Raw genomic sequence first — 42,975 nt, 5'->3', positions numbered from 1 at the left:
GAGCAGGTATGATTGGATTTATGAGCTCTCAGCAGGCAAGTAGTATATAAATAATAAGCATGAAGTGGAATAGTAGGACAAAATTACCCTAAAAAACTAACATAATAATCAATAGTGTTAACTTGTGGTTTTTTATTCTTTTTGTGTGGTAATTTTTGGGTTTTTTATAGTTTATTAAACTGCCTTTTGGTTGTGCAATTATCCAGCGCCAAAAAAAAGCTGAGCACTTGCTCAGCTTTTTTATTACAAATGAAGCGATTAGCCTGTGTTGCGCATGCCAGCTGCAATACCAGCAATTGTCACCATTAGCGCTTCTTCTAGGTTTGCAGATGCTTCTTCGGTTTGGCGTGTACGGTATAGCAACTCGGCTTGTAGCATGTTCAATGGCTCAACGTAGATGTTGCGCAAGCGAATCGATTCGAGTCCCCAAGGGTCATGCTGCATCAAGTTTTCGTTGTTCTCTACATTCAGTACTGCTTTGATATCTTCTTGAAGCTGAGCGCGAAGCTTTTCACCGAGTGGACGGAGTGATTCATCCACCAATCGCTCATCGTAATAGCGAGAAATATCGATATTACACTTCGAGTACACCATTTCTAACATGCCAAGGCGAGTCGAGAAGAACGGCCATTCACGACACATCTCTTCGAGCAGCGCTTGGTGACCTTTATCGATCGAGTATTGAATCGCTTCACCCGCACCTAACCATGCTGGAAGTACCAAACGATTTTGGCTCCACGAGAATATCCACGGGATTGCACGTAAGCTTTCCACTCCGCCCTTCGGATTACGTTTTGCAGGACGAGAGCCAAGTGGCAACTTACCGAGCTCGAGCTCTGGTGTCGCTTGACGGAAGTAAGGCACAAAATCAGGCTCGCCGCGAACTACGTTGCGATAAGACTCGCAGCTAACTTCTGATAGCACTTCCATTAAGTCGCGCCATTCTTGTTTTGGCTCTGGTGGTGGCAATAGGTTGGCTTCTAGAATCGCGCTCGCGTAAAGGTTAAAACTGTTTACAGCGACATCTGGAAGGCCCAGTTTAAAGCGGATCATCTCGCCTTGTTCTGTTACGCGCAAACCACCTTTCAAGCTTTTTGGTGGTTGAGACAGAAGTGCTGCGTGTGCTGGCGCGCCGCCGCGGCCTACTGTACCGCCACGACCGTGGAATAGAGTCAGTTCAACACCTTCTTCTTCCGCCACTTTTACTAACGACTCCATTGCATGGTACTGAGCCCAGCCTGCAGACATGACACCCGCATCTTTCGCTGAGTCAGAGTAACCAATCATGACCATTTGGTGGTTTTGGATAAAGCCACGGTATAGGTCGATACCCATCAGCTGTTTGATGACCGATTCTGCATTGTTCAAGTCCTCTAGCGTCTCGAATAATGGGCAAACATCCATACGATATGGGCAGCCTGCTTCTTGCAGAAGTAGGTGGACTGCTAACACATCCGATGCAGTGCGTGCCATAGAAATAACGTAGGCACCGAATGCTTCACGCGGTTGTGCTGCAATAATCTTACAGGTGTCCAAAACCTCTTTGACAGGTTCTGATGGTTCCCAATCACGAGGCAGAAGAGGACGTTTAGATGCGAGTTCGTTGGTTAGGAAAGCAATCTTATCTTGCTCGCTCCATTGTTCGTAATCACCAATGCCTAAGTAGCGGGTTAATTCAGACAATACGTCTGAATGACGCGTGCTCTCTTGGCGGATATCAAGGCGAACAAGATGAATACCAAATGCTTTTACGCGGCGCAATGTATCCAGTAGAGAGCCATTTGCGATCACACCCATGCCACATTCATTTAGCGACTGGTAACAGGCATACAGAGGTTCCCAAAGTTGCTCGACTTTTTGCAACGGAGCTTTAACGGCCAGTTTTTGACCATGGATTTTAGCATCGAGAATATCTTTGGTTTCGTTCAATAGTGAGCGAAGTTGTTTCAGGATTGCACGATATGGTTCGTGCTGATCTTCGCCAGCAAGTTCACGAACTTGATCGTTTGAAACCGTCATAGACAGTTCACTGATCAACTCGTTGATGTCATTGAGATAAAGATCTGCGGCTTTCCAACGAGACAGAAGCAATACTTCACGTGTCACGCTATGAGTGACAAACGGGTTACCGTCGCGGTCGCCCCCCATCCAAGAAGAGAAGTGCACAGGGCGCGCATCAATTGGTAAACCTTCACCCAAGTAAGACTTCAGACGATCATTCATTTCACGTAAGAAGTCTGGCACCGCTTCCCATAGTGAGTTTTCAACGACTGCAAAACCCCATTTTGCTTCATCCAGCGGAGTAGGGCGCTGTTGTCGAATTACGTCTGAATGCCAGCTTTGCGCGATCAGTTGCTCTAAACGACGCTCGGTTTTCTTGCGCTCTTTAGAAGAAAGATCACTCAGTTCCAACTTTGATAAGCACTCGTTGATCTTGACCAACTTGTTGATCATCGTGCGACGCGTGATTTCCGTTGGGTGAGCCGTCAATACCAATTCAATATTCAGATCACGAACCGCTTGCGCAGTGTCCAGTTTGCTCACATCGTTTTGTACCAGTTTAGAAAACAGCGAGTTAATCGCGTCTGGTTCACAAATGTGCTCTTCACAATGGCGTGAAATCGTGTGGTATTGCTCAGCAATATTGGTGAGATTTAGAAATTGGTTAAACGCACGGGTAACGGGCGTTAGCTGCTCATCGGGTAGGTGTTTGATTTCTTCTATCAAGCTTTCCCTGTCTGCTTGATTACCTGCTTGAGCCGATTTGGATAATTTACGAATGGTTTCCACTTTCTCGAAGATTTCTTCGCCATGGGCATCGCGAATGGTGTTACCCAATAAGTGGCCTAACATGCGCACATTACTTTTGAGTGCGGCGTATTTCTCGTTCATTGTCGTCCTGCCTCGTAAAAAAACTACATCCATTGTCCTTGTTAAGACTCCAATCTAGCGAAAAGCACCAGTTATAGTCAAATAAAGCAGACTAAGTTTGCAATTATTCCGCTGTCTCCTGATTTAGAGCAAATTTACGGCAGCTGTAGAATAAGAAGTGAAAATTAATTACAAAATAACAAGTTAAAGAAGTGTTAAGGCTAGCGCTAAATTGTGAAGATAAAAAGATGCAGCTCAATCGAGCTGCACTGACTTTTGAGTTTATTCGCGTATTAACAGCAATACTTGACCATTGCCTTTGAAAGCACATCAATTGTGGGCTCGATAAAATCAAATGAGAGAAACTCATCCGGTTGGTGCGCTTGGTCAATTGAACCCGGGCCAAGAACTAAGGTTGGACAGAGCTGTTGTAAGAAGGGCGCCTCAGTACAGTAGTTCACGGTTTCTGAACTGGTTTGGCAGATCTCTTCAACACCACCGATAAATGGGTGGTCATGTTGGCATTCGTAACCCGGAATTGGTTCATGTAACGGAATTATCTCCAAGCGTCCAGGCCACTTTGCTTCGACTTCTTTTAATGCTCCGCGCAGCATATTTTCTAGGCCATCCAGGCTGATCCCTGGTAGTGGGCGAACATCATAGTGCAGCTCACAGCAACCACAAATACGGTTAGCGCTGTCACCGCCGTGAATGTGTCCAAGGTTTAGGGTAGGGCTTGGAATGGCAAAACCCGGATGGTGGTATTCTTTCACCAATTTATCGCGCAGTTGCATCATGGCAAACATCACTTCATGCATGATCTCAATCGCGTTAACGCCTAAGGCAGGATCGGATGAATGGCCTGACTTACCCGTGACCCGAATTGCATTCGCCACATGACCTTTGTGGCCGCGAATAGGAACGAGGCTGGTGGGCTCACCAATAATGCAGTAATCCGGCTTAAAAGGGGCGTTTACGGTGAAATGTCGTGCACCCAACATGGTGGTTTCTTCGTCACAAGTGGCTAATACGTATAGCGGCTTGGTCTGCTTACTCCAGTCGACTTTTTTGACGGCTTCGTAAATAAAGGCAAAAAAGCCCTTCATGTCTGCCGTGCCTAAACCGTAAAAGCGGTTGTCTTTTTCAGTCAGCTTATGTGGATCAAAGTTCCATCGCCCTTGATCGAATGGCACGGTATCACTGTGGCCAGCAAGTAAAAGGCCGCCTTCACCCTCTCCCATACGCGCGATCATATTGTGCTTGCCTGGCTCCACCTCGATCACTTCAACGTTGAAGCCCAGATCTTTAAACCAAGATGCGAGTTTTTCGATGACTTTTGCATTGCCCTGATCCCAGCTCGGATCCGTGGAGCTGATAGAAGAGGTGCTGATGAGTCCTTCATAGACCTCTAGAAAAGTTGGTAATTGCATGGATTCTTCAAATCTCCTGTTGACAGACAGACCACAAAAATGTAAAACACATATTAAATCATATTTAATGAATAAAAAATCAAAATAAAGCAAAAATTAAATATGAATAGTCATTTAAGCCTTTAAGTATATGGATGTCACACAATGCTAAAAACCACGATTATTGGAGCCAGCGGTTACACCGGCGCAGAGTTAGCGTTAATGGTTAATAAACACCCACAACTCACGCTATCAGGTTTATACGTTTCCGCCAACAGTGTTGATGCAGGAAAGAATATTGCGCAGCTGCACGGTAAGTTAGCAGGCATCATTGATATGCCGGTCTCGCCACTAACGGATCCACTGCAAATCGCTCAAGAATCGGATGTGGTGTTTTTAGCAACGGCTCATGAGGTGAGCCACGATCTAGCCCCAACTTTCTTGGAGGCAGGCTGTCAGGTATTCGATTTATCGGGGGCATTCCGCGTCCAAAGTGAAGGTTTTTACAACACCTTTTATGGCTTCGAGCATCAACATAATAACTGGCTAGATAAAGCTGCATACGGCTTAGCAGAGTGGAACCAGGAATCAATTAAAACTGCTCCCTTAGTTGCTGTAGCAGGTTGCTACCCGACTGCTTCGCAGTTAGCCATCAAACCTCTACTCGAAAATACATTAGTGGATACCAATCAATGGCCTGTCATTAACGCGACCAGCGGTGTGTCCGGAGCTGGGCGTAAAGCTTCTATGGTGAACAGTTTCTGTGAAGTGAGCTTGCAACCTTATGGTGTATTTACTCATCGTCACCAACCAGAAATTGCTCAGCACTTAGGTTGCGATGTGATTTTTACTCCGCACCTAGGCAACTTTAAACGCGGCATTCTTGCCACGATCACCATGAAGCTAGCATCAGGCGTTACAGAGCAACAAGTCGCTCAAGCATTTGAACAAGCTTATCTAGGAAAGCCTGCCGTGCGTTTAAAAGGCGATGGCATTCCACGTATTCAGGATGTCGAAAATACCCCTTTCTGCGATATCGGCTGGAAGGTACAAGGCGAACACATCATTGTGATTTCAGCTATCGACAACCTACTTAAAGGTGCATCAAGTCAAGCGATGCAATGTCTCAATATTCATTATGGTTACCCAGAACTGACAGCGTTGCTGTAGTCGTTGAAAGAGGGAAATGCGATGACGCAAACCAATCAAGCTCCTTTAGTCATTAAGCTAGGCGGTGCTGCTCTATCTTGCACTCAAACCTTAAGCCAACTGTTTGGTGCCATTGCGGCTTACCAAAAATCGGCACAGCGACAAATCGCCATCGTTCATGGCGGTGGCTACCTAGTTGATGAGTTGATGGCAAAGCTTCAGCTTGAAACCGTAAAGAAAAACGGTTTACGCGTAACGCCTTACGATCAAATTCCGGTGATTGCAGGCGCGCTTGCAGGCACAGCGAATAAGCTACTTCAAGGTCAAGCCATCGCAGATGGACTCAATGCAGTAGGTCTTAGCCTCGCCGATGGTGGTTTGTGTCTTGTTGAAGAACTTGACCCAGAGTTGGGCGCGGTAGGTAAAGCATCACCGGGTGATTCAACGCTATTACAAGCTGTATTAAACACAGGTGCACTGCCGATCATCAGTTCAATTGGCTTAACCACAGATGGCCAGATGATGAATGTGAATGCTGACCAAGCCGCAGTCGCGGTGGCAGGTGCTCTCGATGCTGAATTAGTCCTGTTGTCAGATGTGAGTGGCGTACTCGATGGCAAAGGGCATTTGATCAAAACGCTATCTGAGCAAGAAGCCGATGCATTGATCAAAGGGCAGGTGATCACAGACGGCATGATCGTCAAAGTTAAAGCTGCTTTGGAGGCGGCCAATGATCTTGGTCGTCCTATCGAAGTCGCGACCTGGCGTTACCCAGAAAAATTAGTACAGCTATTCGCTGGTGAAAGTATTGGAACGCAATTTTTGCCTCAATAAGCATCAGCAAAAGAATTCAATATTAGGAAGTAGTAGTTGGCACTGACCGCCGAGCGCAGCGCCAGTTAAGTTTGGAGAAGAAAGATGAGCAAAGTGAACGTAAATAAAGTGGTAGTCGCATACTCAGGCGGTCTAGATACCTCAGTAATTATCCCGTGGCTAAAAGAGAACTACGATTGTGAAGTCGTTGCTTTCGTTGCCGATGTTGGTCAAGGCGCAGAAGAGCTAGAAGGTATTGAAGAGAAAGCAAAAGCTTCAGGTGCTTCTGAGTGTTACATCGCTGATCTGAAAGAAGAGATGGTGGCGGATTACATTTACCCAACGCTAAAAACCGGCGCGTACTACGAAGGTAAGTACCTGCTGGGTACATCAATGGCGCGTCCAATTATTGCTAAAGCACAGGTTGAAGTCGCACGTAAAGTGGGCGCGGACGCATTGTGTCACGGCTGTACAGGTAAAGGTAATGACCAAGTTCGTTTCGAAGGCGCATTCGCAGCACTAGCACCAGATCTACAAGTGATTGCCCCTTGGCGTGAATGGGACCTAGTGAGCCGTGAAGAATGTTTAGATTACCTAGCTGAGCGTAACATTCCTTGTTCAGCGTCTCTTACTAAGATCTACTCACGTGATGCAAATGCATGGCACATTTCCACTGAAGGTGGCGTCCTAGAGGATACGTGGAACGCACCAAACGAAGATTGCTGGGTATGGACTGTAGACCCAGAGCAAGCACCAAATGAAGCGGAATACGTCACGCTGAAAGTAGAAAAAGGTGAGGTGGTCGAAGTTGATGGCGAAGCGATGACACCATACAACGCGTTGGTTTATCTAAACGAAAAAGGTGCGAAGCACGGTGTTGGTCGTATCGATATCGTTGAAAACCGTCTAGTAGGAATGAAATCTCGTGGCTGCTACGAAACACCGGGAGGCACCATCATGATGGAAGCGCTGCGTGCCGTTGAACAGCTCGTGCTAGACAAATCATCATTCGAATTCCGTGAAGAGCTGGGTCTAAAAGCGTCTCATCTTGTGTACGATGGCCGTTGGTTTACGCCACTATGTAAGTCTATCCTTGCCGCTTCAGAAGAGCTAGCGCAAGACGTGAATGGCGAAGTGGTTGTTAAGCTCTACAAAGGCCAAGCCACGGTAACGCAAAAACGTTCTGACAACAGCTTGTACTCAGAAGAGTTCGCGACTTTTGGTGAAGATGAGGTTTACGACCAAAGCCATGCGGGTGGTTTCATCCGTCTTTACTCGCTATCAAGCCGTATCCGTGCGTTGAACAGCCAGAAGAAATAATCTCTCCACATCTCGGATTGAGTAAAGACCTGCTATTGGATAGCAGGTCTTTTTTTGTTGGCTTACGTCTACGAGCACAAAGATGCAAATGCATTCCGTTTGAATATATATGTAAAAATATTGAATTTATACTTTATTTTTTGTCGAAATTGCCGTAACGTTGACCCATAAGAAAAAGTGAGCAAATGACCATCAAATTGGTTACTACTCATTCGAGAACGTTAGAGTAAGCAATAGTCATCAGGAGAAACGCAATGGCATTATGGGGCGGAAGATTTACCCAAGCGGCAGACACTAGATTTAAAGAGTTTAACGATTCGTTGCGTTTTGACTACCGATTGGCTGAGCAAGACATCGTAGGTTCAATCGCATGGTCTAAAGCTCTGCTTTCTGTAGATGTTCTATCGGTAGAAGAACAGCAAAAGCTGGAACTTGCTTTAAACGAGCTGAAGTTGGAAGTGATGGAAGATCCTCATCAAATTCTTCGCTCAGATGCAGAAGATATCCACTCGTGGGTTGAACAGCAGCTGATTAGTAAAGTAGGAGATTTAGGTAAAAAACTCCACACTGGGCGTTCTCGTAATGACCAAGTAGCGACAGACCTAAAACTTTGGTGTCGTCAGCAAGGCCAGCAACTGTTGATTGCTTTAGATCGTCTGCAATCGCAAATGGTTCATGTTGCTAAGCAGCACCAAGGCACTGTATTGCCTGGCTATACTCATCTTCAGCGCGCTCAACCTGTCACCTTTGCTCACTGGTGTTTGGCTTATGTTGAAATGTTCGAGCGTGACTACTCTCGTCTGAATGATGCCTTACAGCGTCTCGACACTTGTCCACTTGGTTCGGGTGCTTTAGCTGGCACGGCTTATCCGATTGATCGTGAACAGTTAGCTCATAACCTTGGTTTCCACCGCGCTACGCGTAATTCACTCGATTCGGTTTCGGATCGTGATCATGTGATGGAACTGATGTCGGTGGCCTCGATTTCTATGTTGCACCTTTCTCGTCTTGCAGAAGATATGATCTTCTACAACTCAGGGGAGTCTAACTTTATTGAGTTAGCGGATACGGTGACGTCTGGTTCGTCATTGATGCCACAGAAGAAAAATCCGGATGCACTTGAGTTGATCCGTGGTAAGACAGGGCGTGTCTATGGCGCATTATCGAGCATGATGATGACAGTGAAAGCCTTACCATTGGCGTACAACAAAGACATGCAAGAAGATAAAGAAGGGTTGTTTGATGCGTTAGACACATGGAATGATTGCATGGAAATGGCAGCGCTGTGTTTTGATGGCATTAAAGTGAATGGTGAGCGTACGCTTGAAGCTGCGAAGCAAGGGTATGCGAACGCGACTGAGTTAGCTGATTACTTAGTGGCGAAAGGCATCCCATTCCGTGAGGCGCACCATATTGTGGGCGTAGCGGTGGTAGGGGCAATTGACAAAGGCTGTGCGCTGGAAGAATTGTCTCTGCAAGAGCTAAAAGCCTTCTCTGAGGTGATTGAAGATGATGTGTATGACATTCTGACGATAGAGTCTTGTTTGGAAAAACGTTGTGCGCTGGGTGGCGTTTCGCCTCACCAAGTCGCTTATGCGGTAGAGCAAGCGGATAAACGTCTGAGCCAGCGTGACAGCTCGGCAGTGAAAGTGCGTCCTGCACGTTTGACGGACATTGAAACACTAGAGGGCATGGTGGCTTATTGGGCGAACCTCGGTGAGAATCTACCCCGCTCTCGAAATGAGCTCGTGAGAGATATTGGCTCCTTCGCGGTGGCTGAGCATCATGGTGAAGTGACAGGTTGCGCTTCTCTATATGTGTATGACTCAGGGTTGGCTGAAATACGCTCTCTTGGTATCGAAGCAGGCTGGCAAGGTCAAGGACAGGGCAGTGCAATCGTAAATCACTTGGTTGAGAAAGCACGTCAAATGGCGATAAAGAAGGTCTTTGTCCTCACTCGAACGCCAGAGTTCTTTATGAAGCAGAGCTTCTTACCAACATCGAAGTCGCTGTTGCCAGAAAAAGTCTTGAAAGATTGCGATCAGTGTCCACGTCAGCACGCGTGTGATGAAGTGGCGCTAGAGATCAATTTAATGGAGCAAGTGATCCAAAAATCGTATGTGGCATGAGCTGAAATTTCGGAGTGATTTTATTAGCATTCAATGACATAGTTATTTTCTGATTCACTTACATCAGTATTTGCTAAAAAAATCGAAAAAATTTGGAACCTTTGAGAGGAAGCTCGGTCTATTAAAGTACCACTGCTTTTTCTTAGAAGAATCTAAGAGAGCCCCAGAACTGATATTGGTTTTGGGGCTTTTTTCTATCTGCCACTTTACTCTTTTTTATCCGTCTCTTTTCGTCCTCGCCGACGTTGCCACGGCAAGATGACAAAACGCATCCATAAATGCAAAAACAATAAAATATTGAAAGCGAAACCAGCAAAGATCAAAGCGATCGACTCGATGCTTTGTGGATCATCTTTGAACGCAAACCACCACACAATCCAGCACAGTACCGAAAGCACCGTTAACTGATCCAAGCATCGTTGGCAACGCCCAAGCTTTTTCCAAAACCAATGTTCCTCGCAACGGCGACAAGTCATAGTGTTTTCCAAGGCATCAGTGTTGCTTCAGATTATATACCTAACACAAAGAGAGAAAGCGTTTTTTGTCGCAGCTTAGAGCGCAGGAACACAACCAAAAATGGAAAGTTAGCTTTGTAGAGCTTATGTAGCACGTGATTGATGTATGGTGCGCTGTCAGTCTTTAATAGGAAAAATAATCATGTCGACAGAATTGAAATTTGCGCTGAGTATCGCTGGTGGCTTTTTTACGATCGGTGTAGTCGCGATCATCATGGTAAGTCGTTACGCAATGATGGCAGTGTAGTACTTATGTAATCGCCTCAAAGTAGTCAACAGAAAGCCTCGTTAATCACGAGGCTTTCTGTTTTGTTTGGTATGTAAAGACTGGCTCGATTGAGCATGAAAGCGTTAGCAACCAGGCCCACAGTCAAGGCAATGTTTCACCATTCCTGGCCCTAAGTGTAGTTTTGCATTCAAATCACGTAGAGCGGTGCGGACACCCTCTTCGATCACTGGATGATAGAAGGGCATATCTAGCATCTCAGAAATCGTCATTCTATTTTGGTGTGCCCAAGCCAAAAGATGCGCGAGATGTTCTGCGTTCGGCCCCATCATCTCTGCACCTAAAAAGCGTCCAGTGCCTTGCTCGCCATAGACATGTAACATCCCTTTGTTTCGTAGCATGACGCGTGAACGTCCTTGATTCTCAAACGAGACTTCACCAGTAACAAAACAACCACAGCTTCCTAAGCGAGTTTCCAGTTGTTTGAAAGTTTCACCGACCATAGCTATTTGCGGATCGGAGAATACAGCTGAAATTGGCGAACGACGCAGACCTGCACGAATATCCGGGAAACGACCAGAATTGTCACCAGCAATGCGGCCTTGGTCAGCGGCTTCGTGCAGCAATGGAACTTGGTTACTTGCATCACCCGCAATAAAAATACTCTCTACGGAGGTTTGCAATGTGTAGTGATCTGCGGTTGGTACACCGCGTTCATCTAATGCCACATTGGTGTTCTCGATCGCTAGCTTATCTACGTTTGGACGTCGTCCAGTGGCTGCTAAAACGTAATCAACAATAAAGGTTTCTAATTCACCGTCGTGGTTAATGAATTTGATTTCAACTTTATCTGCGCCTGCTGCATTCGATGATGGTATGCGCTTCATGCTTTCTACTTTTACATCGGCATCAAGATAGAACTCTTCTTTAAAAGTTTTATCTGCATAAGCCATCACTTCTGGATCTGTCAGTGGACCAACTTGACCACCAAGACCAAAGAGCTTCACTTTCACCCCTAGGCGGTGCAATGCTTGACCGAGTTCAAGACCGATCACTCCAGGGCCAAATACCGCAACGGACTCAGGCAAATCATCCCAATCAAAGACATCATCATTCATTACGAGACGGTCACCCAACTCATTCCAAGCTGCTGGATAAGCAGGACGAGAGCCCGTGGCGATCACAATCCGTTTTGCGGTGACCTGAGTATGATCATCTATGATGAGAGTGTGGTCATCGGCAAACTTCGCGTAGCCCGATAGTTTGTCTTCAGCGGGAATATCATCGACACTTTCAAGTACAAAGCCAACAAAACGATCGCGTTCGCGCTTTACACGATCCATAACTTCTTGTCCGTTAATGCGTATTTCACCTTGCGGATGGATCCCAAATCCAGGCGCTTTTTCGATTTGGTGGACACTTTCTGCGGCCGCAATCAACAGCTTAGAGGGCATGCAACCGACGCGAGCACAGGTTGTTCCGTAAGGGCCGCCTTCAATCATTACTACGCTATTAGTATGAGCTTTTGCTGCTCGATAAGCGCCAAGACCAGCAGTGCCACCACCAATAATCGCTACGTCGACATTAACTTGTTTCATCGTGAACTCTCGCTTTTTGTTTTTAAGCCAAGCTAGCTACATTGAGCTTGGAGAGTGAATTGGGTCGTTGAATCTGTATAAGGAGTCACCTTATCGGTAGACGACTACTTATCTAGACTAGTAGAAGAAGTGAGTTAGGGTTGGCCTCCGAGCCAAGGCACCGGAGACCAAGGGTGTAGGCTATGGACAGCTTAGCCTAGATACGCTTCTAGCTCTTCGCTACCGCCGATGTGCTTGCCACCGATAAAGACTTGTGGAACAGTCGTGCGACCAGATATAGCTCGTAGACTAACTGTCGTTGCGTCTTTACCCAGAATCACTTCTTCATATTGAAGACCGTGGTCAATCAGGTTTTGTTTCGCTTTCATACAGAAAGGGCAGCCTGGTTTAGTGAACACCGTGATGGATTCTTGCGTTTTGTAGTCAGGCGCTATGTAATTCAGCATCGTATCTGCGTCTGACACCTTGAATGGGTCGCCTGGTTCGTTTGGCTCAATGAACATTTTTTCCACTACGCCATCTTTTACTAGCATGCTGTAACGCCATGAACGTTTGCCAAAGCCGATGTCGTTTTTATCCACTAACATGCCCATGCCATCGGTGAACTCACCATTACCGTCAGGAATGAAGGTGATGTTTTCTGCTTCTTGGTCTTGTTTCCATGCATTCATCACGAACGTATCATTGACTGAGACACAAATAATCTCATCCACTCCGTGCTCTTTAAATACAGGGAACAATTCGTTGTAACGAGGTAGATGGCTTGATGAACAGGTTGGAGTAAATGCACCCGGTAAGCTAAATACGATAACGGTCTTACCTTTAAATAGCTCATCAGTCGTTACATTCATCCAAGAGTCACCTTGACGAACTGGAAAAGTAACTTGAGGGACTTGTTGACCTTCTTTAGATACAAACATAATGATTTCCTTTAACTATTTTAAATTATGCGTATAGAGCTTAGCGTTTTTCTTTGCTCTGTTTCGTTCTGTTGACCCCATTATTGTAAAAATCCTTTGATAGCTCTAATCGTTTGGTGTTATGGTTTTGATAGGTATTAGCTATTGTTAAAAGAAGCGAATTGTGAGTTATGAATATTCGAGATTTTGAGTACTTAGTTGCACTTGCGGAACATAAGCACTTTCGCAAAGCGGCAGAAGCATGTTTTGTTAGCCAACCAACATTGAGTGGACAAATTCGTAAGCTAGAGGATGAACTCGGTACCACGCTTTTAGAGCGAAGCAGCCGTCGCGTTTTGTTTACCGATTCAGGGTTGCAGTTGGTGGAGCAAGCTAAGCGTATCTTAAGTGAAGTGAAAACTTTTAAAGATATGGCGAGTGGTCAGAGCGGAGCAATGACTGGGCCGATGCATATCGGTTTCATCCCGACGGTAGGTCCGTATCTACTACCCAAAATTCTGCCGCAGATAAAAGAAGCATTTCCTGAACTGGAGCTGTTCCTGCACGAAGCTCAAACACATCAGTTGGTGCGTCAATTAGAAGAAGGTAAATTGGACTGCTTGGTCTTGGCTTCGGTTGATGAAACGGCACCTTTTAAAGAAATCGAAGTGTATAACGAGCCGTTAAGCGTTGCGGTGCCATGTGATCATGAGTGGGCCTCTCTCGACCATGTTGATATGTTGGAGCTGAATGGTAAAACCGTTTTAGCGCTAGGAGACGGTCACTGTCTGCGTGATCAAGCGTTAGGTTTCTGTTTTGCTGCCGGAGCGAAAGACGATGAACGCTTTAAGGCAACCAGTTTGGAGACACTGCGGAATATGGTCGCTGCTGGTGCTGGGATTACGTTATTGCCTCAGCTTTCTATCCCCAATGAGAAGCAAAAAGATGGCGTGTGCTATGTACCAGCCGTTAACCCTACGCCTTCGCGCAATATAGTCCTTGTATATCGCCCGGGCTCACCACTGCGTGCAAGGTTTGAAGCTTTGGCGGCGAAGATTAAAGAAGTATTGGCTTCTTACCCTTCATTGAACGCCGCGGCGTAAAAGCCGACATAAAAAAGGGAGAGCGAATGCTCTCCCTTTTGCTTTAGTGATTTAGAACAGCTCTTCTGCGCCAGAGCCGGAAGAATAAATACTGTCTTCCAAACGGTCTCCAGCGTATTCGGTAGGCTCAGTGCCTTTTTCAAAGTATTCGAACATCGATGTGCTGTCTACTTTGTGCGTTAGCATGCCAGTGTTGCGATCAATACGAACACGAATGATGTTATCTGGAATATTTTTACCTTGCTCAGGTGTTTCTTCTAGTGCAACGCGCATAAAGTCAATCCAAGCGGGTTCTGCGGTTTTCGCACCCGATTCAGCACCAGAAATTTGGCCTTTGCCTAGGTTGCTATTAACCGTTGTGCGACCAAGGGCGCGTGAGTGATCATCAAAACCAACCCAAGCAATGGCAACAACACCAGGACCATAGCCGTTGTACCAAGCATCTTTGGAGTCATTCGTTGTACCCGTTTTACCACCGATATCACGACGCCCCAGTTTTTGTGCACGCCAGCCAGTACCGTTCCACCCCGTACCTTCACGCCAGTTACCACCACCCCAAATGTTGCTGTACATCATCTCACGCATCAAGAATGCATTTTGCTCAGAGATAACTTGTGGAGCATATTGAGGTTCATCATTTTCCAGTGCGTTGTCTGTTGCCAAACCATCAATCGCGACGTCTTGTTCGCCAAACTCATCGGCATAGCGATTGTCTGGCTGAGCGCTCATTTGTGGACAATCCTTATGACAAACGCTCTTTGGATTCGCTTTAAACAGCACTTCACCGAATGCATCTTCCACGCGTTCTACGTAGAACGGTTCGACGTAATAACCTCCGTTCGCAAATACAGAGTAGCCTTGTGCCACTTTCATTGGTGTTAAGCTACCAGCACCGAGCGCGATGGTCTCTGAACGTGGTACTTGGTTAATATCAAAACCAAAACGAGTAAGGTACTGACGAGTTTCATCAAGGCCTACTTCACGCAGCGTACGCACTGCCATCACGTTCTTTGACTGAGCTAAGCCGAGGCGAAGGCGAGTTGGACCGCCATAGGTTGGTGGTGAGTTTTTAGGTCGCCAAGCCGAACCAGAACCTGCGTCCCATTTGTTAATCGGCGCATCGTTGATCAGAGTGGCTAGGGTAAGTCCCTTGTCAATTGCGGCTGAGTAGATAAATGGTTTGATACTTGAGCCAACCTGACGCACTGACATAGTGGCACGGTTAAACTTACTATGAACAAAGTTAAAGCCACCCACTAACGACAATATCGCACCATTTTCCGGGTTCATCGCGACAAACGCGGTGTTCGCTGTTGGCACTTGGCTCAGTTTCCAGCTTTGTGTCGTGTTGTCATCTTCATTGGCTTCGCTCACTTCGCGAACCCAAACTTGTTGACCCGTCGCTAGCACATCATGCGCTGATTTTGGTGTTGAGCCTTGGCGGTTTTCGGTGATGTATTTACGTGCCCAATGCATTCCAGTCCAAGGAATGGTCTGCTCTTCATGGTTTTTAACCCAAACTTGTGCAGTCTTATCATCGACTTTTGTCACGACGGCAGGGTAAAGGTCACCATAAGTTGGCTGCTTCTTAAGATGCTTTTCTATTTGCTCGCTGTTCCAAGCGGTTTCACCTTCTTTCCAAAGCACTTTTTCCGCACCGCGGTAGCCGTGACGTTCATCGTATGACAGCAGATTATTTACCACGGATGTATTCGCGGCATCCTGCAGTTTAGAGTCCACCGTCATGTAGATATTCAAGCCAGAGGTATAGGCTTCTTCTTCACCGTACTCTTTCACGGCCCATGCACGAGCTAGTTCCGCCACATAAGGAGCTGAAAGTTCAATTTCAGCACTGTGGTAACGTGCCACGATAGGTTCGTTGCGTGCTTCGTCATACTGTTCTTGCGTGATGTATTTTTCATCAAGCATTCGCATTAACACGACGTTACGGCGTTTTGTCGCACGCTCAAGAGAGTAAATTGGGTTCATCGTTGATGGCGCTTTTGGCATCCCAGCGAGTGTCGCAAGTTCGCTTAACGTCAATTCATCAAGGCTCTTACCAAAGTAAACTTGAGCGGCCGCACCAAAACCATATGAGCGGTAACCAAGGAAGATTTTATTGACATAAAGTTCCATGATTTCTTGCTTACTCAGAAGCTGCTCAATGTGGATAGCAATGAAAATCTCTTTAATCTTACGCATGATCTTCTTCTCATTAGATAAGAAGAAGTTACGCGCTAGCTGTTGCGTAATGGTACTTGCGCCCTGCTTAGCGGAACCTGAAATCGCAACTACAACGGCTGCACGAGTGATGCCGATAGGATCGATACCTGGGTGTTCGTAAAAACGGCTATCTTCGGTTGCGATTAGCGCATGAATTAAGTCTTGAGGAATTTCATCATAAGTAACAGGAATACGACGCTTTTCACCGAACTGTGCGATCAGCTTCCCGTCTTGACTAAACACCTGCATAGGTGTTTGTAATTCAACGTCTTTTAGAGTTGCAACATCTGGCAATTCAGGCTTCACGTACTGATAGAAGCCAAATATTGTGGTGACTCCAAGAATTATGCAAATCAATGTTAAAAATAATAAACGCTTTATGAACTTCACCGGAGAATCCCTGATTGGTTGAGGCTGTGTAACGGCAAACCCTTGTACTCTTAGGTCAAAAATTTAGCACATAGAGATATTAACTCTTATTTGGGTGCTAATAACAACCTTTGCACGAAGAAATTTCGGAGCGAGAGTAAGAGATGGATAAGCTAATCGTTACCGGCATCGATATAGGCCATAACAGCCTCAAAGCCGTAGTACTTAAACCCACAGGCAACAATTACGCTCTGTTGGGTTACAAAGAAATATTACTAAAGGAAGGTATTGTCGCTGAAAATAACACTATAAATCATCAAGAAATTGTAAAGACCCTAAAGCTGATTAAAAAAGAACTGCCTTTTGGTGCTAAAAAGGTCGCAATTTCAGTGCCTGATAATTCGGTGATCAGTAAAAAATTGCAAATAGAACAAAACCTTGAAGATAGCGAAGTTGAGTTTGCTGTGATTCAGGCATTTTCTCATCAATCGCCATTCCCTGTCGAAGAGCTGAGTTTAGACTTCGTCCGTCTTCGTGCCGAAGATGGGTTGCGTGGGACTGATAACTATCAAGTGTTTGCGACAAGAAAAGATGTGGTCGATAGTCGCGTGGATGCATTACAAAAATCCGGACTAAAACCCGTTTTAGTGGACGTGCATTCACAAAGCCTTGGTCATATCTGGAAGCTCACCGCCGATCGCTTTCCTGACAAAAATAAGTACTGCTTACTCGATATTGGCACCTCATCGAGCTCCTTTACCATGTTTACCGAACAAGGTGAGCTGTTTCACAAAGAGTTTGCTTGCGGCACTCGAGGAGCAAACAGCCCTGTTCAAGATGATTTGATGTCCGATGATGCTCAGGAGAAAACAGAGCTGTTTAATCGCCAAATCGTGGAACGGGTGAAACGTCAGATGCAGCTCTACACCTCAATTAATGGCTCGCAAAATATCAAAGGTATCTGGTTATCAGGGGAAGGAGCTTCGACACCAATGCTCGCGGAAGAGTTATCTCAGCAACTGTCACTAGAGTGTGAATTGCTAAACCCGCTAGGGCTATTTGAGATGAAGGTGTCCAAACGTAAACGTCGTGCCGCGGATTGGCAGCATTTCTCTACAGCCGCAGGACTCGCGATTCGTGGCATTCATTGGCTAGGAGGTGCGCGTGCTTTATCGCATTAATTTACTTCCTTGGCGAGAGAACCAAAGAGAAGAGCACCGACGTCGTTTCATTAGCTTGGTCGCGTTAGGCATGTTGGTCGCCATTGGTATTCAATGGGGTATTGGAAAGTTTTTTGAGTACCAACAAGACCAGCAGCAGGAGCGGCTTGATTACCTTACTCACTACCTTGCTGAGCTCGACCAGCGTATTGAAGCAATGAAAATCGCCGAGCAAGAGCACAGCAAAATCCTCGAACGTTTAAAAGTGGTTGAAGGGTTACAAAATGGTAGAAACAAAACGACCGAGTTTATGAACTTGATGCCAGCCGTCATTCCTGAAGGTGTATATGTCGACAAGATCAAAATGAATGATCTGGAAATTGAGATCTCAGGGATCTCTGATAGCACTCCAAAACTTGCCACGATGCTGGACAACATGGAGCGTTCGGCCAAGTTGAATGATGTAGAAATGCACTCCATCGTTCACGGAAAAGCACGTTTTGGAAAAGAGTTCCAAACGTTCAAAGTGTCTTTCATGTTCAAAGTGCCGGAGAAGAAAGCGGAGGCCCAGCATGGTTGATTGGCAGGATCTCGAAATAGATGAAATGGCAGAGTGGCCATTGTTGCCTCAGCTTGTGGTTATCGCGCTGCTGATTTTCCTCATTCAAGGTTTTGGCTATTGGTTTTACCTTAAGCCAAAAGAAGAGCAATTGAATAACTTGGTCCAGCAGGAGCAGACGCTCAAGGTGGCATTGAAGATCAAAGCGAACAAAGTAGCAGCATTGCCTCAGCTTCAATCTCAATTGGATGAACTCACCACGCGTTACGAATTATTGCTACAACAACTGCCCGCGCAAAAAGAGTTGGCTACGATGCTCGCTTCGGTGAATGAACTCGGTATCGACAATAAGTTGACCTTTACCCGTATCGACTGGGGTGAAAAGCAATCAGAGCATTTCCTCTATCGTCTTCCTTTAAACATTGAGTTAACGGGAGATTTTCATGACATCGGCCATTTTTCTCAGGCGATAGCAACGCTACCTCGAATCATCACGTTTAAAGATGTGACTTGGCAGCGTGTCAGCCAAGAAAGTGAAACTCTGCACTTTAGGGTACGAGCCAATACCTATCAGTTTAAGCCAGAGGAGACGAACAATGACAAGTAAGCATTTGTTACTGGTACTGATGGGGTCTCTGCTACTTGGATGTCAGGCGAATGATGAGTCATTAACGGATTTTATTCGAGGGGTGGAGAGTCAGGCGCGTCGAGATGTCGAGAAACTTAAGCCTGCAGATAAGTATGTTGCCGTCACGTACGCACCTGAAGTACAGCGTGCGCCCTTTGAGTTGCCAAAAGAAGCCACCATCGCCACTCAGCCTGTTGCAAGAAAAGATTGTTGGCAACCACCTTCAAGAAGGCGCACTGGCAAATTAGAAAAATTCCCATTAAGCCAATTACGTTTGAAAGGAGTTATGGGCATGGGTAACACGGTTTCTGGTCTCGTTCAGGCACCCAATGGAACCGTTTATAAAGTGAAGCCGGGGCAATACCTCGGACGCAACAATGGCAAAGTGACCCACGTCAGCCATTCCTATTTGTTAATTAATGAAACGTTGCCCGACGGCTTAGGGTGTTGGCAGAAGCGTAAAGTTAAGTTGGCTTTGAGATAGCCCCATTTATTTTTGATATTGAGTAATGAAAATGAGACAAGGATTAACACGTACACCAAGGATACTAACTGGGCTCTTCTCCTTATGGTTGTTTGTATTTTTAGCCCCTTTAGTGGCAGCAGAAGAAGTATCGTCTAATGCCTTAAAGAGTATCGATTTTCGCACTAATAAAGATAAAGACGCCGTTATTGTCGTTGAACTGGCGTCACCTGCCGCGATTGTTGATGTCAAACGCGTACAGGAAGGGTTAAGTATCGATTTGCTTAATACTTTGGTAAAAGACGAGCAACTGTATCTCCTAGACGTAAAAGATTTCTCGACTGTGGTTGAAAGCGTAGAGGTGTTTCGCGATACCTCAACTACGCGCTTGGTTGCGCACATCAATGAAGAATATACGCATGATTACCGTTTAACGGGGCGATTCTTGGAAATCAAAGTGGCTAAGATAAAACCCAATGAGAAAGCTCCGGATAAAAGCATTCTAGAAAAAGAAGGCAAGCTCATTTCGATTAACTTCCAAGATATTCCTGTACGTAACGTGTTACAGCTGATTGCCGACTACAACCAGTTCAACTTGGTTGTTTCAGACTCCGTAGAAGGTAACCTCACACTTCGTCTTGATGGTGTTCCGTGGCAGCAAGTGCTGGATATTATTTTGCAAGTTAAGGGGTTAGATAAGCGTGTTGATGGCAACGTGATTCTGGTTGCTCCAACAGATGAGCTTGATCTGCGCGAAAAACAGCAACTCGAAAAGCAGCAGCTAGAACAAACGATGGGAGAGCTTTCGTCTGAAATCATCAAGGTAAACTTCGCTAAAGCATCAGATATTGCAGAGATGATCAACGGAGAAGGGAACATCAGTATGTTGTCTGAGCGAGGCAGTATGACCATTGATGAGCGGACTAACTCGTTATTGATTCGTGAGCTACCTGAAAACATTGAAGTGATTCGAGAAATTATTGAATCTTTGGATATCCCGGTGAAGCAGGTTCAAATTGAAGCGCGTATTGTGACCATCAATGAAGGCAACATGGACGAGTTGGGAATTCGCTGGGGCTTTACCTCTATTAATGGCAATAACACGGTTGGTGGTTCTATCGAAAACAACCTTGCCACGATCGGTTTATATAACGGTGGTGGTGAAGGAGAAGACGGTGGTGACGGTGATGGAGTAGGTATCGATGACTTCCTAAACGTAAACTTAGCTGCAACCAGTCCAAACGCGACCAGCATTGCTTTTCAGGTTGCAAAATTAGGCTCAGATACCTTGTTAGACCTCGAGCTTTCTGCGCTGCAACAAGAGTCCAAAGCTGAGATTATCTCAAGCCCACGTTTGATCACTACTAATAAGAAGCCTGCCTATATTGAGCAAGGTACCGAGATACCTTATCTAGAGTCCTCATCAAGTGGTGCCACGACGGTAACGTTCAAAAAAGCAGTATTGAGTTTGAAGGTGACGCCACAAATTACACCGGATAACCGTCTTGTGTTGGACTTAAGCGTTACGCAAGATAGACCTGGACAAGTCGTGAAAACAGGCACTGGTGAAGCCGTTGCGATTGATACTCAGCGTATCGGGACGCAAGTGTTAGTAAATAACGGTGAAACCGTCGTTCTTGGTGGTATTTTCCAGCACAGCATTACTAACTCGGTGGACAAAGTGCCTTTGTTAGGCGATCTGCCACTATTAGGTGCGCTTTTCCGTCGAAGTTATGAAAATGTTGGCAAAAGTGAGCTGTTAATTTTCGTCACCCCTAAGGTGGTGATTCAGTAGTTCTACCTCGTGAAAAACTGATTAAATCAAAAATAAAGTTGCAATAGTGGCACCATGCTTGGATAATTTCGGGTCTTATCACGAATTATCTGTGAGGAACTGGTGCCACAAGCCTTGTAGAACAGCGATTTAGCTGTGTTTTCTTGTGGCGATCTTATTGAATCAATGTTGTAAATTACTGCTAAACATGGCTGAGAAACGTAATATTTTCCTTGTTGGCCCAATGGGCGCCGGCAAAAGTACAATTGGTAGACATCTAGCACAGCAACTGCATATGGAGTTTGTTGACTCCGATACAGTGATCGAAGAACGCACTGGTGCAGACATCTCTTGGGTTTTTGATGTAGAAGGTGAAGAAGGCTTCCGCAAGCGTGAAGAAGCGGTACTTGAAGACCTAACACAAGAGCAAGGCATCGTGCTTGCGACTGGCGGTGGCTCTGTTAAGAGCAAAGAAAACCGTAATCGTCTTTCGGCACGTGGTGTTGTTGTTTACTTAGAAACGACGATTGAAAAGCAACTTGCGCGCACAAACCGTGACAAGAAGCGTCCTCTACTTCAAACGGACAACCCTCGCGAAGTATTGGAGCAATTAGCTGAAGAACGTAATCCTCTGTATGAAGAAGTAGCGGATTACACTGTTCGCACTGACGATCAGAGTGCAAAAGTGGTAGCCAACCAGATCGTAAAAATGCTAGAAGAGAGATAAGTTTTTATCTTTTTTTTAATTGGAGCAAACCGATGGAACGGATTACGGTCAACCTAGCTGAGCGTAGCTACCCAATCTCTATTGGCGCCGGGTTATTTGAGGACCCGGCGTACCTCTCTCAAGTTCTCTCAAACAAAAATGCAAAACAAAAAGTTGTTGTGATCAGTAATGTCACAGTGGCGCCTTTGTATGCTGACAAAATTTTAAAGCAACTCGAGCAGCTCGGTTGTAGTGCATCCTTGTTAGAATTGCCTGACGGCGAACAGTACAAAAACTTGGATGTGTTTAACCAAGTGATGAACTTCCTCCTCGAGGGGAATTACGCTCGTGATGTTGTGATCATCGCGTTAGGTGGTGGCGTTATTGGCGACCTTGTGGGTTTTGCTTCTGCCTGTTACCAGCGTGGGGTCGACTTTATTCAAATACCAACGACATTACTATCTCAAGTGGACTCTTCGGTGGGGGGAAAAACCGCGGTTAACCATCCGTTGGGTAAGAACATGATAGGTGCGTTTTACCAACCTAAAGCCGTGATCATCGATACCAACTGTTTATCGACGTTGCCTGAGCGTGAATTCGCAGCAGGTATCGCAGAAGTCATTAAGTACGGCATCATTTACGATGCAGACTTTTTTGTATGGTTGGAAGAAAACCTTGAACGCTTGTACGCGTTGGATGAAGAAGCGCTAACTTATGCCATTGCACGTTGCTGTGAAATAAAAGCGGAAGTGGTGGCTCAGGATGAGAAAGAATCGGGCATCCGCGCTCTGCTCAACTTAGGTCACACCTTTGGTCATGCGATTGAAGCTGAGCTTGGCTACGGCAATTGGCTGCATGGTGAAGCGGTTTCTGCTGGCACGGTTATGGCGGCCAAAACTTCGCATCTGCGCGGTCTTATCTCAGCAGAGCAATTTGAGCGTATTGTTGCGATTTTACGTCGTGCCAAACTGCCTGTTCATACTCCAGAAAGTATGAGCTTCGATGACTTCCTCAAACATATGATGCGAGATAAAAAAGTCCTCTCTGGTCAATTAAGATTAGTTCTACCTACAGGCATTGGTAGTGCCGAGGTCATTGCTGATACGACACAAGACGTACTCAAACAGGCGATAGACTTCGGTCGCGATATTTAACCTTGTAATGGCGCCTTTGGGCGTCATTCTTGTAGTGTATTAAGGTTATTAGATGAGTGTTGCTCACGTTCTGGAATTAGATTCTCAAATCGAGTTGCTTGATAGGTTAGGATTGCTGACTAATTTTGGTTCCAATTTCATTGCGATTAATGGTCATGATGGTTATGGAAAATCTTGGTTAGCGCAGCGATACCTTGAAGTGGGTGCCAGTAACAAGAATCAATGTTTGTTACTTTGTCATTCTAATCAAGATGATGTGCAGCGCCGCATCCTTATTTTGAGTCAACTGGTTTCGGACGCATTGTTTAATCAGCAAGAGCCTTTACTTGATAGCCTCGAAAGACTATTGGGTGATGAGCCTTGTGATATCGCGATTGTGGTTGATGATGCGCATTTATTAAGTGAGACGCTCGTTTCTGAGCTTTGGATGCTGGTTTTAGAGGCGCATCGTAAGCCAAATTGGACCATCAATGTCTTATTATTTACGCAGTCTGGGCGCTTAGAAGGATTGCTGTCACGTCTCAGTTACGGACAAGAGATAAAGCCTGTTGAGCTTGATATTGATATGTTGTCCGAAGTGGAAGCCCGTCGTTTCTTTGAATCACTTGTTGCGCGCTATGTTGATGATGAGGCGGAGAAGCGGGTTCGAGATGCATTTAAAAAAGTTGACCCAGTACCGGGTGACATCATGGCGTTAGGAGAGATGAAAGTGGAAAAAAGGATCATTATCCGCTCGATTGTCGGTTCACCGCTGAATATTGCGTTAGTGGTATTAGCATTACTGTTGCTTGCTGCTGGTGGCTATTGGTGGATGTATAATCAACCAAGCCCTGATGATAAAGCGCAGCAAATTGCTGGTAGTTTAGAGCAAACGGCTATTCCAACTTTTGAAGAGTCAGGAATCAGTGCTGCGCAGTCTTCACTACAATCTGTGACTGATGACACTAGCAGTGGCCTTGATGGCTCTGGCGCGATTGATGATTCTGATTCATTACCGCCAGCAGTAACGGAAGAAGTGGCGAGCGTTGGCAGTGATGACAATCAACAGAGAGTGGTGATTGAGTCGAATGTGGTCGATGCATTGCTTGAAGGTAAAGCTGATTCAGCAGACACAAAAGCGATTGATGATATCGTAGGTACTGATAAAGCAGAAACTGCTGATGAAACTGACTCTCCTTTGATTAAAGTCGTAAAACCAAATCAAGGTATGACGCAAACTTCTGCTCGGTCAGGAGAAGACGGTGCGAAGCAGCCTGTGGTTAAGTTTTCATTTGCTCGCGAAGAATTAAAAGCACTATCACCAAGAGCCTATACACTGCAGCTTGCTGCTATGACGTCAATGGAGGATGTACAAGCCTTCCTCGATGGGCATCAGCTGAATAATCAAGTACGAATTTATCCTACCGTTCGCAATGACACCGAGTGGTATATCATCACATACCAAGATTATCCGACAATTCAAATGGCTCGCGATGCCGTTGCAAGCTTGCCTGATTCGGTTAAGTCGGTGAGTCCTTGGGCAAAATCACTCCGTCAGGTTCATCGCGAAATTGATCGCGTGAAATAAACCTGAGCTTCGCTGAAAAATATGTTACATTCCGCAGCCTTAATTTTTGGTCGATAGATAGAGCAGTAGATGAAAAAGCAACGAGCCTTTCTTAAATGGGCAGGAGGAAAATACGGACTGGTTGAAGACATCCAACGTCATTTACCACCGGCTCGAAAGCTAGTTGAACCTTTTGTTGGTGCGGGCTCAGTGTTTCTGAATACTGATTATGACCATTATCTACTGGCAGATATCAATCCAGATTTGATCAATCTGTACAACCTACTAAAAGAGCGCCCGGAAGAGTACATCTCTGAAGCGAAGCGTTGGTTTGTTGCCGAGAATAACCGTAAAGAAGCCTACTTACACATTCGCGCTGAGTTTAATAAAACCGATGACGTGATGTACCGCTCTTTAGCGTTTTTGTATATGAACCGCTTTGGTTTTAATGGTCTATGCCGTTACAACAAAAAAGGCGGTTTTAACGTTCCGTTCGGTTCATATAAAAAGCCTTACTTCCCAGAGGCGGAATTGGAGTTTTTTGCCGAAAAAGCCAAGAAAGCCACGTTCGTTTGTGAAGGTTATCCAGAAACTTTTCGTCGAGCACGTAAGGGGAGTGTGGTGTATTGCGACCCTCCTTATGCACCGCTTTCAAACACGGCAAATTTCACCTCATACGCAGGTAATGGTTTCACGTTGGATGATCAGGCTGCATTAGCCGACATTGCTGAAAGAACGGCGACTGAGCGTGGTATTCCGGTTCTGATTTCTAACCACGACACTACGCTGACGCGTCGGTTGTATCACGGTGCGGATCTCAATGTAGTAAAAGTAAAGCGCACCATTAGCCGCAATGGCAGTGGTCGTAATAAAGTCGATGAGCTGCTTGCGCTTTTTCATGCCCCTGAGATGGATAAACCAAGCTCTTAGTTCTCACACTATTAAATCTAAATAGTGGATCTCCCCACTGGCTTCGGTAGAATTGCGCGCAGATTGTTTGCTCATTACTACTGAGGTCAGGTATGAAAGATTTTCTTATTGCTCCATCCATTTTATCGGCAGATTTTGCTCGTCTCGGTGAAGATGTCGAGAAAGTACTCGCAGCGGGTGCGGATGTGGTGCATTTCGACGTTATGGATAACCACTATGTACCAAACCTGACTTTTGGTGCGCCTGTGTGTAAAGCACTACGCGATTATGGCATCACAGCGCCAATCGATGTTCACTTAATGGTGAAACCCGTTGACCGTATTATTCCTGATTTCGCAAAAGCGGGTGCGTCGATGATTACGTTCCATGTAGAAGCTTCTGATCATGTAGACCGTACACTGCAGTTAATTAAAGAGCACGGCTGTCAGGCTGGTGTGGTACTAAACCCAGCAACGCCACTTGCAAGTCTTGAGTTTATTATGGATAAAGTCGACATGATTCTACTGATGTCGGTAAACCCTGGTTTTGGTGGTCAATCATTCATTCCTCATACACTAGATAAACTGCGTGCCGTTCGTAAGATGATTGACGAGTCTGGCCGTGATATCCGCTTAGAAATCGATGGCGGTGTGAAGGTTGACAACATTCGTGAAATTGCAGAAGCGGGCGCAGACATGTTTGTTGCAGGCTCGGCGATTTTCGGTGAGCCAGATTACAAACAAGTGATCGATCAAATGCGCGCTGAACTAGCTGAAGTTAAATAAGCACCGATAATCCAGCGCAATAACACGCTGATTTTAAAGGCTGCCAGCTTGTTGGCAGCCTTTGTGTTTTCTGGTATTAGAAGAAATTAAATATCCGCTGCGCAGAGCAAATAATCACTTGCCTATTTTACGCCCTTTCTGTACTATTCGTGCTCCTTAAACTCAGTCAATTATCTTTAGTTCCTTGCTTCCTCTGGACGACTGAGCCATTTGTGGAAGCTGAATAATCCGTAAGGAGCAACCAATGCGTCATTACGAAATCGTATTCATGGTGCACCCAGATCAAAGCGAGCAAGTTGCTGGCATGATCGAGCGTTACACTGGTTCAATCACTGAAGCTGGCGGTAAAATCCACCGTCTAGAAGACTGGGGCCGTCGTCAACTGGCTTACCCAATCAACAAGCTTCACAAAGCTCACTACGTTCTTATGAACGTTGAAGCTGACCAAGCTGTAATTGATGAGCTAGAAACTGCTTTCCGTTTCAACGATGCAGTTCTACGTAACATGATCATGCGTACTAAAGCAGCGATCACTGAGCAATCTATCATGCTTAAGCAAAAAGAAGAGCGTGCTCCACGTCGTGAAGAGCGTTCTGAAGCTAAGCCTGAAGCTAAGTCAGAAGCTGCTGAGTAAGTTTTCTTATGGCCAATCGAATGGAGCTGAGCGGCACCATTGCCAAACCGCCCATTCGTAGTAAAAGCCCTGGTGGCATTGAACACTGTCGGTTTTGGCTGGAGCATCGCTCTACTATTATCGAAGCTGACTTACCTCGACAAGTTTATTGTCGTATGCCGGTAGTCGTCAGCGGGCTTGGGTCACAAGCACTAACTCAGAATTTAGTTCAAGGCAGTAACATTAAGGTAAGTGGTTTTGTCACTTATCAAACCGGCCGAAATGGCGTGGGAAAATTAGTGTTACACGCCGACAACATTACTCAAATTTAAGATCAGGAGATAGCCCATGGCTCGTTTCTTCCGTCGTCGTAAATTCTGCCGTTTCACTGCAGAAGGCGTACAAGAGATTGATTACAAAGACGTAGCAACTCTTAAAAACTACATCACTGAAGCTGGTAAAATCGTACCTAGCCGTATCACTGGTACAAGCGCTAAGTACCAGCGTCAACTAGCACGTGCTATCAAGCGTTCACGCTACCTAGCTCTACTACCGTACACTGACAAGCATCAGTAATCGGTTCATTTTATTAAGAAAGAGGATTAAGCAATGCAAGTTATTCTACTTGATAAAATTGGTAACCTAGGTGGTCTTGGCGATACTGCAAACGTTAAATCTGGCTACGCTCGTAACTTCCTTATCCCACAAGGTAAAGCAGTTATGGCAACTAAAGCTAACGTTGAAATGTTTGAAGCTCGTCGTGCTGAACTAGAAGCTAAAGTTGCTGAGCAACTAGCTGCTGCAGAAGCTCGCGCAGAGAAAGTTAACGCTCTAGAAGCTGTAGTTATCGCTTCTAAAGCTGGTGACGAAGGCAAACTATTCGGTTCTATCGGTACTCGTGACATCGCTGACGCTATCACAGCTGCAGGCGTTGAAGTTGCTAAGAGCGAAGTTCGCCTTCCTGAAGGTGCTCTACGTACAACTGGTGAGTTCGAGATCAGCGTTCAACTTCACTCTGAAGTTTTCGCAACTGTGAACCTACAAGTTGTTGCTGCTGAGTAATTCAGTATCAAGACGAAATACTAAAAAGCACCTCCTCGGAGGTGCTTTTTTTATTTCTAAAACTGAGAGAAAAAGGGTTAAAAAGCGAAAAGTAAATTAACGGAAAATACGCTATCCGCTTTGCTTAAGCCTTCAGGCACTTTATCGTGATACTGACGAGAGTGTGCCAGTTTCAGTGCAATATCTTCAGTAATATCATTGGTCACGCTGAGTTCACTATCGGCCCGAGTGTTACTTTTACCTGTTACCAACGTAATATCAGCCGCGAAACTCAAATTATCTAGTGCGTGCCAAGTCGTATTGATGTTCCCTCGAAAAATGCCTTCTCGAACGATATCGGGAAAGACAATGTCGTCATCATCTATCTCATCTAAATTTGGTTCTTGATAACGAAAACCAGGACCGACTTCTACCTCTAAAATGAAGTTTTCAGTGTAGGAGAACTGGTAACCCAAACCGCCTGATAATGTGTAGTCTTTAAAATAGGCACTGTAACGAGAATCCACCCCTTTAAAGCTGCCATACAAATACGTTTTAGGACCTAACTTGTAGTCACTCTGTAGGGCGTAGGTGGATGAGCGTTTGTCTTCTTCACCGTCTTTGTACAAGTTGTAGTACTTCCATTCACCATTAGAACGGTGTCGACCTGACGTATATTCAGCACTCAAACGAGCATTCAGGGAACGAGAGTCCGTGTTACCTGTGTGAGCTTGATAGCCGAACTCCACCTCGGTTTTTAATGGGTCGGGCACATCAATATTTTGCTCTGGCTGTACTGATTCGTCAGCATACGATGCACTAGCGCATAGTAGGCTAAAGCTAAGTAACCAGTATCGGGACACATCAACCTCGAACGTAATTAAAAAGGAGGGGCATGATACTGATACAGATATTTTGTTGGGTCAATGGTAGGTTAATTTTTATTAGAGCTGGGCGGAAGAACCAGGCTATTACTTGTGCGGTTCGCATGTTGATTTCTTAACAAGTAATTGTCGCTTCGGGGAAGCATCTCAGTTAGGTTAAGGTTATAATCGTGGGTCAATAGTAGTTATCGAGCAAAGTCATGGCGGAAAACAGAAATCGCAAACCTTCAGACAGTCAGGTCGACGCAATCAAAGTGCCACCTCACTCACTAGAAGCCGAGCAATCAGTAATTGGTGGTCTCTTACTGGACAATGAACGTTGGGACACCGTTGCCGAACGTGTTGTAAGCAGTGATTTCTATAGTCGTCCGCATCGCCTAATTTTTGAAGGTGTAAAAACCATTCTTGAAGCGGGCAAGCCTCTCGATCTTATTACTTTATCGGAATACCTGGAGCGTCACGAGCAATTAGAAGATGTGGGCGGTTTTGCTTACCTTGCAGATTTGGCGAAAAACACGCCAAGCGCCGCTAACATTAATGCGTACGCTGATATTGTTGCCGAGCGTGCGATCGTCCGTGGTTTAATCGGTGTCGCGAATGAGATTGCGGATGCGGGTTACGATCCTCAAGGTCGAAGTTCGGAAGATCTGATTGATATGGCGGAGAGTAAAGTTTTCGCCATCGCTGAGTCACGAACCAGTGAAAACGAAGGGCCACAAAATGTCGATAACATCCTCGAAAAGACGTTAGAACGTATCGAGTTGTTATATAAAACGCCGCAAGATGGTGTAACGGGTGTCGACACAGGTTTCACTGACCTCAATAAGAAAACCGCAGGTTTGCAAGGTTCTGATTTGGTGATTGTCGCGGCGCGTCCATCGATGGGTAAAACGACCTTTGCGATGAACTTGTGTGAAAATGCGGCCATGCAACAAGAGAAGCCTGTGCTTATTTTCTCGCTAGAGATGCCAGCCGAGCAGTTGATGATGCGTATGTTGGCCTCTTTGTCTCGCGTTGACCAAACCAAGATCCGTACGGGTCAGCTGGATGACGAAGACTGGGCGCGTATTTCTTCTACTATGGGTATCTTGATGCAAAAGAAAAACATGTACATTGATGACAGCTCCGGTCTAACTCCGACCGAAGTGCGTTCACGCGCTCGCCGTATCGCACGTGAACATGGCGGTCTGTCGATGATCATGGTCGACTACCTTCAGCTTATGCGCGTGCCTGCACTCTCTGATAACCGTACGCTGGAAATTGCGGAGATTTCGCGCTCTCTGAAAGCGCTGGCAAAAGAGCTGAATGTGCCCGTCGTGGCGCTGTCTCAGCTTAACCGTTCCCTAGAGCAACGTTCAGATAAACGCCCAGTAAACTCGGACTTGCGTGAGTCGGGCTCTATCGAGCAGGATGCCGACTTGATCATGTTCATCTACCGTGACGAGGTATATCACCCAGATAGCCCATACAAAGGTACGGCAGAAATCATCATTGGTAAGCAACGTAACGGCCCTATCGGCTCTGTACGTCTCACCTTCCAAGGTCAACACTCGCGCTTTGACAACTACGCGGGTCCTGCATTCGATATTGATGATGAGTAACCCCATGAGCTATATGAAAGCGGCCAAGGCGTGCATTGATTTGTCTGCGTTGCAGCACAACTTACAGCGCGTGAAAGCGCAAGCGCCCCAAAGTAAAGTGATGGCTGTGGTGAAGGCCAATGGCTATGGTCACGGATTACGTCACGTTGCAAAACATGCCAACCATGCGGATGCCTTTGGTGTTGCGCGCATTGAAGAAGCGTTGCAACTGCGCGCTTGTGGCGTGGTAAAGCCGATTCTATTGCTAGAAGGTTTTTACTCTCCAGGTGACTTACCTGTTCTTGTGACGAACAACATCCAAACCGTGGTGCATTGTGAAGAGCAGCTTATCGCTTTGGAGCAAGCCGACCTTGAAACTCCGGTTGTCGTGTGGCTTAAGATTGACAGTGGGATGCACCGTCTTGGCGTTCGCCCTGAGCAATATGATGAGTTTGTCACGCGGTTGAAAGAGTGTCCAAACGTAGCCAAGCCGTTACGTTACATGAGTCACTTTGGCTGTGCAGATGAGCTGGATAGCCATATCACTCCCCAACAGATTGAGCTGTTTAAGTCGTTGACCTCTGGTTGTCAGGGGGAGCGTTCACTTGCGGCCTCTGCGGGGTTGTTGGCATGGCCTCAAAGCTATTTGGATTGGGTTCGTCCGGGCATCATCATGTATGGTGTATCGCCATTTGATGACAAGACCGCACAAGATCTGGGGTATCAACCCGTGATGACACTTAAATCCCATCTTATTGCGGTACGTGAAGTTAAGAAGGGCGAAAGTGTTGGCTACGGCGGTATGTGGACCAGTAAGCGAGATACAAAAGTCGGTGTCATCGCAGTAGGGTATGGCGACGGTTACCCAAGAAGTGCCCCGAATGGCACTCCGGTTTGGGTAAATGGTCGTAAAGTACCTATCGCAGGTCGAGTTTCCATGGATATGCTGACGATCGATTTGGGACCAGATGCAACGGATAAAGTCAGCGACGAAGCGATTCTTTGGGGGAAAGAGCTCCCAGTAGAAGAAGTGGCGGGTCACATTGGTACCATTGCGTATGAACTCGTGACTAAGCTAACGCCTCGCGTCGAGATGGAGTACTCAAAATAAACAGCGAAAGGCTAACCTAAGGTTAGCCTTTGTTTTATCTACTCACCGTTAATCGTAGCAATAACGCGGCGGTCGCCGCCATAGTCTCGGTGCTCACCCAAGTAAATGCCCTGCCATGTTCCTAAAGCTAATCGACCATTTTGGATTGGTATCGTCACACTACTGCCAAGTAGGGATGCTTTAATGTGTGCTGGCATGTCGTCATCCCCCTCATAGGTGTGCTGATAATAAGAAGCACGCTCTGGCACAAACTTATTGAAGTGCGCTTCCATATCCATACGCACGGTTGGATCAGCATTCTCATTTAAGGTCAAACTGGCAGAGGTATGTTGAATAAATAGGTGTAATAAACCTACTGAAAGCTCGTTTATTTGTGGTAATTGTTGTTCAATTTCATCAGTTATTAGGTGAAAACCGCGGCTTCTCGCTTTTAATTGCAGTGTTTTTTGTGCCCACATACGTGTTCCTTTGGAAATTTATAAATTGGCGTCTATCCTATTCCAATTAGAGCCTGTCATTAGTAAGTGATATGATTCTTGTCATCGTAAATGAATTGTTCATTTTCAGGGCAGGGAACGTGACCTAACTCAATGTGAGTGTAAATACTCTCAGTCATAATTGGCACCTGAAAAAAAATTACAAAGACTTGTTTTGTGGTAATTCGCCCAAACATCTAATTAATATTCTATTTGCTAAATCGGGGATTCCACAGTTTTCGCTAGACTGTAAGGAATGGAACCTACTGTAACATCGGGATAAAGACCATGTTGAAAAATATCAATCCAACGCAAACACAAGCTTGGAAAGCGCTAACGGCGCATTTCGAATCTGCACAAGATATGGATCTTAAAGAGCTGTTTGCTCAAGACGCAGCGCGTTTCGACAAATACTCTGCACGTTTCGGCTCAGACATCCTAGTCGATTACTCAAAGAACCTCATCAATGAGGAAACTCTGAAGCACCTGTTTGCTCTTGCGAACGAGACCGAGCTGAAATCTGCAATTGAAGCGATGTTCAGTGGTGAAGCGATCAACCAAACAGAAGGTCGCGCTGTTCTTCACACTGCACTACGTAACCGCGCTAATACTCCAGTTATGGTAGACGGCGAAGACGTAATGCCAGCCGTGAACGCGGTTCTAGAAAAAATGAAATCATTCACTGAACGCGTTATCGGCGGTGAGTGGAAAGGTTACACAGGTAAAGCAATTGCAGATATCGTGAACATCGGTATCGGTGGTTCTGACCTTGGTCCTTACATGGTGACGGAAGCTCTAGCACCATACAAAAATCATCTAAACCTTCACTTCGTATCTAACGTTGATGGTACTCACATCGTTGAAACGTTGAAGAAAGTTAACCCAGAAACGACGCTATTCTTGATCGCGTCTAAGACGTTCACAACGCAAGAAACCATGACTAACGCGCACACTGCACGTGATTGGTTCCTAGAGTCAGCTGGCGATCAAGCGCACGTGGCTAAGCACTTTGCTGCGCTTTCAACGAACGCGACAGCCGTGTCTGAATTCGGTATCGATACCGCGAACATGTTCGAATTCTGGGACTGGGTTGGTGGCCGTTACTCACTATGGTCTGCAATCGGTTTATCAATCGCATTAGCGGTAGGTTACGACAACTTCGTTGAGCTGCTTGAAGGTGCTCACGAGATGGACAAGCACTTCGTATCAACAGACCTAGAAAGCAACATCCCTGTGATCCTTGCGCTTATCGGTATTTGGTACAACAACTTCCACGGTGCGGAATCAGAAGCTATCTTACCTTACGATCAGTACATGCACCGTTTCGCGGCGTACTTCCAGCAAGGTAACATGGAATCAAACGGTAAATACGTTGACCGTGAAGGCAATGCTGTGACTTACCAAACGGGCCCTATTATTTGGGGTGAACCTGGTACCAACGGTCAGCACGCGTTCTACCAACTGATTCACCAAGGCACTAAGCTGATCCCATGTGACTTCATTGCACCTGCAATCAGCCACAACCCAGCTAGCGATCATCACCAAAAACTGATGTCCAACTTCTTTGCGCAAACTGAAGCACTAGCGTTTGGTAAGAGTGAAGAAACCGTGAAAGAAGAGTTGGTGAAAGCAGGTAAGAACGCTGAAGAAGTGGCAGCGATTGCGCCATTCAAAGTGTTTGAAGGTAACCGTCCAACAAACTCTATCCTAGTGAAGCAAATCACGCCTCGTACGCTAGGTAACTTGATCGCAATGTACGAACACAAAATCTTCGTACAAGGTGTTATCTGGAACATCTTCAGCTTTGACCAATGGGGCGTGGAGCTAGGTAAACAACTGGCTAACCAAATCCTACCTGAGCTTGCAGACGAGTCTCAAATCAGCTCGCATGACAGCTCAACAAATGGTCTAATCAACGCATTTAAAGCGTTCAAAGCTTAATGTTTGGTTTGAATAGATAAAGAAAAGGTCAGCAAATGCTGACCTTTTTTATTGCCTGAGGCAAAAATAAAATAGGTTGGCCAGTGCCAACCTATTTTTTCTCTTTTATTCGAAGCAAATTTCGATAAAGGCATTTCCCCATTGGGAAGAGAAAGGCATGATGATGATTGATCCCTCACACTTGTGGCGAATCGTATGGCCTCGGCCAGAAACCACTACCGGTGTTGCCATATCAAAATCAAAACCACTTTCCGCCAGAATGCGTTTTGCACCACCAGTCACCATGTTGGTGATCTCACCCACCATATCGGTGACCTCTTCATTGAGTCCATTTGGACGCTCACCAAGCATGTTCTGCATGATTTCTAGAGCTAGCGCTTCATCAAAGGTAATCGACATTGAACCACGAGTTTGTGGGCCTACCATACCAATCAGACCAGAAACGTCACCTCGTGCGATCTCATCTTTTTTGATTCGCGGTTTTTGTGGCTTCAGCTCAAGAGAAGCCATAGTTTTTAGCACGTTCATTAAAGAAGCTAAAAACGGGTTTACAAATTCAGCGCGCATAACGTTCTTCTATACTTTTTCTTTCGTCTCGGAGGAACAGGCCTGGCATTCACCATGAGTTTCAATAACTTGGTTGGTCAGTTTGAATCCATGCTTCTCGGCGTTTTCAGCTAACAAGGATATCAGCGTCTCATCTTCGAGTTCAACGACATCACCACATTTATCGCAAATTAGTAATTGGAAAAAGTGCTGCTGAGTATTGAAAGAACAACAAGTAATAAAGCTATTTGTCGATTCCACTCGGTGGATGAAGCCTTGCTCTAGGAGAAAATCTAATGCTCGATAAACAGTGGGCGGCTTAGCCTGAGGCTCACTCTCTTTTAGTTGCTCCAATAGCTCATACGCACTTGAGGCGCGGCGATTAGAACAAATGAGTTCAAATACGCGTCGGCGTTGCGGAGTCAGTCGTACTCCACGCTCTGCGCAGATACTTTCAATTTGTTCAATGATTGTTGGGTTCAAACCTTTCACCATAACTATCGGACGTGCTCTATGATAAATCATTTCTATACGAAGTTCGTTTAGAAATGCTTCATTTTACCCACTATCAGAACGAAAATCATGAATTAAAGCAAGTCGGTGGTGGTGTGAAGGCGGAATAATCATCACAGAATGAATCAACGAATGACAGATTCGTATTACTTCTGCGTATTCCTAAGCACTTGGCTAGTCAGCCAACCAAATCATTCTCGCTGAAACTAGCACCCAGAGGTGCTTGGGTATACAATACCCGACTTATTTTTTGAGCGTACTGCTGCGCTCGACCTTGGCAATATAAAAACGGGTGTTTATATCATGACTCATTCTTGCAGGCTCTCCGTAGCACCAATGTTAGATTGGACTGATCGTCATTGTCGCTACTTCCATCGCTTAATGACCAAAGAAACCCTGCTGTACACTGAAATGGTGACGACAGGTGCGATCATTCATGGAAAAGGAGACTTCCTGGCTTATAACGAAGAAGAGCATCCGTTAGCCCTTCAACTTGGTGGTTCAAACCCAGCAGATTTGGCTACGTGTGCCAAGCTAGCGCAAGAGCGTGGCTACGATGAGATTAACCTAAATGTGGGGTGTCCATCTGACCGCGTACAAAATGGTCGCTTCGGTGCTTGCCTAATGGCTGAACCGCAGTTAGTTGCGGATTGTGTCGCAGCAATGAAAGACGTGGTCGATATCCCTGTAACAGTCAAGACTCGCATTGGTATTGATGATCAAGACTCTTACGAGTTCCTAACGGATTTCGTTTCTATTGTTTCAGAAAAGGGTGGCTGTGAGCAGTTCACTATCCATGCTCGTAAAGCTTGGTTAAGTGGTTTAAGCCCAAAAGAAAACCGCGAGATCCCACCATTGGATTACCCACGCGCTTACCAATTGAAGCAAGACTTCTCACACCTAACGATTGCGATTAACGGTGGCGTGAAATCATTAGAAGAAGCAAAAGCACATCTTCAGCATCTTGACGGTGTGATGATTGGTCGTGAAGCATACCAAAGCCCATATTTACTGGCATCGGTAGACCAAGAGTTGTTTGGCTCTAATGCTCCAGTGAAGAAACGCAGCGAAATTGTTGAAGAGATGTATCCATACATTGAAGCGCAATTAGCGAAAGGTGCGTACCTTGGTCATATTACCCGCCACATGTTAGGTTTGTTCCAAAGCATGCCCGGTGCTCGTCAATGGCGTCGTCATATCAGTGAAAATGCGCACAAACCAGGTTCTGGTCTAGAAGTGCTGCAAGACGCGTTAGCGAAGATTCCAAAAGAATTGAATGTGTAAAACTCACCAGTGGTTGGCTAAAATTACCAACTAAAGAACAAGTAAGCCAGAGTGCAGAAATGCCTCTGGCTTTATTTTTGAATAAAAATCATTGTGTTATCGTTATCTTGGTAAGTTGGTATGGAAACTGCTCTGTTTATTAAAAACAAATGGAGAAGTGATTATGTTGGAGCTAATCTTTATTTTAGTCTTTGCGGCGACCCTATTGGTTACCGGTATCACAATGATGACCGTATTCGCAGCAACCGGTATTGCGTTAGTTGTGATGTTTTTACTGGGAATGGTCGGAGCGGTACTCAAACTATTGCCATGGTTAATCGTGATTGCATTGGGTGTTTGGTTCTTCAAGAATTACGTTGCCCAGCCCCGCTATAAATAACGAGTGACATGATTTAGTTGATAGAGAGACGTGAGAGTATGGTATATTTCCTCTCACGTCTTCAACGTGAACATCAGCTATCTCGGAGTACACACTACATGACAAATAAAGCGACCATCGCTTTAACAGCATTATCGTTGGCAGTATCTTTTCCTGTTTTTGCAGAATATTCTGTATCGACGAAAGTCGGCGCAGAGGTATGGGCTGCCGACACTAAAGTTAATGAAGTGAGACGAGATAGCAGTACCGCAGGCACTTTTTACGCGGCGATTGAACATGATGTTAAATACGTCCCTAATGCGCGCCTTCGTTACTCAAGTGTTGATGCGGATTACATGGGGTTCGATAAGCTCGATTTAACCTTGTATTACCACGTTCTAGAGCATGATTTATTGCATTTTGATGCGGGTGTTACATTCAGTAATTTAAGTGACACTAAATACATTGATGCTGGCTCAAACAAGCGTATAGAAGAGTTTGATGAGCTGATTTGGGCTTGGTACGGTTACGCAGAGATTCAAGTTCCGGACACAAATTTTGATGTGATTGGTGAGATAAACTTTGGTGACAACAAAGGTATCAAAAGTACCGATTTCATGGCCGGTGTTCAATACCATGTACCGCTCGAAAAAGCTCAACTGGCTTTTCGTGGTGGTTACCGCGTGATTGATTTGGAGTCCGAGAAATTCATGTCGGATCTAGGGAAAGAGTTTATTTTTGCTAACGGCTTTTTTGTGAGTGCAGAATACGCATTCTAAATGCAGCCAGATTAGATACTCGATTTTTTTTAAAACGTCGCTTTATAAGCGGCGTTTTTTTATATCACTTCATTATATCCAATCGAATTTTCTGCCTATTTGGCTGACTTAGACCATGCTTACCTAGGAGCAATGTGAAAGTTAAAGCAGGGATAGCGATGACAATAAACGAACTAAGACATCTATTCCGTGAAAACCAGCTTGTCGAAGCGATTATTGAACCTGCAATCCAAGAGGGTGGCTGGGTTGTGGAGTTCAGACATGCGCGCGGTGGTTTTGTTTTTCTGACGGACAGTCATGGTGAAGAATGTCTTTATGAAGATTTGGATGCAGCGTCAAAATCGGCAATGGCAGTAGGCTTTCAACAAGTCCGCATTGAAGATCGATGAGCAAAAAGTAAGCCGTTCTTACTTCCAAAAAGTTATAAAACATTCACTTCTATTCTTTCTTGTTATTAAGGAGAGTGGGTACTCTATCGTCACGCAATGAATAGGGATGTCGTGATAATGTCTTTTCAAAAGAATGAGTATTCTCACAAGAATGTGTCTGAAGATAATAATGGGCAAGGAGGAAATCCTCCAATCGCAAGCCCTCTGAATGACCAACAAATTAGCTCACTCCAACAAACTGTCTCTGAGTTGTCTTCACAGCAACTTGCTTGGGTCAGTGGGTATTTTTGGGGATTAGCTCAAAATCAACCAAATACAGCGGTAACGCCAATTGCACAAGCAACGGCAGCCGTATCAGCGAAGCCTGCAGGTAAGTTGAGTATTATTTTTGCTTCCCAAACAGGCAACGCTAAAGGCGTTGCTGAAGCTCTAGAACAGGAAGCAAAAGCAGAAGGAATTGCTGTCGAACTTTTTGATGCAAGTGATTACAAAGGTAAAAACTTAGCCAAAGAAACACATGTCATTATTGTGGCATCGACGAACGGCGAAGGCGAAGCACCAGATAACGCTATAGAGCTACACGAGTTTTTGCAGTCTAAGAAAGCTCCTAAGCTGTCAAACCTGCAATATGGCGTTATTGCTCTGGGTGACTCGAGCTACGAATTCTTCTGCCAAACCGGTAAAGACTTCGACGCTTACCTATCAAAGCTAGGCGCGACCCCATTTATCGATCGTCTTGATTGCGATGTGGATTATGAAACACCAGCAGCTGAATGGCGTAAGAATGCGTTAGGTAAGGTAAAAGATACGCTTTCTTCTGGCACTGAAGCGGATGTGGTTCAACTTCCTGTGGGTCAGGCGGCGACTGCGCACTCTCCTTACAATAAACAAAACCCATACACAGCGACGTTACTGACCAGTCAAAAAATCACGGGGCGTGATTCTGGAAAGGATGTTCGTCATATAGAAATTGACTTGGAAGGCTCGGGTTTAACGTATCAGCCTGGTGATGCGTTAGGTGTGTGGTTTGAAAATAGCTCAGAACTTGCAAATGCCATTCTTGGTAAGGTCGGTTTGTCTGGGGTTGAGACCGTTGACGTTGATGGTGAAAGCTTGTCAATTCATAGTGCTCTAGTGAGTAAATATGAAATCACAACATCTAACCCACAGCTCATTACAAAGTTTGCCGAGTTATCCGGTAGCAAGAAGCTACAAAAGCTGGTTGACGATAAAGATAAACTACGCGAGTACTCTGCAAATACTCAAATTGTTGATGTATTGGCAGAGAAAAAAACCAAGTTAACCGCAGATGAGTTGATTAGTTTGCTTCGTCGTCTTACTCCTCGCCTTTACTCTATTGCATCAAGCCAAGAAGAGGTCGATGAAGAAGTACACCTAACGGTTGCTTTGGTTGAGTACGAACAAAACGACGAAAAACGATATGGTGGTGCGTCTAGTTTCTTAGCACAGCGTCTCGAAGAGGGAGATGAAGTTAAAGTATTCGTTGAGCATAACAACAACTTCAAACTGCCGGAAGATGATAGCACCCCAATTATCATGGTGGGTCCGGGCACTGGGATCGCACCATTCCGTAGCTTTATTCAGGAACGTGAAAACCGTGATGCTGAAGGCAAAAACTGGTTGTTCTTTGGTGATCGCACGTTCACTCAAGACTTCTTGTACCAAGTGGAATGGCAAAAGTACCTCAAGTCAGGAGTACTAAGCCGATTGGATGTTGCTTTTAGTCGTGACCAAGTAGAAAAAGTTTACGTACAACATCGCATCTTAGAAAACGCAGCTCAAGTGTGGCAGTGGATCCAAGAAGGCGCTTATATCTATGTCTGCGGTGATGCCACTCGTATGGCAAAAGATGTGCACGACGCACTGGTTATCGTTGCTGAACAAGAAGGCAAGATGCCGCGTGACGATGCAGAACAATTTATTAATGACCTACGTAAAGCGAAACGTTATCAGAGGGATGTGTACTAATGACTTTTTCTACTGAAAATAACAAGCAGATTGTATTAGGCGAAGAGCTAGGGCCGCTATCTGATAACGAGCGCCTGAAGCGAGAAAGCAACCTATTACGTGGCACCATTGAGCAAGATTTACAGGACCGTATTACTGGTGGCTTTACTGCCGACAACTTCCAGTTAATTCGTTTCCACGGTATGTATCAGCAAGACGATCGTGATATCCGCAATGAACGTACAAAGCAAAAGCTAGAGCCATTGCATAACGTGATGCTTCGTGCTCGTATGCCTGGAGGTATCATCACGCCAACGCAATGGTTAGCGATCGACAAGTTCGCAACGGAGCACTCTTTATATGGAAGTATTCGTCTGACGACTCGCCAAACGTTCCAGTTTCATGGGGTATTGAAACCGAATATTAAGTTGATGCATCAAACGCTCAACAGTATTGGCATTGATTCGATTGCAACCGCGGGTGATGTAAACCGAAACGTGTTGTGTACCACTAACCCGGTTGAATCAGAACTTCATCAAGAAGCTTATGAATGGGCGAAGAAGATCAGTGAACACCTGCTTCCAAAAACACGTGCTTACGCTGAGATTTGGCTAGACGGTGAGAAAGTAGAAAGCACTGAAGAAGATGAACCTATTCTGGGTAAAAACTATTTACCGCGTAAGTTCAAAACGACGGTGGTGATCCCACCGCAAAATGACGTAGACGTGCATGCCAATGATCTTAACTTCGTAGCAATTGCGGATAACGGCAAGTTGGTTGGTTTTAACGTCCTAGTTGGCGGCGGTCTAGCGATGACACATGGTGATACGTCAACTTATCCGCGCCGCGCTGACGACTTAGGTTTCATCCCATTAGAGAAAACGCTTGATGTTGCAGCGGCGGTGGTTACCACTCAGCGTGATTGGGGTAATCGCTCAAACCGTAAGAATGCCAAAACCAAATACACACTTGACCGTGTAGGTACTGATGTCTTTAAAGCCGAAGTCGAAAAGCGAGCAGGCATTCAGTTTGAAGCAAGCCGCCCGTACGAGTTTACTGAGCGTGGTGACCGTATTGGTTGGGTAGAAGGAATTGATGGTAAACATCACTTAGCACTTTTCATCGAAAATGGTCGTCTGCTGGACTTCCCAGGTAAACCACTTAAAACGGGTGTTTCTGAAATTGCCAAAATCCATAAAGGCGATTTCCGTATGACTGCCAACCAGAACTTAATTGTTGCGGGGGTACCTAAAAGCGAAAAAGCGAAGATCGAAAAGATCGCTCGTGAACATGGCTTGATGGATGACAATATCAGTGAGCAGCGCAAAAACTCAATGGCGTGTGTTGCCTTTCCAACGTGTCCGCTAGCGATGGCAGAGGCAGAGCGTTTCCTTCCTCAGTTTGTTACTGATGTGGAGGGGATTTTGGAAAAGCACAACCTACCAGAAAATGACAACATCATTTTGCGTGTAACTGGGTGTCCAAACGGTTGTGGTCGTGCCATGTTGGCTGAAATTGGTTTAGTGGGTAAAGCGCCAGGTCGTTACAACCTACATTTAGGTGGTAACCGTGCTGGTACTCGAGTACCAAAAATGTATAAAGAGAACATCACGGATAAGCAAATCTTAGAAGAGATTGATCTGCTGGTGGCTCGATGGTCGAAAGAGCGTAAAGAAGGCGAAGCCTTCGGCGATTTCACAATTCGTGCTGGTATTATCCAAGAAGTGCTCGTATCAAAGAGGGACTTTCATGCTTGATTCTGTAGCGTCCAGGCTTGAGCTTACAGAGTTATTGACATTAACAAAGACGGAGCAAATCCTCCGTCTTGCTCAAATTAATGTCGAGCTCGAAAAGCTTTCGGCACAAGATAGAGTAAAGTGGGCTTTAGAGAATCTAGAGGGCGAGTTTGCGGTTTCTTCTAGTTTTGGTATTCAAGCCGCGGTTATGCTTCATTTAGTTACTCAAGTCAAAGCGGATATCCCCGTCATTCTAACCGATACAGGATACCTGTTTGCTGAAACCTATCAATTCATTGATGAGCTGACAGATGCTCTCAACCTAAACTTAAAAGTTTATCGAGCGAAAGAAAGTGCGAATTGGCAAGAAGCTCGATATGGAAAATTATGGGAGCAGGGCGTAGAGGGAATTGAAAAATACAACAAGCTCAATAAAGTTGAGCCGATGCGTCGAGCGTTAAAAGAGCTTAATGTTGGAACGTGGTTCTCTGGACTGCGTCGAGAGCAAAGTAAATCTCGTGCAGGTTTACCGATTCTATCAATTCAGAACGGTGTGTTTAAATTTCTACCAGTAATTGATTGGACTAATAAAGACGTTCATTACTACTTAGAACAACACGGCCTTAAATACCACCCATTGTGGGATGAAGGTTACCTTTCAGTTGGTGATACACATACCACTCGTAAATGGGAGCCGGGAATGTCAGAGGAAGAAACTCGATTCTTTGGTTTAAAACGAGAGTGTGGTTTACATGAAGATGATGGTTCAGAACAAGATGGGTCCGGCATATAACCATAATGACCTTTAAATCGAGTTTAGAGTAAATAAAGAAAGCTGCTTTATTGCAGCTTTCTTCATTTACAGCACTTGAAAAACACGCTTTATAGAATAACTCTGTGGATAAGTTGTGCGAGTTCTTGGGGTAAAGTTGAATAAATAAAGCTTTGATCGAAAACTCATCGCTTAACCATTATTTTTTCAATTTTTGAAAAATAACGCTTGCCAATGTGAGCGCGATCTCTATAATGCCTCCTCGTCGACAGGGCAAGGGCTCACAAGGGTTTAAGCGAAGTTGATAAGGCTGAAAAGAAAAACGAAATAATTTGAAGAAAGTGTTTGACACAATAGATTATCTCGCTAGAATGGCCGCCTCTTCCGAAGTGATGTTAATCACAAAGAAGAGTTGCTCTTTAACAATATAGACCTATCAATCTGTGTGGGCACTCGTTGATGATAATCCAATTAGAAGCTTCGGCTTCAGATTAGGTTTCAATGAAACGAAGTGACCATTGAATCGAAAGATTCAGCGCAGTCAATTCAAACATTACTTTATGTAATGTTCAGTATTCATTGAGCCGACAAAATCTTAAATTGAAGAGTTTGATCATGGCTCAGATTGAACGCTGGCGGCAGGCCTAACACATGCAAGTCGAGCGGAAACGAGTTA

Annotated in this window: 39 protein-coding genes and 1 rRNA gene; 30 read left to right on the top strand and 10 right to left on the bottom strand. The window is 45.3% G+C overall.

Going from position 1 to position 42,975, the window contains the following annotated elements; all coding sequences use genetic code 11:
- Positions 1–258: 258 nt before the first annotated feature.
- Entirely contained in the window at positions 259–2,892 is a 2,634-nt protein-coding gene (gene ppc, locus CAG69_RS15110; RefSeq protein WP_161444913.1) for a phosphoenolpyruvate carboxylase, read from the bottom strand.
- A 272-nt stretch (positions 2,893–3,164) separates the two neighbouring features.
- Positions 3,165–4,301: an acetylornithine deacetylase gene (gene argE / locus CAG69_RS15105; RefSeq protein ID WP_161444911.1), complete on the bottom strand. Its 1,137-nt coding sequence runs from the start codon at positions 4,299–4,301 to the stop codon at positions 3,165–3,167.
- Between the two features lie 144 nt (positions 4,302–4,445).
- Between argE and argC the strand changes: the two genes are divergently transcribed.
- The 4 genes from argC to argH all read left to right on the top strand — a co-directional run bounded on the left by argC (position 4,446) and on the right by argH (position 9,691).
- A complete protein-coding gene (argC, locus tag CAG69_RS15100) occupies positions 4,446–5,450 on the top strand; it encodes an N-acetyl-gamma-glutamyl-phosphate reductase (protein WP_161444909.1) in 1,005 nt (334 codons plus the stop codon).
- Positions 5,451–5,471: 21 nt separating this feature from the next.
- Positions 5,472–6,263 carry an acetylglutamate kinase gene (gene argB / locus CAG69_RS15095; RefSeq protein ID WP_046874627.1) on the top strand — a complete coding sequence of 264 codons (792 nt, stop codon included), beginning with the start codon at positions 5,472–5,474 and terminating at the stop codon, positions 6,261–6,263.
- A gap of 84 nt (positions 6,264–6,347) precedes the next feature.
- Positions 6,348–7,562 (top strand): argininosuccinate synthase, encoded by a 1,215-nt coding sequence (locus tag CAG69_RS15090; RefSeq protein WP_065645889.1) that lies wholly within the window; start codon positions 6,348–6,350, stop codon positions 7,560–7,562.
- Positions 7,563–7,816: 254 nt separating this feature from the next.
- Entirely contained in the window at positions 7,817–9,691 is a 1,875-nt protein-coding gene (gene argH / locus CAG69_RS15085; RefSeq protein WP_161444907.1) for an argininosuccinate lyase, read from the top strand.
- Between the two features lie 206 nt (positions 9,692–9,897).
- Here argH and CAG69_RS15080 read toward each other — a convergent pair whose 3' ends face one another.
- From CAG69_RS15080 to CAG69_RS15070, 3 genes are all read right to left on the bottom strand, one after another.
- Positions 9,898–10,167: a DUF3624 domain-containing protein gene (locus CAG69_RS15080; RefSeq protein ID WP_012841349.1), complete on the bottom strand. Its 270-nt coding sequence runs from the start codon at positions 10,165–10,167 to the stop codon at positions 9,898–9,900.
- Between the two features lie 390 nt (positions 10,168–10,557).
- Positions 10,558–12,030, bottom strand: a complete 1,473-nt coding sequence (locus CAG69_RS15075) for a dihydrolipoyl dehydrogenase (RefSeq protein ID WP_161444905.1) — start codon at positions 12,028–12,030, stop codon at positions 10,558–10,560.
- Positions 12,031–12,221: 191 nt separating this feature from the next.
- Positions 12,222–12,950: a redoxin family protein gene (locus CAG69_RS15070; RefSeq protein WP_005395721.1), complete on the bottom strand. Its 729-nt coding sequence runs from the start codon at positions 12,948–12,950 to the stop codon at positions 12,222–12,224.
- A gap of 170 nt (positions 12,951–13,120) precedes the next feature.
- Here CAG69_RS15070 and oxyR point away from each other — a divergent pair, with 170 nt between their 5' ends.
- The gene (gene oxyR / locus CAG69_RS15065) at positions 13,121–14,032 is read left to right on the top strand and encodes a DNA-binding transcriptional regulator OxyR (RefSeq protein WP_005395720.1); all 912 of its coding nucleotides are present in this window, start codon (positions 13,121–13,123) and stop codon (positions 14,030–14,032) included.
- A 51-nt stretch (positions 14,033–14,083) separates the two neighbouring features.
- Here oxyR and CAG69_RS15060 read toward each other — a convergent pair whose 3' ends face one another.
- On the bottom strand, positions 14,084–16,645 hold the full coding sequence (locus CAG69_RS15060) for a penicillin-binding protein 1A (RefSeq protein WP_161444903.1): 2,562 nt from the start codon (positions 16,643–16,645) through the stop codon (positions 14,084–14,086).
- 143 nt (positions 16,646–16,788) lie between these two features.
- Between CAG69_RS15060 and pilM the strand changes: the two genes are divergently transcribed.
- The 14 genes from pilM (at position 16,789) to rplI (ending at position 27,983) form a co-directional block, all read left to right on the top strand.
- A complete protein-coding gene (gene pilM, locus CAG69_RS15055; protein ID WP_005395718.1) occupies positions 16,789–17,805 on the top strand; it encodes a type IV pilus biogenesis protein PilM in 1,017 nt (338 codons plus the stop codon).
- Entirely contained in the window at positions 17,789–18,364 is a 576-nt protein-coding gene (locus CAG69_RS15050; RefSeq protein WP_161444901.1) for a PilN domain-containing protein, read from the top strand. The genes pilM and CAG69_RS15050 overlap by 17 nt, the downstream gene beginning before the upstream one ends.
- Entirely contained in the window at positions 18,357–18,950 is a 594-nt protein-coding gene (locus tag CAG69_RS15045) for a type 4a pilus biogenesis protein PilO (RefSeq protein ID WP_012841351.1), read from the top strand. The genes CAG69_RS15050 and CAG69_RS15045 overlap by 8 nt, the downstream gene beginning before the upstream one ends.
- The gene (locus CAG69_RS15040; protein ID WP_005395715.1) at positions 18,940–19,455 is read left to right on the top strand and encodes a pilus assembly protein PilP; all 516 of its coding nucleotides are present in this window, start codon (positions 18,940–18,942) and stop codon (positions 19,453–19,455) included. Before CAG69_RS15045 ends, CAG69_RS15040 begins: the two co-directional genes overlap by 11 nt.
- Before the next feature lie 25 nt (positions 19,456–19,480).
- Complete coding sequence (locus CAG69_RS15035; protein WP_161444900.1) at positions 19,481–21,229, top strand: type IV pilus secretin PilQ; 1,749 nt, start codon at positions 19,481–19,483, stop codon at positions 21,227–21,229.
- Positions 21,230–21,416: 187 nt separating this feature from the next.
- Positions 21,417–21,935 (top strand): shikimate kinase AroK, encoded by a 519-nt coding sequence (aroK, locus tag CAG69_RS15030; protein WP_005381319.1) that lies wholly within the window; start codon positions 21,417–21,419, stop codon positions 21,933–21,935.
- Between the two features lie 32 nt (positions 21,936–21,967).
- Complete coding sequence (gene aroB / locus CAG69_RS15025) at positions 21,968–23,068, top strand: 3-dehydroquinate synthase (protein ID WP_046874636.1); 1,101 nt, start codon at positions 21,968–21,970, stop codon at positions 23,066–23,068.
- A 52-nt stretch (positions 23,069–23,120) separates the two neighbouring features.
- Entirely contained in the window at positions 23,121–24,635 is a 1,515-nt protein-coding gene (locus CAG69_RS15020) for an SPOR domain-containing protein (protein ID WP_161444898.1), read from the top strand.
- A 69-nt stretch (positions 24,636–24,704) separates the two neighbouring features.
- Positions 24,705–25,544 carry a Dam family site-specific DNA-(adenine-N6)-methyltransferase gene (locus CAG69_RS15015; RefSeq protein WP_047009939.1) on the top strand — a complete coding sequence of 280 codons (840 nt, stop codon included), beginning with the start codon at positions 24,705–24,707 and terminating at the stop codon, positions 25,542–25,544.
- 92 nt (positions 25,545–25,636) lie between these two features.
- Positions 25,637–26,308: a ribulose-phosphate 3-epimerase gene (gene rpe / locus CAG69_RS15010; RefSeq protein WP_005381300.1), complete on the top strand. Its 672-nt coding sequence runs from the start codon at positions 25,637–25,639 to the stop codon at positions 26,306–26,308.
- Between the two features lie 244 nt (positions 26,309–26,552).
- Positions 26,553–26,942 (top strand): 30S ribosomal protein S6, encoded by a 390-nt coding sequence (gene rpsF, locus CAG69_RS15005; protein WP_005381299.1) that lies wholly within the window; start codon positions 26,553–26,555, stop codon positions 26,940–26,942.
- A gap of 8 nt (positions 26,943–26,950) precedes the next feature.
- Positions 26,951–27,253, top strand: coding sequence for a primosomal replication protein N (gene priB / locus CAG69_RS15000; RefSeq protein ID WP_005381298.1), 303 nt, complete (start codon positions 26,951–26,953; stop codon positions 27,251–27,253).
- A gap of 16 nt (positions 27,254–27,269) precedes the next feature.
- A complete protein-coding gene (gene rpsR / locus CAG69_RS14995; protein ID WP_000090472.1) occupies positions 27,270–27,497 on the top strand; it encodes a 30S ribosomal protein S18 in 228 nt (75 codons plus the stop codon).
- 33 nt (positions 27,498–27,530) lie between these two features.
- Entirely contained in the window at positions 27,531–27,983 is a 453-nt protein-coding gene (gene rplI / locus CAG69_RS14990) for a 50S ribosomal protein L9 (protein ID WP_005381278.1), read from the top strand.
- A 77-nt stretch (positions 27,984–28,060) separates the two neighbouring features.
- On the opposite strand, the gene CAG69_RS14985 is transcribed toward rplI, so the two are convergent.
- Positions 28,061–28,825: a DUF481 domain-containing protein gene (locus CAG69_RS14985; protein WP_006743223.1), complete on the bottom strand. Its 765-nt coding sequence runs from the start codon at positions 28,823–28,825 to the stop codon at positions 28,061–28,063.
- Positions 28,826–29,046: 221 nt separating this feature from the next.
- Here CAG69_RS14985 and CAG69_RS14980 point away from each other — a divergent pair, with 221 nt between their 5' ends.
- Positions 29,047–30,447 (top strand): replicative DNA helicase, encoded by a 1,401-nt coding sequence (locus CAG69_RS14980; RefSeq protein WP_005395704.1) that lies wholly within the window; start codon positions 29,047–29,049, stop codon positions 30,445–30,447.
- Positions 30,448–30,460: 13 nt separating this feature from the next.
- Positions 30,461–31,537, top strand: coding sequence for an alanine racemase (gene alr, locus CAG69_RS14975; protein WP_202600791.1), 1,077 nt, complete (start codon positions 30,461–30,463; stop codon positions 31,535–31,537).
- A gap of 38 nt (positions 31,538–31,575) precedes the next feature.
- On the opposite strand, the gene CAG69_RS14970 is transcribed toward alr, so the two are convergent.
- Entirely contained in the window at positions 31,576–31,995 is a 420-nt protein-coding gene (locus CAG69_RS14970) for a secondary thiamine-phosphate synthase enzyme YjbQ (RefSeq protein WP_161444894.1), read from the bottom strand.
- Positions 31,996–32,301: 306 nt separating this feature from the next.
- On the opposite strand from CAG69_RS14970, the gene pgi reads away from it, so the two are divergent.
- A complete protein-coding gene (gene pgi, locus CAG69_RS14965; RefSeq protein ID WP_161444892.1) occupies positions 32,302–33,954 on the top strand; it encodes a glucose-6-phosphate isomerase in 1,653 nt (550 codons plus the stop codon).
- A gap of 105 nt (positions 33,955–34,059) precedes the next feature.
- Here the strand turns inward: pgi and CAG69_RS14960 are convergent, their stop codons facing one another.
- Complete coding sequence (locus tag CAG69_RS14960; RefSeq protein ID WP_005381269.1) at positions 34,060–34,521, bottom strand: chemotaxis protein CheX; 462 nt, start codon at positions 34,519–34,521, stop codon at positions 34,060–34,062.
- Between the two features lie 9 nt (positions 34,522–34,530).
- On the bottom strand, positions 34,531–34,995 hold the full coding sequence (zur, locus tag CAG69_RS14955) for a zinc uptake transcriptional repressor Zur (RefSeq protein ID WP_005381268.1): 465 nt from the start codon (positions 34,993–34,995) through the stop codon (positions 34,531–34,533).
- Between the two features lie 321 nt (positions 34,996–35,316).
- On the opposite strand from zur, the gene dusA reads away from it, so the two are divergent.
- From dusA to CAG69_RS14915, 8 genes are all read left to right on the top strand, one after another.
- Entirely contained in the window at positions 35,317–36,297 is a 981-nt protein-coding gene (gene dusA, locus CAG69_RS14950) for a tRNA dihydrouridine(20/20a) synthase DusA (RefSeq protein WP_017821727.1), read from the top strand.
- Between the two features lie 163 nt (positions 36,298–36,460).
- Complete coding sequence (gene pspG, locus CAG69_RS14945; protein ID WP_005398086.1) at positions 36,461–36,676, top strand: envelope stress response protein PspG; 216 nt, start codon at positions 36,461–36,463, stop codon at positions 36,674–36,676.
- Between the two features lie 98 nt (positions 36,677–36,774).
- Positions 36,775–37,434 carry a TIGR04219 family outer membrane beta-barrel protein gene (locus CAG69_RS14940; RefSeq protein WP_161444890.1) on the top strand — a complete coding sequence of 220 codons (660 nt, stop codon included), beginning with the start codon at positions 36,775–36,777 and terminating at the stop codon, positions 37,432–37,434.
- 158 nt (positions 37,435–37,592) lie between these two features.
- Positions 37,593–37,823 (top strand): hypothetical protein, encoded by a 231-nt coding sequence (locus tag CAG69_RS14935; RefSeq protein ID WP_005455817.1) that lies wholly within the window; start codon positions 37,593–37,595, stop codon positions 37,821–37,823.
- A gap of 117 nt (positions 37,824–37,940) precedes the next feature.
- A complete protein-coding gene (locus tag CAG69_RS14930; RefSeq protein ID WP_202600790.1) occupies positions 37,941–39,812 on the top strand; it encodes an assimilatory sulfite reductase (NADPH) flavoprotein subunit in 1,872 nt (623 codons plus the stop codon).
- Positions 39,812–41,548, top strand: coding sequence for an assimilatory sulfite reductase (NADPH) hemoprotein subunit (cysI, locus tag CAG69_RS14925; protein ID WP_161444888.1), 1,737 nt, complete (start codon positions 39,812–39,814; stop codon positions 41,546–41,548). The genes CAG69_RS14930 and cysI overlap by 1 nt, the downstream gene beginning before the upstream one ends.
- Positions 41,541–42,320, top strand: coding sequence for a phosphoadenylyl-sulfate reductase (locus tag CAG69_RS14920; protein ID WP_006743230.1), 780 nt, complete (start codon positions 41,541–41,543; stop codon positions 42,318–42,320). The genes cysI and CAG69_RS14920 overlap by 8 nt, the downstream gene beginning before the upstream one ends.
- 576 nt (positions 42,321–42,896) lie before the next feature.
- Positions 42,897–42,975: ribosomal RNA gene (locus CAG69_RS14915) — 16S ribosomal RNA — on the top strand; the annotation flags it as partial.

This window comes from Vibrio sp. V43_P6S15P86, assembly GCF_009904725.1.
GTDB classification, from domain to species: Bacteria; Pseudomonadota; Gammaproteobacteria; order Enterobacterales; family Vibrionaceae; genus Vibrio; species Vibrio diabolicus.
The sequence above is the reverse complement of the archived record's forward strand: the minus strand, read 5'-3'. Positions and strand labels throughout refer to the sequence as shown.

Bases quoted from the DNA above. Each gene is read 5' to 3' on its own strand.
- alr (WP_202600791.1), top strand. From the start codon at position 30,461: ATGAAAGCGGCCAAGGCGTGCATTGATTTGTCTGCGTTGCAGCACAAC.
- argH (WP_161444907.1), top strand. From the start codon at position 7,817: ATGGCATTATGGGGCGGAAGATTTACCCAAGCGGCAGACACTAGATTT.
- zur (WP_005381268.1), bottom strand. From the start codon at position 34,995: ATGGTGAAAGGTTTGAACCCAACAATCATTGAACAAATTGAAAGTATC.
- CAG69_RS14940 (WP_161444890.1), top strand. From the start codon at position 36,775: ATGACAAATAAAGCGACCATCGCTTTAACAGCATTATCGTTGGCAGTA.
- aroB (WP_046874636.1), top strand. From the start codon at position 21,968: ATGGAACGGATTACGGTCAACCTAGCTGAGCGTAGCTACCCAATCTCT.
- aroK (WP_005381319.1), top strand. From the start codon at position 21,417: ATGGCTGAGAAACGTAATATTTTCCTTGTTGGCCCAATGGGCGCCGGC.
- argE (WP_161444911.1), bottom strand. From the start codon at position 4,301: ATGCAATTACCAACTTTTCTAGAGGTCTATGAAGGACTCATCAGCACC.
- CAG69_RS14960 (WP_005381269.1), bottom strand. From the start codon at position 34,521: ATGCGCGCTGAATTTGTAAACCCGTTTTTAGCTTCTTTAATGAACGTG.
- argB (WP_046874627.1), top strand. From the start codon at position 5,472: ATGACGCAAACCAATCAAGCTCCTTTAGTCATTAAGCTAGGCGGTGCT.
- CAG69_RS15090 (WP_065645889.1), top strand. From the start codon at position 6,348: ATGAGCAAAGTGAACGTAAATAAAGTGGTAGTCGCATACTCAGGCGGT.
- rpsF (WP_005381299.1), top strand. From the start codon at position 26,553: ATGCGTCATTACGAAATCGTATTCATGGTGCACCCAGATCAAAGCGAG.
- argC (WP_161444909.1), top strand. From the start codon at position 4,446: ATGCTAAAAACCACGATTATTGGAGCCAGCGGTTACACCGGCGCAGAG.
- pgi (WP_161444892.1), top strand. From the start codon at position 32,302: ATGTTGAAAAATATCAATCCAACGCAAACACAAGCTTGGAAAGCGCTA.
- pspG (WP_005398086.1), top strand. From the start codon at position 36,461: ATGTTGGAGCTAATCTTTATTTTAGTCTTTGCGGCGACCCTATTGGTT.
- ppc (WP_161444913.1), bottom strand. From the start codon at position 2,892: ATGAACGAGAAATACGCCGCACTCAAAAGTAATGTGCGCATGTTAGGC.
- CAG69_RS15070 (WP_005395721.1), bottom strand. From the start codon at position 12,950: ATGTTTGTATCTAAAGAAGGTCAACAAGTCCCTCAAGTTACTTTTCCA.
- CAG69_RS15015 (WP_047009939.1), top strand. From the start codon at position 24,705: ATGAAAAAGCAACGAGCCTTTCTTAAATGGGCAGGAGGAAAATACGGA.
- CAG69_RS15075 (WP_161444905.1), bottom strand. From the start codon at position 12,030: ATGAAACAAGTTAATGTCGACGTAGCGATTATTGGTGGTGGCACTGCT.
- CAG69_RS14980 (WP_005395704.1), top strand. From the start codon at position 29,047: ATGGCGGAAAACAGAAATCGCAAACCTTCAGACAGTCAGGTCGACGCA.
- CAG69_RS14970 (WP_161444894.1), bottom strand. From the start codon at position 31,995: ATGTGGGCACAAAAAACACTGCAATTAAAAGCGAGAAGCCGCGGTTTT.
- cysI (WP_161444888.1), top strand. From the start codon at position 39,812: ATGACTTTTTCTACTGAAAATAACAAGCAGATTGTATTAGGCGAAGAG.
- rpe (WP_005381300.1), top strand. From the start codon at position 25,637: ATGAAAGATTTTCTTATTGCTCCATCCATTTTATCGGCAGATTTTGCT.
- pilM (WP_005395718.1), top strand. From the start codon at position 16,789: ATGGATAAGCTAATCGTTACCGGCATCGATATAGGCCATAACAGCCTC.
- priB (WP_005381298.1), top strand. From the start codon at position 26,951: ATGGCCAATCGAATGGAGCTGAGCGGCACCATTGCCAAACCGCCCATT.
- CAG69_RS14935 (WP_005455817.1), top strand. From the start codon at position 37,593: ATGACAATAAACGAACTAAGACATCTATTCCGTGAAAACCAGCTTGTC.
- CAG69_RS15040 (WP_005395715.1), top strand. From the start codon at position 18,940: ATGACAAGTAAGCATTTGTTACTGGTACTGATGGGGTCTCTGCTACTT.
- CAG69_RS15045 (WP_012841351.1), top strand. From the start codon at position 18,357: ATGGTTGATTGGCAGGATCTCGAAATAGATGAAATGGCAGAGTGGCCA.
- CAG69_RS14920 (WP_006743230.1), top strand. From the start codon at position 41,541: ATGCTTGATTCTGTAGCGTCCAGGCTTGAGCTTACAGAGTTATTGACA.
- CAG69_RS15035 (WP_161444900.1), top strand. From the start codon at position 19,481: ATGAAAATGAGACAAGGATTAACACGTACACCAAGGATACTAACTGGG.
- CAG69_RS15020 (WP_161444898.1), top strand. From the start codon at position 23,121: ATGAGTGTTGCTCACGTTCTGGAATTAGATTCTCAAATCGAGTTGCTT.
- dusA (WP_017821727.1), top strand. From the start codon at position 35,317: ATGACTCATTCTTGCAGGCTCTCCGTAGCACCAATGTTAGATTGGACT.
- CAG69_RS14930 (WP_202600790.1), top strand. From the start codon at position 37,941: ATGTCTTTTCAAAAGAATGAGTATTCTCACAAGAATGTGTCTGAAGAT.
- oxyR (WP_005395720.1), top strand. From the start codon at position 13,121: ATGAATATTCGAGATTTTGAGTACTTAGTTGCACTTGCGGAACATAAG.
- rplI (WP_005381278.1), top strand. From the start codon at position 27,531: ATGCAAGTTATTCTACTTGATAAAATTGGTAACCTAGGTGGTCTTGGC.
- rpsR (WP_000090472.1), top strand. From the start codon at position 27,270: ATGGCTCGTTTCTTCCGTCGTCGTAAATTCTGCCGTTTCACTGCAGAA.
- CAG69_RS15080 (WP_012841349.1), bottom strand. From the start codon at position 10,167: ATGACTTGTCGCCGTTGCGAGGAACATTGGTTTTGGAAAAAGCTTGGG.